60 protein-coding genes (1 of these 60 only partly in view) are annotated in these 55047 nt (G+C 70.6%); 29 read left to right on the top strand and 31 right to left on the bottom strand.

The features are described 5' to 3' along the window. The 12 genes from QNJ12_RS01650 to QNJ12_RS01595 all read right to left on the bottom strand — a co-directional run. Window positions 1–172, bottom strand: the start of a protein-coding gene (locus QNJ12_RS01650; RefSeq protein ID WP_300618059.1) for a FliI/YscN family ATPase. 1208 nt of this gene lie to the left of the window's left edge; the window shows 172 of its 1380 coding nt (coding positions 1–172); the start codon lies at window positions 170–172; the stop codon falls past the left edge of the window. Window positions 173–392: 220 nt separating this feature from the next. Beyond that, window positions 393–1457: a flagellar motor switch protein FliG gene (gene fliG, locus QNJ12_RS01645; protein WP_300618057.1), complete on the bottom strand. Its 1065-nt coding sequence runs from the start codon at window positions 1455–1457 to the stop codon at window positions 393–395. Further along, window positions 1454–3040 carry a flagellar basal-body MS-ring/collar protein FliF gene (gene fliF / locus QNJ12_RS01640; RefSeq protein WP_300618055.1) on the bottom strand — a complete coding sequence of 529 codons (1587 nt, stop codon included), beginning with the start codon at window positions 3038–3040 and terminating at the stop codon, window positions 1454–1456. The genes fliG and fliF overlap by 4 nt, the downstream gene beginning before the upstream one ends. Window positions 3041–3043: 3 nt before the next feature. Beyond that, window positions 3044–3343 carry a flagellar hook-basal body complex protein FliE gene (fliE, locus tag QNJ12_RS01635; RefSeq protein WP_300618053.1) on the bottom strand — a complete coding sequence of 100 codons (300 nt, stop codon included), beginning with the start codon at window positions 3341–3343 and terminating at the stop codon, window positions 3044–3046. 1 nt (window position 3344) lies between these two features. Next, complete coding sequence (locus tag QNJ12_RS01630) at window positions 3345–3752, bottom strand: flagellar basal body rod C-terminal domain-containing protein (protein ID WP_300618051.1); 408 nt, start codon at window positions 3750–3752, stop codon at window positions 3345–3347. Between the two features lie 19 nt (window positions 3753–3771). Further along, window positions 3772–4128: a flagellar basal body protein gene (locus tag QNJ12_RS01625; RefSeq protein WP_300618049.1), complete on the bottom strand. Its 357-nt coding sequence runs from the start codon at window positions 4126–4128 to the stop codon at window positions 3772–3774. An 86-nt stretch (window positions 4129–4214) separates the two neighbouring features. Continuing rightward, the gene (locus QNJ12_RS01620; protein WP_300618047.1) at window positions 4215–4826 is read right to left on the bottom strand and encodes a FliH/SctL family protein; all 612 of its coding nucleotides are present in this window, start codon (window positions 4824–4826) and stop codon (window positions 4215–4217) included. Beyond that, entirely contained in the window at window positions 4823–4951 is a 129-nt protein-coding gene (locus tag QNJ12_RS01615) for a hypothetical protein (protein WP_300618045.1), read from the bottom strand. Before QNJ12_RS01615 ends, QNJ12_RS01620 begins: the two co-directional genes overlap by 4 nt. 254 nt (window positions 4952–5205) lie before the next feature. Continuing rightward, window positions 5206–5559, bottom strand: coding sequence for a hypothetical protein (locus QNJ12_RS01610; protein WP_300618043.1), 354 nt, complete (start codon window positions 5557–5559; stop codon window positions 5206–5208). A gap of 2 nt (window positions 5560–5561) precedes the next feature. Continuing rightward, a complete protein-coding gene (gene fliS, locus QNJ12_RS01605) occupies window positions 5562–6014 on the bottom strand; it encodes a flagellar export chaperone FliS (protein WP_300618041.1) in 453 nt (150 codons plus the stop codon). A gap of 81 nt (window positions 6015–6095) precedes the next feature. Next, window positions 6096–8486, bottom strand: a complete 2391-nt coding sequence (gene fliD, locus QNJ12_RS01600; protein WP_300618039.1) for a flagellar filament capping protein FliD — start codon at window positions 8484–8486, stop codon at window positions 6096–6098. Between the two features lie 106 nt (window positions 8487–8592). After that, complete coding sequence (locus QNJ12_RS01595; RefSeq protein WP_300618037.1) at window positions 8593–9729, bottom strand: flagellin; 1137 nt, start codon at window positions 9727–9729, stop codon at window positions 8593–8595. A 619-nt stretch (window positions 9730–10348) separates the two neighbouring features. Between QNJ12_RS01595 and QNJ12_RS01590 the strand changes: the two genes are divergently transcribed. Further along, the gene (locus QNJ12_RS01590) at window positions 10349–11263 is read left to right on the top strand and encodes a sigma-70 family RNA polymerase sigma factor (RefSeq protein ID WP_300618035.1); all 915 of its coding nucleotides are present in this window, start codon (window positions 10349–10351) and stop codon (window positions 11261–11263) included. A 120-nt stretch (window positions 11264–11383) separates the two neighbouring features. Beyond that, complete coding sequence (locus QNJ12_RS01585) at window positions 11384–12160, top strand: M15 family metallopeptidase (RefSeq protein WP_300618033.1); 777 nt, start codon at window positions 11384–11386, stop codon at window positions 12158–12160. Between the two features lie 297 nt (window positions 12161–12457). Here QNJ12_RS01585 and QNJ12_RS01580 read toward each other — a convergent pair whose 3' ends face one another. Then, the gene (locus QNJ12_RS01580) at window positions 12458–13096 is read right to left on the bottom strand and encodes a hypothetical protein (RefSeq protein WP_300618031.1); all 639 of its coding nucleotides are present in this window, start codon (window positions 13094–13096) and stop codon (window positions 12458–12460) included. Window positions 13097–13186: 90 nt separating this feature from the next. Further along, window positions 13187–14209 carry a hypothetical protein gene (locus QNJ12_RS01575; protein WP_300618029.1) on the bottom strand — a complete coding sequence of 341 codons (1023 nt, stop codon included), beginning with the start codon at window positions 14207–14209 and terminating at the stop codon, window positions 13187–13189. A 187-nt stretch (window positions 14210–14396) separates the two neighbouring features. Here QNJ12_RS01575 and QNJ12_RS01570 point away from each other — a divergent pair, with 187 nt between their 5' ends. Continuing rightward, window positions 14397–15668, top strand: a complete 1272-nt coding sequence (locus QNJ12_RS01570) for an EAL and HDOD domain-containing protein (protein ID WP_300618027.1) — start codon at window positions 14397–14399, stop codon at window positions 15666–15668. Between the two features lie 92 nt (window positions 15669–15760). On the opposite strand, the gene QNJ12_RS01565 is transcribed toward QNJ12_RS01570, so the two are convergent. Further along, window positions 15761–16102 (bottom strand): WhiB family transcriptional regulator, encoded by a 342-nt coding sequence (locus QNJ12_RS01565; RefSeq protein WP_300618025.1) that lies wholly within the window; start codon window positions 16100–16102, stop codon window positions 15761–15763. Window positions 16103–16350: 248 nt separating this feature from the next. Here QNJ12_RS01565 and fliN point away from each other — a divergent pair, with 248 nt between their 5' ends. Genes fliN through flhB form a run of 6 tightly spaced genes read left to right on the top strand, consistent with a single transcriptional unit; the run spans window position 16351 to window position 20688 of the window. Then, complete coding sequence (gene fliN, locus QNJ12_RS01560) at window positions 16351–17094, top strand: flagellar motor switch protein FliN (RefSeq protein WP_300618023.1); 744 nt, start codon at window positions 16351–16353, stop codon at window positions 17092–17094. Further along, on the top strand, window positions 17091–17546 hold the full coding sequence (locus QNJ12_RS01555; protein ID WP_300618021.1) for a hypothetical protein: 456 nt from the start codon (window positions 17091–17093) through the stop codon (window positions 17544–17546). The genes fliN and QNJ12_RS01555 overlap by 4 nt, the downstream gene beginning before the upstream one ends. Then, a complete protein-coding gene (gene fliP, locus QNJ12_RS01550) occupies window positions 17539–18471 on the top strand; it encodes a flagellar type III secretion system pore protein FliP (RefSeq protein WP_300618019.1) in 933 nt (310 codons plus the stop codon). The genes QNJ12_RS01555 and fliP overlap by 8 nt, the downstream gene beginning before the upstream one ends. Window positions 18472–18488: 17 nt before the next feature. Next, window positions 18489–18761: a flagellar biosynthetic protein FliQ gene (locus QNJ12_RS01545; protein ID WP_300618017.1), complete on the top strand. Its 273-nt coding sequence runs from the start codon at window positions 18489–18491 to the stop codon at window positions 18759–18761. 9 nt (window positions 18762–18770) lie between these two features. Then, window positions 18771–19547: a flagellar biosynthetic protein FliR gene (locus tag QNJ12_RS01540; RefSeq protein WP_300618015.1), complete on the top strand. Its 777-nt coding sequence runs from the start codon at window positions 18771–18773 to the stop codon at window positions 19545–19547. 1 nt (window position 19548) lies between these two features. After that, window positions 19549–20688 carry a flagellar biosynthesis protein FlhB gene (gene flhB / locus QNJ12_RS01535; protein WP_300618013.1) on the top strand — a complete coding sequence of 380 codons (1140 nt, stop codon included), beginning with the start codon at window positions 19549–19551 and terminating at the stop codon, window positions 20686–20688. Between the two features lie 20 nt (window positions 20689–20708). Here flhB and csrA read toward each other — a convergent pair whose 3' ends face one another. After that, the gene (csrA, locus tag QNJ12_RS01530; protein WP_300618011.1) at window positions 20709–20966 is read right to left on the bottom strand and encodes a carbon storage regulator CsrA; all 258 of its coding nucleotides are present in this window, start codon (window positions 20964–20966) and stop codon (window positions 20709–20711) included. Then, window positions 20966–21448 carry a flagellar assembly protein FliW gene (gene fliW, locus QNJ12_RS01525; protein WP_300618009.1) on the bottom strand — a complete coding sequence of 161 codons (483 nt, stop codon included), beginning with the start codon at window positions 21446–21448 and terminating at the stop codon, window positions 20966–20968. The genes csrA and fliW overlap by 1 nt, the downstream gene beginning before the upstream one ends. Window positions 21449–21681: 233 nt before the next feature. Between fliW and QNJ12_RS01520 the strand changes: the two genes are divergently transcribed. From QNJ12_RS01520 to QNJ12_RS01510, 3 genes are read left to right on the top strand one after another with little or no spacing between them, the layout of a single operon-like run. After that, entirely contained in the window at window positions 21682–23763 is a 2082-nt protein-coding gene (locus tag QNJ12_RS01520) for a flagellar biosynthesis protein FlhA (protein ID WP_300618007.1), read from the top strand. Continuing rightward, window positions 23741–24970 carry a hypothetical protein gene (locus tag QNJ12_RS01515; protein ID WP_300618005.1) on the top strand — a complete coding sequence of 410 codons (1230 nt, stop codon included), beginning with the start codon at window positions 23741–23743 and terminating at the stop codon, window positions 24968–24970. The genes QNJ12_RS01520 and QNJ12_RS01515 overlap by 23 nt, the downstream gene beginning before the upstream one ends. Then, window positions 24967–25248 (top strand): hypothetical protein, encoded by a 282-nt coding sequence (locus tag QNJ12_RS01510; protein WP_300618003.1) that lies wholly within the window; start codon window positions 24967–24969, stop codon window positions 25246–25248. Before QNJ12_RS01515 ends, QNJ12_RS01510 begins: the two co-directional genes overlap by 4 nt. 237 nt (window positions 25249–25485) lie before the next feature. Here the strand turns inward: QNJ12_RS01510 and QNJ12_RS01505 are convergent, their stop codons facing one another. Genes QNJ12_RS01505 through flgN form a run of 3 tightly spaced genes read right to left on the bottom strand, consistent with a single transcriptional unit; the run spans window position 25486 to window position 28259 of the window. Then, window positions 25486–26373 (bottom strand): hypothetical protein, encoded by an 888-nt coding sequence (locus QNJ12_RS01505; protein ID WP_300618001.1) that lies wholly within the window; start codon window positions 26371–26373, stop codon window positions 25486–25488. 13 nt (window positions 26374–26386) lie between these two features. After that, a complete protein-coding gene (flgK, locus tag QNJ12_RS01500; protein ID WP_300617999.1) occupies window positions 26387–27769 on the bottom strand; it encodes a flagellar hook-associated protein FlgK in 1383 nt (460 codons plus the stop codon). A 1-nt stretch (window position 27770) separates the two neighbouring features. Then, complete coding sequence (gene flgN / locus QNJ12_RS01495; RefSeq protein WP_300617997.1) at window positions 27771–28259, bottom strand: flagellar export chaperone FlgN; 489 nt, start codon at window positions 28257–28259, stop codon at window positions 27771–27773. Window positions 28260–28441: 182 nt separating this feature from the next. Here flgN and QNJ12_RS01490 point away from each other — a divergent pair, with 182 nt between their 5' ends. The 6 genes from QNJ12_RS01490 (at window position 28442) to QNJ12_RS01465 (ending at window position 33612) form a co-directional block, all read left to right on the top strand. After that, window positions 28442–28861: a flagellar FlbD family protein gene (locus tag QNJ12_RS01490; protein ID WP_300617995.1), complete on the top strand. Its 420-nt coding sequence runs from the start codon at window positions 28442–28444 to the stop codon at window positions 28859–28861. Next, window positions 28858–29640 (top strand): motility protein A, encoded by a 783-nt coding sequence (locus tag QNJ12_RS01485; RefSeq protein ID WP_300617993.1) that lies wholly within the window; start codon window positions 28858–28860, stop codon window positions 29638–29640. Before QNJ12_RS01490 ends, QNJ12_RS01485 begins: the two co-directional genes overlap by 4 nt. Continuing rightward, window positions 29633–30631, top strand: coding sequence for a flagellar motor protein MotB (locus QNJ12_RS01480; protein ID WP_300617990.1), 999 nt, complete (start codon window positions 29633–29635; stop codon window positions 30629–30631). Before QNJ12_RS01485 ends, QNJ12_RS01480 begins: the two co-directional genes overlap by 8 nt. A 484-nt stretch (window positions 30632–31115) precedes the next feature. Then, window positions 31116–31604 carry a flagellar basal body-associated FliL family protein gene (fliL, locus tag QNJ12_RS01475; protein ID WP_300617987.1) on the top strand — a complete coding sequence of 163 codons (489 nt, stop codon included), beginning with the start codon at window positions 31116–31118 and terminating at the stop codon, window positions 31602–31604. Window positions 31605–31708: 104 nt separating this feature from the next. Then, the gene (locus QNJ12_RS01470; protein ID WP_300617984.1) at window positions 31709–32440 is read left to right on the top strand and encodes a hypothetical protein; all 732 of its coding nucleotides are present in this window, start codon (window positions 31709–31711) and stop codon (window positions 32438–32440) included. A gap of 5 nt (window positions 32441–32445) precedes the next feature. After that, on the top strand, window positions 32446–33612 hold the full coding sequence (locus QNJ12_RS01465; RefSeq protein ID WP_300617980.1) for a PAS domain-containing protein: 1167 nt from the start codon (window positions 32446–32448) through the stop codon (window positions 33610–33612). Window positions 33613–33621: 9 nt separating this feature from the next. On the opposite strand, the gene QNJ12_RS01460 is transcribed toward QNJ12_RS01465, so the two are convergent. Further along, window positions 33622–34329, bottom strand: a complete 708-nt coding sequence (locus tag QNJ12_RS01460; protein WP_300617978.1) for a dienelactone hydrolase family protein — start codon at window positions 34327–34329, stop codon at window positions 33622–33624. Between the two features lie 84 nt (window positions 34330–34413). Between QNJ12_RS01460 and QNJ12_RS01455 the strand changes: the two genes are divergently transcribed. The 6 genes from QNJ12_RS01455 to QNJ12_RS01430 all read left to right on the top strand — a co-directional run bounded on the left by QNJ12_RS01455 (window position 34414) and on the right by QNJ12_RS01430 (window position 38186). Further along, the gene (locus tag QNJ12_RS01455) at window positions 34414–34998 is read left to right on the top strand and encodes a sigma-70 family RNA polymerase sigma factor (RefSeq protein ID WP_300617975.1); all 585 of its coding nucleotides are present in this window, start codon (window positions 34414–34416) and stop codon (window positions 34996–34998) included. A 33-nt stretch (window positions 34999–35031) separates the two neighbouring features. Further along, window positions 35032–35307 (top strand): zf-HC2 domain-containing protein, encoded by a 276-nt coding sequence (locus QNJ12_RS01450; protein WP_300617972.1) that lies wholly within the window; start codon window positions 35032–35034, stop codon window positions 35305–35307. 99 nt (window positions 35308–35406) lie between these two features. Continuing rightward, window positions 35407–35559, top strand: coding sequence for a hypothetical protein (locus QNJ12_RS01445; protein ID WP_300618101.1), 153 nt, complete (start codon window positions 35407–35409; stop codon window positions 35557–35559). Further along, window positions 35556–36419: a tRNA lysidine(34) synthetase TilS gene (gene tilS, locus QNJ12_RS01440; RefSeq protein ID WP_300618099.1), complete on the top strand. Its 864-nt coding sequence runs from the start codon at window positions 35556–35558 to the stop codon at window positions 36417–36419. The genes QNJ12_RS01445 and tilS overlap by 4 nt, the downstream gene beginning before the upstream one ends. Window positions 36420–36489: 70 nt before the next feature. Next, window positions 36490–37005 carry a hypothetical protein gene (locus QNJ12_RS01435; RefSeq protein WP_300617969.1) on the top strand — a complete coding sequence of 172 codons (516 nt, stop codon included), beginning with the start codon at window positions 36490–36492 and terminating at the stop codon, window positions 37003–37005. A 53-nt stretch (window positions 37006–37058) separates the two neighbouring features. Further along, complete coding sequence (locus QNJ12_RS01430; RefSeq protein ID WP_300617965.1) at window positions 37059–38186, top strand: phospholipid scramblase-related protein; 1128 nt, start codon at window positions 37059–37061, stop codon at window positions 38184–38186. Here QNJ12_RS01430 and QNJ12_RS01425 read toward each other — a convergent pair. Then, on the bottom strand, window positions 38183–38731 hold the full coding sequence (locus QNJ12_RS01425) for a M23 family metallopeptidase (protein WP_300617962.1): 549 nt from the start codon (window positions 38729–38731) through the stop codon (window positions 38183–38185). The two genes, QNJ12_RS01430 and QNJ12_RS01425, sit on opposite strands and share 4 nt — an antisense overlap. Window positions 38732–38779: 48 nt before the next feature. Between QNJ12_RS01425 and QNJ12_RS01420 the strand changes: the two genes are divergently transcribed. From QNJ12_RS01420 to QNJ12_RS01405, 4 genes are read left to right on the top strand one after another with little or no spacing between them, the layout of a single operon-like run. Continuing rightward, a complete protein-coding gene (locus tag QNJ12_RS01420) occupies window positions 38780–39751 on the top strand; it encodes an NAD-dependent epimerase/dehydratase family protein (protein ID WP_300617959.1) in 972 nt (323 codons plus the stop codon). After that, window positions 39751–40497 carry a hypothetical protein gene (locus QNJ12_RS01415; RefSeq protein WP_300617956.1) on the top strand — a complete coding sequence of 249 codons (747 nt, stop codon included), beginning with the start codon at window positions 39751–39753 and terminating at the stop codon, window positions 40495–40497. The genes QNJ12_RS01420 and QNJ12_RS01415 overlap by 1 nt, the downstream gene beginning before the upstream one ends. Next, window positions 40497–41351, top strand: coding sequence for an alpha/beta fold hydrolase (locus tag QNJ12_RS01410; protein WP_300617953.1), 855 nt, complete (start codon window positions 40497–40499; stop codon window positions 41349–41351). Before QNJ12_RS01415 ends, QNJ12_RS01410 begins: the two co-directional genes overlap by 1 nt. 5 nt (window positions 41352–41356) lie before the next feature. Then, the gene (locus QNJ12_RS01405) at window positions 41357–42310 is read left to right on the top strand and encodes an FAD-dependent oxidoreductase (RefSeq protein WP_300617950.1); all 954 of its coding nucleotides are present in this window, start codon (window positions 41357–41359) and stop codon (window positions 42308–42310) included. Here QNJ12_RS01405 and QNJ12_RS01400 read toward each other — a convergent pair whose 3' ends face one another. The 3 genes from QNJ12_RS01400 to hemB form a co-directional block, all read right to left on the bottom strand. Beyond that, on the bottom strand, window positions 42311–43033 hold the full coding sequence (locus tag QNJ12_RS01400; RefSeq protein WP_300617947.1) for a hypothetical protein: 723 nt from the start codon (window positions 43031–43033) through the stop codon (window positions 42311–42313). It lies immediately after the preceding gene. Between the two features lie 89 nt (window positions 43034–43122). Then, window positions 43123–44502, bottom strand: a complete 1380-nt coding sequence (locus QNJ12_RS01395) for a glutamate-1-semialdehyde 2,1-aminomutase (protein WP_300617944.1) — start codon at window positions 44500–44502, stop codon at window positions 43123–43125. Further along, window positions 44466–45479: a porphobilinogen synthase gene (gene hemB / locus QNJ12_RS01390; RefSeq protein ID WP_300617941.1), complete on the bottom strand. Its 1014-nt coding sequence runs from the start codon at window positions 45477–45479 to the stop codon at window positions 44466–44468. The genes QNJ12_RS01395 and hemB overlap by 37 nt, the downstream gene beginning before the upstream one ends. 165 nt (window positions 45480–45644) lie before the next feature. Between hemB and QNJ12_RS01385 the strand changes: the two genes are divergently transcribed. Beyond that, complete coding sequence (locus QNJ12_RS01385) at window positions 45645–46895, top strand: hypothetical protein (RefSeq protein ID WP_300617938.1); 1251 nt, start codon at window positions 45645–45647, stop codon at window positions 46893–46895. 52 nt (window positions 46896–46947) lie between these two features. Here the strand turns inward: QNJ12_RS01385 and QNJ12_RS01380 are convergent, their stop codons facing one another. The 6 genes from QNJ12_RS01380 to QNJ12_RS01355 all read right to left on the bottom strand — a co-directional run bounded on the left by QNJ12_RS01380 (window position 46948) and on the right by QNJ12_RS01355 (window position 54727). Further along, on the bottom strand, window positions 46948–49320 hold the full coding sequence (locus tag QNJ12_RS01380; RefSeq protein ID WP_300617936.1) for a choice-of-anchor D domain-containing protein: 2373 nt from the start codon (window positions 49318–49320) through the stop codon (window positions 46948–46950). A gap of 23 nt (window positions 49321–49343) precedes the next feature. Continuing rightward, window positions 49344–50090: a uroporphyrinogen-III synthase gene (locus tag QNJ12_RS01375; RefSeq protein ID WP_300617934.1), complete on the bottom strand. Its 747-nt coding sequence runs from the start codon at window positions 50088–50090 to the stop codon at window positions 49344–49346. Then, a complete protein-coding gene (gene hemC / locus QNJ12_RS01370) occupies window positions 50090–50968 on the bottom strand; it encodes a hydroxymethylbilane synthase (RefSeq protein ID WP_300617931.1) in 879 nt (292 codons plus the stop codon). Before hemC ends, QNJ12_RS01375 begins: the two co-directional genes overlap by 1 nt. Window positions 50969–50981: 13 nt before the next feature. Then, window positions 50982–52238, bottom strand: a complete 1257-nt coding sequence (locus tag QNJ12_RS01365) for a glutamyl-tRNA reductase (RefSeq protein WP_300617928.1) — start codon at window positions 52236–52238, stop codon at window positions 50982–50984. 12 nt (window positions 52239–52250) lie between these two features. Next, window positions 52251–52955 (bottom strand): redox-sensing transcriptional repressor Rex, encoded by a 705-nt coding sequence (locus QNJ12_RS01360; protein ID WP_300617926.1) that lies wholly within the window; start codon window positions 52953–52955, stop codon window positions 52251–52253. 245 nt (window positions 52956–53200) lie between these two features. After that, window positions 53201–54727: an AMP-binding protein gene (locus QNJ12_RS01355; protein ID WP_300617923.1), complete on the bottom strand. Its 1527-nt coding sequence runs from the start codon at window positions 54725–54727 to the stop codon at window positions 53201–53203. Between the last annotated feature and the right edge of the window lie 320 nt (window positions 54728–55047).

Here is a 55047-nt window from a genome sequence, read left to right as displayed (position 1 = left end):
CGAAGCTGAGCCCGACGATGCGACGGACCGAGCCGGAGCGCTGCGGGCCGGCGACTGCACGGGCCCGATCGAGGTGGGCCCGCATCCGCTCGTGACGGAATTGGCCGAGCGGTGCTCGCCGTGGCGCGCCGTGGTCGGGCGTGGGCGTGTGCAGGGTGGTGAACGTGTTCATCGAAGCGTCGGTGCCTGAGGGTCGGTGAGCCCGTCCCTGGCTCGCTCGGCTCCGTCCGTGGGCCTGGGCGCAACCGTCCTGCGAATCGAAGGATGCGCCAGCAGGTCGTCGGGAGCTGCGGATGGGTCACGGTGGGCGCGCGACGAGGCGGAGCGGAGGTCGTGAGCACGGCAGCCGGCGTCGGATCCGACTCGGCGGGCCCTGCGGAGCCCGTTCGGCATCACTCGACGAACTCGTCGGTGCCGCGGGAGACGACGATCTGACCGGTCTCCTCGAGGGCCCGGATGGCCGCGACCACGGCCCCCTGTGCGGCTTCGACGTCGGACATCCGCACCGGTCCGAGCAGGCTGATCTCCTCGTCGATGTTCTGGGCCGCGCGCGACGACATGTTGCCCTTGATCTTGTCCTTGACGTCGTCGCGCACGCCCTTCAGCGCCATCGCGAGCTCCCGCGACTCGATCTCGCGGAGGATCAGCTGGATCGCACGATCCTCGAGCGTGGCGATGTCCTCGAACACGAACATGCGCGCCCGCACGTGGTCGGCCAACTCGGCCGCGTGCTCCTCGAGCCCTTCGAAGATCGACCGCTCCGTCGCGCGGTCCGACCGGTTGAGGATGTCGATCAGCATCTGGACGCCGTCGGTGCGATCGACGGTGGCGCGGTTCATGTTCGCCCCGAGGCGTCGCTGCAGCATCCGTTCCAGCTGCGCGATGACCTCGGGCGACGACTGCTCGAGCTGTGCGATCCGAATCGAGACCTCGCGCTGCATGTCCGGCGCCAAGCCACTCAGCACCTCCGACGCGTACTCGGGTGTCAGGTGGGCGAGGACGAGCGCGACGGTCTGGGGGTGCTCACCGCCGAGCACGTTGACGACCTGGCGCGTCTCCGACCGCAGCAGGAAGTCGAACGGAGAGTGCCCCATCGACGCCCGGAGGTTGTCGAGGATCTCCGTGGCCTGCTCGACGCCCAGCGACGTCTCCAGCAGCTCACGGGCGCGGGCGATGCCACCTGCGGCGAGGTGGTCGTTGGCCTTTGCCATCGTCGCGAACTCGATCACGGACGCGTCCGCTTCCTCGCGACTGACCGCCTCGGCCTGCATGATCTCGGCGGTGATGCGGGCGAGATCGCCCTCGCCGAGGAGCCGCAGGATCTTCGCCGACCGGTCCCGGCCGAGCTTGAGGAGGACGATCGCCGCCTTCTGAGCTCCGGAGAGGTTCGCCAGATCCTCGGGGCCGACGGCGCCCGCCGATGTCGCGTCGTCCATCACTGCCATCGTGCCGGTCATGACGGCGCCACCGTCTCGTCAGCGAGCCAGCTCTCCAGGATCTGCGCGACGTCCTCGGGGCGGCGGTCAGCGAGGGCACTCAGCTCGTCGAGCGCCTCGACCGACGGGTCGCTCCGCTCGTCGGCGTCGGTCTCGGTCGCCGATGCCGCCGCAGCAGCCTCCGAATCCCGGACGGGCGCCGTGCGCAGCGCGTCGATGTCGATCGGTGTCGAGATCTCGCGCCGGGCGCGTCGAGCGCTCCGGTAGCCCAGCGCGATCGCGACGAGCGCGATCGCGCCGATCGCGATCGTCCGGATCAGCGAGTTCCGTGCATCGGTCGCCTGGGCCGCGGCATCGACCGCAGCCGCCTCGACGGCCTGCTCCTCGAGGGACGTGTCGAACTCGAGACGCGTGACGGTCACCTCGTCGCCTCGGCTGGCATCGATCCCGGCGGCCGTGGCGACGAGCTCGGCGATCATCGTGCGCTGCTCCTCGGTGACCGCGTCGTCATCGACGAGCACGGCCACGCTGAGACGTTGGACGGTCCCCGGGGCGATCGTCGTCGACTCGACCGTCCGGTTGACGGCGTACGTTCGCTCGGCGTCCGACTTCGAGTAGCTGCTGGCCGACCCCGGAACGGACTCGCTCACCTGGGCGCCGTCGGGACCGAGGACGCCGGTCTCGGCGTCCGCCTCGGTGCCGGAATAGGCCTCCTCCGCGGTGCGCTCCGTCACCACGACGCCGGCGTCGGCATCCGAGCTGTCGAATCGTTCGGTCGTCGACGCCCGTTCGGTGAGGTCGAGGTCGGCCTGCACGGTGACGGCCACCTTGTCGACGCCGGTGACCCGGCCCAGCATCGCTCGCAGGCTCGCTGCGAGCTCGTGTTCGAAGTTGGTCGTCGCGTCGGACCCTTGCCCGCCGGCCGCCAGGCCCGGGCTCCCCTCGCCACCTGCAGCCAACACCCTCCCCGAAGCGTCGGCGACGGTGACGTCCTCCGGCGCCATCCCCTTCACCGAGGAGGCGACGAGCTGGACCATCGCGCCGACCTGGTCCGAGGTGATCGGTGCCGAACCCTCGCTCGTCACGAGCACGGACGCGGTCGGCTGTGTCGGCTCGTCGACGAACACCGACTCCTCCGGCAGGGCGAGGTGGACCGTGACGGCCTCGATCCCGTCGATCGCCCGCAGGGTGCGAGCGAGCTCGCCCTCGAGCGCCCGCTGGTAGTCGATGCGTTGACGGAACTCGGAGGTGGTGATGCCTTGCTCGTCGAGCAGGGCATAACCCTCGCTCGATCCGGGCAGACCATCGGCCGACAGCGCCACCCGGAGGTCGTAGACGTCGTCGCGGGGGACGAGCACCGTGCGACCGCCGTCGGCGAGCTCGTAGTCCACGCCGCGTGACATCAGCTCGTCGGTGACCGTCGCTGCGTCACGAGCCTCGAGATCGGTGTAGACCGGCGCCATCGGCGTCGACCCGTCGGCCTGGGTGAACACGAACGCGCCGGCAATGGCGGTCAGTCCGGCCGCGCCGAGCGCGACCTTCTGTACCGGCGTCAGCCGGTCCAGGGCCGACGAGTAGCGGTTGGGTGAATCGGGAGCTGCCATGGATCAGACCTGCATTCGCATGATGTCGTTGAACGCCTCGACGGCCCGGTTGCGCACCTCGACGGTGAGTTGGGTGAGCAGCTGGGCCTCGGTGGCGGCGATCGTGTAGTCGTGCACCGCCGTCAGGTCGCCGGTCGCCGCCTGGACGGCGAGGTCGTCGGCGGCGGAATGGGCGCTCGACACCGAGTCGAGCGCCTCGCCGATCATCTCGCCGAACGAACGATCGCTCGACGACGCGGCAGCGGGCGCGTTGACCTGCGGGAGGGGTGTGGGCGCAACGGGTGAGATCGGGGGAATGGTCACGTCACTGTCCGATCGAGATCGCGGCCTCGTAGGCCTCACGGGCCCGCTCGAAGGCGTTGATGTTGGCTTGGTAGCCGCGCTGGGCGAGCTGCATGTAGACCATCTGGTCGGCGAGATCGATGTCGGGTCGGCGCACCATGCCGTTGTCGTCGGCCAACGGGTGGTTCGGTTCGTACATGACACGACCGTTCGGGTCACCGAACGCAGAGCCCGCCACGCGCACACCGGCGCCATCGCCCGACGCATCCCGGGCCGGCGTGACCAGCACGAAGCGCTCCTTGAAGGCCTCCTGATCGGTCGAGGTCACGTTGTCGATGTTGGCGACGTTGTCGGCCACGGCGTCGAGCCACAGCTTGTAGGCGCCCATCCCGGATCTGGCGACACCGAGCGTCGCGAAGACTGCTGACACTGCTGTTCCTCCTCGTTCCTCAGCGTCCCGTGATCGCCGTGCGGAGTAGCTGGTACTTGGCGTTGAGTCCCTGGATCGCCAGCCGCTGTCGAAGGACGTTCTCGCTCGCTGCGAGGACCTCCATGTCGATGTTCACGTTGCTGCCGTTCAGCCGCGTCGGCGCCAGCGAGCGATCGACCGTCACACTGGATTGCGCCGGGTCGCCTGCCGCGATCGCAGCCCGCAGGCTGTCCTCGAAGCGGACCTCCTCGGCGAGGTAGCCAGGGGTCTCGAGGTTGGCGATGTTCGCGGCGATCGCCTGCTGCCGCCGGTCCAAGCCGTCCAGTGCGGCCCGCAGGGCCGAGCTGGCGAGATCTGAGATCGGACTGATCGTCACGGGCCGAACTGTTCGTGATCCGCAGGGGGCGCAAGGAGGTGTCCGGGACCGATTGGGAGGTGACGCGGCCGGCGCGGACGGCGCGCTCAGCGCAGCACGGCGGCGATTCGCTCGAGGGCGGCGCCGACACCGGCGTCGATCCGGCATTCGCCGATCTCGACGACGCAGTCACCCGGTTCGACGGCCGGGTCGCCGACGATCTCGACCTCGTCGGAGAACGGCGTCGTCTCGTCCTCGATGACCGACTGCGCCGCGGCGACGTCGTCGGCGTTCACCCGGACGCGCGCAACGCCGCGATCGGGCACGAGGCGGCTGGCACGCGCCATCGCGTCGACGACGGGCTCGTCCGTCACCGAGAGCTCGCGACCGACCACCTCGGTCGCGAGCGCGACTGCGAGTGCGACGACGTCGTCCTCGATCTCCGCCAGCGAGAGCGCGTCGCGCCTGGCCAAGTCACGCGCGGCGTCCTCCAGTGCGATCGCGGCGCGGACGAGGCGGTCCGTCGCTCGTCGATGCTGGTCCAGAACCGCCGACATCTCGGCCTCCGCGGCTCGCAGACCCTCGTCGTACCCGTCGTCGTAGCCGATGTCGCGGGGCCGAGCCGGCCGGGCCGGGCGCCGCTCGACCGATGTCGGCGCGAGCAACGGCGCCTCGAACGGTACGACCAGCTCGCGGCGATCGTTCTGGACCAGCGTCATCGCCTGATCCTCTCGGTGCGCTGCGCGTCGGCGTCGAGCCACGCCGAGATGACCTGGGCGAGGGTCGAGGGATCGGTGTCGAGGTAGTGCACGATCAGCTCTTCGGCGCGATGGACGTCGATCATCGGTTGCGGATCGTCCGACGGTCGCGTCGTCTGTCGACCAGCATCCGCGTGGGATCGCAGCGCCGCGGGGCGCCCGGTCACGATCCGCCGACGCGGAACCGCCGATCGGGAGACGCGGCGACGCCGAAGCCATCGCCAGCGGATCACCGGGAGGGACACGCTCATGAGGGCCATCGATGCGAGGAGCACGACGAGCCCGATCACGAGCAGGACGATCGGTGGATCCGTGAGCTGGCCGGGCAGGGTCGGCACGGTCACGCTCGCAGGTCGATCATCTTCGACCCCGTCGACGACCGCTGCGGTCGCGGGACGACGGGCCGGGCGATCGGCTTCGACGAGTCCGCCAGCTCGCGCGCCTGCGTGACGAGCGCGTCGTTGCGTTCGAGCAGACGGCGGATACGTGGCGCGACCGACGGCGGTGGCGCAGGCGCGTCGGTGGGGATCCTGAACGGTGCCGGCACACCGAGGGCGCCAGGGCCGGCACCGACGGCATCGAGGTATCGCGCCTGCAGGTCCAGCGTCACCTCCACGTCGTCGAGCAGGTCGGCCCACACACCGACGGCGTCGTCCCCGGCCGCCGCGTCGCGGATCTCGGTCTCGCCTCGCATGATCAGGCCTGGAACGAGAATCGGCCGGCCGGCTGGGGATCCGGGCCGGGAGGGGTGTCACGCGGTGCGTGCGCGGCCAGTGGCTGCTCGCTCGCCGCCACCCGGAACGCCTCCCCGAGCTCGCCGACGAGGTGTGCCGCTTCGCTCACCAGCGCCTCGCTCTTCGTGGCGTTCGCGACCGGGAGCAGCCTGAGGAGGTAGTCGTAGACGCTCAGCAGCGACGGGGCGTGCTCCCAGGACTCGAGGTCGAGCATGGTCGCGAGCTCGGTGATGATGTCCTGGGCGTGCCCGAGCGCAGCGTTGGCTTCGTAGTGGTCGGCGCGCTGGATCGCGTCGCCGGCGGCGACGAGGTCACGATCGAGACGGTCGAAGCACAGCACGACGATTCGGGCTCCCGAGGCGGTCTCGAGGTGATCGCTCGCGAAGCGCTTGCGAAGTGTGTCGGCTGTGTACATGTGGATGATCGTCCTCGCACTCGTGGGCCTGCCTGCGATCGTTCGGCGGTTGCCGGGTCCCGCCACCAGGTCGCGGCGTGGTCAGCTCGTCGCTCCGTAGCTGCTCGGCAACGTCGCCAGCTGTCCGGAGAGCCAGTCCCCCTGGGTCTGGAGTCCGCTCAGGAGCGTCTGCAGGTTCGACCACTGGCGACGCAGGTTGGTCTCCCTGACGAGCAGCCGGTCCTCGAGGCGCTCGATCTGCTCGTTGAACGACTCGACCCGGCGGTCCTCGGCATCCTTGGCCGTCTCGAGCGCACCCGTGTCCGAGTCGATCGTACGCGTCATGACCTCCTCGACTCGCGCCGCGATGCCCGCCCGGTACTCGACGTCGCCGATCGCTCCGACGACGCCGTCCACGACGTCGACCGCCAGGCCGGCGGCCGGCGACTCGGCGATCGTGCTGAGCGTCAGTCGCCGTCCGATACCCGTTGCGGCGACGCCGGCGATCGTGCCCTCGACATCGGTGCCGGCGAGCGGATCCCAGGTGCCGGTCCCGCCCACGTCGAGATTGAGCTCGAAGTCGCCCGAGGTCCCCCACGCCGACGCGCGCACCCGGAGCCCGGTGCCGTCGGTCTCGGCGACCAGCTCCAGTCCGGCGTCGGCGAGCGCGGCGTTGAGCTGATCGGCGACCGAGCCGGCGCTCTGGCCCGCCATCACGTCGACCGACACCGTCGTGTCGCCGACCCGGATGCCGACCGTCGTGTTGGTCACGACGCCGCCGTCGAACAGCAGCGCCGAGGTGGCGCGCGTCGCGGCGGTCGTCACGTCGACGGCGTAGGAGCCGCTCGTCGTCATCGCACCGGCGCCGGCGAACACCGCGTCGCCGGTGGTGGTGCCGCCGCGCCCGAACAAACGGGCGACCGCGTCGGGGTCGTCCTCGATCGCCGCCGTGAAGGCAGCGCGGTCGAAGCTGAACGACCCGTCACGCTCGAGCCGGATGCCCACGCTGGACGGCAGCGACGTCGCGAGCCCGTCGACCTGTGCGCCGAGCGCCGTGCGCAGCTCATCGGTCAGTCGTCGAACGGTCGAGTTGCCGACGAGCGCGCCGCTCGACCCCGTGGCGACGTCGTAGCGCGTCTGGACCTTGATCTCCCCGAGCGAAGCGTTGACGGCGGAGACCAGGTTCGAGATCCGATCGGCGATCGCATCGTCGTCACGGGTGACGCCGACCGTCACCGGATCCGGCGACGTCGCGGTCACCGTCAGCGTGACGCCGCTCATCACGTCGGTGAACGTGTTGCCCGCCGATTCGACCTGGTACGCACCGGGGCCTTCACCGATGGTGATCACGGCGTTGCGGGCCGCAGACGACTCGATCATCCCGCCGATGCCGTCGAACACGCCGGCCGGGAGCACGATCTCGCCGTCCTCGCCCGTCGAGCGAGCGGTCAGCTGGAGTCGCCACGCGTGGTCGTCGACGCGGACGGCGGCCGCGCTGACGTTCGCGTCCGAGTCGTTGATCGCGGCGACGACGTCGCGCATGCTGCCGTCCCCGGTGTCGACGATGCTGACGTCGCGGCTTCCCGTGCGGAGCCCGTCGGTGACCGTGAGGTCGAGGCTGCCGGCGGCAGCGGCGACCGTGACCGCCTGACCGGGGTCGATCGAGGTCAGGGTCGTGGTCGTCCCGTCGACGTCGACGATCGCGTCGACACCGGTGTTGGCGGCGACGTCGACCGCGAGCCCGAGTGTGGTTCGGGCGTCGCCGCCCGTGACCTGGACGTTCGCGTCCGAACCCTCCCGGGTCGTCGACAGGACGAGCTCGGCCGAACCGCCGAGCGAGGCGGTGATCCCACCGCCGGACGCGTCGAGGGCGTCCTGCACGGCCGAGACGAGGCCAGCCTCGTCGTACGTGCCGAGGGCGATGTCGATGGTGCGCGCCACCCCGTTGACCGTGACGTCGAGCGCGCGGTTGCTGCTCGTGATCGTGGTCGACGCGGCGAGCGAGGACGTGCCGGTGGAAGCGGCAGCTGCCGACCCCTGGGTGACGGAGATCGAGACCTCGCCGGCACCGACGCCGGCCACGCCGGCGATGCCGGAGATCCCGAGCGAGGCGAGATCGGAACCGAGCACGAGGACGTCCTCGGCGGTGATCGCGACGGAGTCCGACACGACGGTGCCGACGGATCGAAGCCCGTGGGCCTGTGCGAGCTGGCCGACGGTGAAGGTCAGCGAGGACGGGATGGCGGTGGCGCCGGCACTGGCCGACACCACGTCGGGCAGCGAGACGCTCGTCTGGTGGGTGGCGAAGCTGGCGACCTCGGCGAGCTTGCCGGCGGCGATGCGCACGGCATCGAACGACGTCCGGATCTTGGCGATCGCGTCGGCGGCAACCCTGGCATCGTCTCGACGCGCTTCGAGCGCGACGAGCGGGCGCTGCTCGATCTGCATCAACTGGCTGACGATGAAGTCGGCGTCGATGCCGGCGATCTCCATGACTGCTCCGTCCTCTCTCGGTGTCGTTCCTGCGCTGCTCTCCGGAACGTGTCCGGGGGCCCAGCCGCTCGGCCGGGCCCCCGATCACGTCATCTGGGGAGTGATCTCACCGCAGCAGTGACAGCACCGACTGCGGCACTGCGTTGGCCTGGGCCAGCATGGCGGTGCTCGCCTGGGACAGGATCTGGCCCTTGGTGAAGTTGGTCATCTCGACGGCCATGTCCGTGTCACGGATCCGGCTCTCCGAGGCGACCAGGTTCTCGGTCGTCACCTGCAGGTTGGCGATCATCGACTCGAAGCGGTTCTGCAACGCACCGAGCTCGCCACGCTGAGCGGAGACGAAGTCGATCGCGTTGTCGACGGCGGTGATCGCACCCGAGGCATCGGTGGTGACGTCGATGGCGTCCACGCCGAGCGTGGTGGTGTCCATCGCGCTGATCGCGACCTCGACCGTGTCGCCGGCGTTGGCGCCGACCTGGAACTGGCCGCCCGTACCCGTCGCCGCAGCGACCGAGCCGCTGGCGACGGCGTGACCGCCACCGCTGACGACTGCGAGCGCCGAGGAGCCCGAGTTCTCGAAGGTCACCGCGACGCCGGCGCCGACCGACTCGTAGGAGACGCTGAAGGAATCGGCTTCGGCCTGCTTGCCGGCCCCGACGAGCGCAGCCTTGACCGCCGACTCGACGGTTGCGGCGTACTCCGCACCGGTGTAGCTGCCATCGGCAACCGTGACGGTCTCGCCGTCCACCGTGAGCGAACCACTCGACAGGGTGATCGTGCCATCGGCATCGAAGCCCGTCAGCGACCCGGCGGTCTTGCCGTAGCCACCGTCGAAGAGCTTCGTCCCGGCGAACTCCGTCTTGCCGGCGATGCGGGTGAGCTCGTCCTGCAGGGCCGTGATCTCCGCCTGGGCTGCGTCGAGGGCCGTCGAACCGTTGGTGCCGGTGTTCGCGGCCTGGACCGACAGGTCCCGCATGCGGCCGAGGATGTTGTGCACCTCGTTGAGGGCACCCTCAGCGGTCTGGACGACCGAGATGCCGTCCTGTGCGTTGCGGGTCGCCTGACGCAGACCACCGATCTGAGCGCGCAGGTTCTGGCTGATGACGAGGCCGGACGCATCGTCGGCGGCGCGATTGATCCGGAAGCCTGACGAGAGCTTCTCGAGCGACTTGCCGAGCATCACGTTGTTGGTCGACAGGTTGCGGTAGGCGTTGATCGCCATCGTGTTCTGGTTGATACGCATGTCCTTACCTCCGTGTAAGGGTGATTCGTTGCTTGGACAGGCCCAATCCGTTGGACCTCACCCCGAGGGGCGGAAGAGACCGTTCGGGACCACCCGCCGCGTGCAAGGAGGGTGACAAGAATTTCCGGACGCAGGCGGCAACGCCTGCAGCGCATCGCGCCGCGGCGCGCGATCGAGCGCCGCTCACCGGCTGATCACGGCGCCGCTGCGAGCGGCCCCGGGAACGGGCGGCCCCGGCGTCTGCGGTTGCCCCTCGCATCCCGCCCGTCGAGCAGCAGTTGCCGGCCGCCACCGCTCGATCGCGCGGCATCGGGGTCTCGAGGTCCGACGCCGTCAGATCTGGCGTGTCACCGAGTTGTGTATCGTCGGTCGCAATTATTGAGAGATCACGAGATCGGCACCAAGAATTAATTAGAATCGATCGAAACACATCAATCCGTGAAGTGTCGTGAACGTCGAGCGAGACATGTCAACGTGATAACGCACGTTTCGTGATTCTTTGACGAAGTTGACCGAAGTTGAACTACAGGTGATGCGCCGGGCCCCCGATACGAACCTCGTCTGACGCGACCACAGCCGCCGAGGAATCCACGCCGCAGATCGAAGGAGGCATCAGGCCATGACGGTTCTCCCGCAACAACACGCAGACTCGTACCGGGACGGCAACACGGCGCTCTTCGAGCGACGCACCGAGCTGATGGCCGAGCTCCGACGATGCGACGAGGGGGACGGTGAGCCGAGCGCGGCCACGCGACGTCGGGTCCGTCGGCTCCGGCGCGCGCTGGACGACCTGAACGCCCACATCGTCACGTACAACATCGGCCTCGTCCGCTCGTACACGCGACGCTTCAAGGGGATGGCCTCCGCGGAGGACCGCGAGGAGTACGAGGCGGCCGGCGTGCTCGGCCTCATGCGGGCGGTCGACAGCTACGACCCCGACTCCGGCGCGTTCGGTCAATGGGCGTTCAAGCCGATCCAGCGCGAGGTGCTGCGAGCGGTGCGAGACGTCGACCACCCCAATCTCAACATCGGCGACTTCGAGAAGCGGCCGGCGATCCTCCGGGCCTACCGCCACCTGCAGGGCGTCGACGAGGCCTACACGCCGTCCGATGCCGAGGTGGCCGCCGCCGCCGGCGTCACCGTCGCACAGGTCCGCCGCGTCCTGGCGCCGCCGCGGGTCGACTCGATCAACCAGAGCATCGGCGACGACAACGACACGCCGCTCGCCGAGACGATCGAGTCCGGCGAGCCGGCCGCTGACTCCCAGGTCATCTCCAAGCAGACACTGACCGCACTGAAGACGGTCGGCCTGCGCGCCCTCGATGCTCGCGAGCTCTACGTGATCGTCCGGCGCTTCGGGCTCGATGGCGAGCCGATCGAGAAGCTCGCCGACATCGGTGAGAGCCTCGCACTGTCGCGGGAGGCCGTGCGCCAGATCGAGGCCAAGGCGCTGGCCAAGCTCCAGCACCCACTCGTGCTCAGGAAGCTCAACGGACCGTGCGACCGCGGCTCGACGAGCACCGTCTCCGCCTGAGGGTCATGCCGGCGGACGCCGCCCGAGCGAATCCCCGGTGATGACCGCCGATCTTCCACGCATCCTCGGACGCTGCGTCAGCCACCTGACAGGTCGGGCCGACGCCGGACGATCCTCGCGATGAGCTCGATCTCCTCGCTCTCCTCGATCCGAGCGCGCATCGACTCGATCGAGTCGCGCTTCACCCCCGAGCGGGTCGACCAGCAGGTCGCGCTGGACACGGCCGAGTTCGATCCGTTCGGCGAGCACTACGAGCGGGCGGTCGCCGCGACCCGACCTGCGGCGCCGAGGGTGCAGCAGCACGCCGAGGGCACCGCACCCGTCGCGTTCCGCGAGACGTCCATGCTCCCGCTGCGCGAGTCGGTCGCGACATCGTCGGCGACCGGTTCGCTGCAGGCCTCGGGCGGACTGTCGATCGACACGATCCTCGCAGCGGTGGCGGGTCGCGCCGGTGTTGCCGGCCCCCGCCAGATCGGCGGCTACGGACCGATGCCGGTACCCGAGGACCTCGCAGCATTCGGCAACGGCCGGATTCCCAAGGATGCGCTCTCGCCGCTCGCGGCGCAGCCCAACCATCGGCTTACGGCACCCGCCGCCGCAGCCTGGGACGCGGTCGTGCGAGCTGCCGCCGCCGATGGCTTCGAGCTCACGATCACGGACTCCTACCGGTCCTACCCCCAGCAGGTCGATCTGGCCGAGCGGAAGGGCCTCTACGCCGAGGGCGGGCTGGCGGCCCGACCGGGGACGTCGAACCACGGCTGGGGGCTCGCAGTCGATGCCGACGTCCGCGACCCGGCGCTGCTCGAGTGGCTGAAGACGAACGGCCCGCGCTTCGGATGGGTCGAGGCCGTGCCCCGTGAACCGTGGCACTGGGAGTTCCGTCCCGCACAGGTCTGAGTCGCACGGGTCGGGCGCGAGCGAGTGGCGTCGGCCGTCGGCGTCAGCCACCGGTGCGACCGATCGTCGACGTCACCGACGCCGGATGCGGTGCAAGCCCTGCGCCTCGTCTCGCACCGACGGCGGGCAGCGTCGTCCCTGGGCGAGACGGCATGGCGGGTGACGCGTCGGGCGACGCGTCGGTCGGCGAGCGGTCGGCCCCGCCATCATTGCGGTCGCAGCGACGACGGCCCCGGCCGTCGGCCGCTCACCGATCGGGTCGTGTCGTCGGCCCACGGCGCGACCCCGCCGGCGCCGTCATTCCCCGGCCGAGCGACGAGGGAGCTCCGCGAGCACCATGGAGGTGACAGCGCGCGTGGGGCTCCCATGGCGGCGACGGCGGACGGTGTCGCGCCGGTCGGTGGCCACCGGCCGCCGCTGACATCGGCTCACCGGGATCCGGCAGCGGACGGCGCCGGCCGTCCGGCACACGCCGCTGCGGGACACCGGTCGGGGGTGGATCGAATCGGCGAGTGCGGCATGGAGCTCATCGATCGGAACGCCGAGCAGGCGGGTCAGCTCGATGCTCCAACCGGCGATCAGCGCGACCACGGCGGTCTGCAGCTCGTCGGACGAGAAGCCGGCCCGGACCCGATCGACGGCAACGGCGATCGCCAGCTCGTCCCCGGTCACGAGCGCCTCGACGATCAAGCCGACGGCGCCGATGGCCGATGCCGGCGACACCTCGAACAAGCCGGCGCGGGCGACCGAGCCGAGCGCGATCGCCCGTCGCTCGTCCGCACTGAGTGCGTACACGCCCGCCAGGCTCGCCTGGCGCCGCACGATCTCACCGGCGAGCACGAGCGTCTCGTCCAGCCCGTCGTCGCCCGGGGTGAGCGGGTGCTCGGACCAGGGGCCTTCGACAAGCCTCGACGCGGCGTCGAGGAGGGCGGTCACGGCTCGGTGGTGTCTGCGTCGTTCCATCGTCACCCACACGACCGTCCGTGGGTTCCCGGCTCATGCAAGCCTTCTTGACGGGTTCTTGACTCAAGTCGTGTCGGCGGCGTGCCCGAGCGCCCGACGCGTGGTCACCAGGATGTCGAGACCGAGCGCGCTCGCATAGGCGCTGCACTCGGCGAGACCGTCGAACGTCCGCGCCCACACGACGACCTCGGGGATCCTCCGCACGCGCCAGCGTGCCGCACCGGGGATCAACCACCCGAGCACTCGGGCGGACTCGACGTCGAGGCGCAGCGTCTCGGTCCGCCCACGAAGCGTCGCTTCGTCTGCGGTCAATTCGTACTCCTCGACGCCCTCGACGGTGTGCTCCGTGCCGATCAGCCGGGTTGCGGACAGGCCCGTCGAGGGGACCATCGTCAGGCGCAGCGAGCGGTCGGCGGCCAGCAGCTCGGGACCCAGCGCACCCGACCACGTTCGAGCGAGACCGACCGCCTCCCGATCGGGCGTGGCGTCGACGAAGCCGTACCCGTGGTGACCACGCTCGCGCACCGCCTCGCGCACCGCCTCCATGCTGCGCGGCAGATCGCGCTGGTCGGACGGCCCGATCAGGCACCTGCCGGAGGGGATGTCGAGTTGCAGCAACGGGACGTCGAGGTCGACCGACGTGGCGTAGAGCCCCTCGAGGCTGGACAGCGGATCGAGCGTCCAGGTCCGTTCCCACTCCGCACGCCACCGGCTGAACGCGAGCGGGATGTGCGGCTCGGCGAAGCCCAGCGCATCCTCGGTCAGATACCAGTCGGGCTCGCCGATCGCGTCGACGACGGGTGCCACGAACGGGACGAGGTCGGCGGGTGGGTGGGCCGGTGGATCGGCGTGCCGGACGACCGCGAGCACCTCGGCCGACGGGACGACGATCTGCTGGTCTGCCTCCAGGCGGTCCGGCGGGGCTGCTCCGGGTCGATCGGCGGTGTGATCGTCGGGGCCGGCGTCGGACGGGCCGGGGTCGCGCTCACCGCGGTGGCTGCCCTCGGATTCGTCGAGATCGGCGTCAGCGCCCAGGGCGGTGTCGACGGCGCGCTTGCGCGGGACGATGTGTTCGTCGTCGTTCATCGAGATCACCTCCTCGTGCTGCGCCAGCGGCCCTCAGGCGGCCACCGCACCTCGTTGCATAACACCTGTTGTAGCCGGACGGTCGTCGGAGACGGGTCATTCCAGCGTGATCCGAGCCAAACACACGTGGGCGGGAGTGGACGAGCGCAAGCGTCGTTCCGCCGGTCCAGCAGGACAGGAGACGGGCATGACCGCTGACATCTTCATCGCCAGGCAGCCGATCCTCGACGTCGACCAGCGCACGTTCGGCTACGAGCTGCTGTACCGCTCGGGCCCCGACGAGGTGGCGTTCTTCGAGGACCCGGACGAGGCGACGCAAGCGGTGATCGAGCGCGCCTACCTGCACTGGGGCATGGAGCGCCTGATCGGCGACCGCTTCGGCATGATCAACGCCAGCGCTCGGCTGCTGCGGTCCGGCGTGTACCGAGCCCTGCCGCCGGAGGGCATCATCATCGAATTGCGAGAGGACGAGCCGTTCGACGACGAGACGCTCGACGCACTGCTTCGCGCCCGCCGTGACGGGTACCACATCGGGCTCGACAACGTCGGCGGCATCGCCGACCTCGAACGATCGACCGCCCTCGCCCACGCCAGCATGGTGAAGGTGGACCTCCGCTACGCCGACGAGGCCGAGCTCCCGCAGATGGTCGACTTCGCCCGGCGGCGGGTCAGCGGCGTCATGATGACGGCCGAGAAGGTCCAGACCGTCGATCAGTACCGGCTGTGCGTCGGAGCCGGCTTCGACCTCTTCCAGGGTCACTTCTTCGCCAAGCCCGACGTCCTCAAGCGGTCGGCGCGACCGGCGAACGCCGCCGCCGTGGTCGCGCTGCTCAGCGAGATCCAGCGCCACGACATCGACATCGACCGCATCGAGGCGCTCGTCGGGAGCGACGCGACGCTCGCCTACCGGTTGCTCTCGGTCGTCAACTCGAGTGCGTTCGGCCTCGATCGCCGCGTCGACTCGCTGCGCCACGCGATCGTGCTGCTCGGCGTGAACCAGGTCCGCCAGATGGCGATGCTGCTCGCGCTCTCCGCCACGAACAACAGCAGCGAGGAGCTGTTGGTGCTCGGAGCGACCAGGGCCAAGCTGCTCTCCAAGCTCGTCGCCGACTCGGAGCTGGCCAGCAGTGCGTTCACGGTCGGCGTGCTGTCGGTGACCGATGCGCTCTACAACACACCGATGACGCGCCTCATCGCCGATCTGCCGGTGACGGACCAGATCGAAGCGGCGCTGGTGGCCGGCGAGGGCGAGCTCGGTCGGCTCCTGTCGGTGGCCAAGGCGTGCGAGGAGGCGGACGGCGACCGCATCAGCAGCCTGCTGCCCGGCAAGCTCGAGGACACCCGCGTTGCGTACGGCGAGGCGGCCCACTGGGCCAACGCGCTCCGCAACCAGATCGCCGATCGACCGAGCCGACACCTGCTGCCGAGCCGACCGAGGGAGGCGCTCGCCCGGACCTGAGGGAAGCATCGACGGGATCGCCGGGGCGTTCGACGGATCCGCCCGGACCCGGAGGGTCGAGTGCCGCCGGCCCCGATCGGCCGGCGAGCCGCTCAAGCGGTCGAGCCGGGCTCGTCCTCGATCACGGCCATCGCGGCGTCGAGATCGAGCGTCCGCCGCTTGACCGGCGAGACACCCCCGAAGTAGCCGCCCGCGATCTCGTTGGCGTAGGCGTGTTGCAGGCAGTCGCGGCGCACCTCGCAGAAACGGCAGATCGCCATCGCCTCGCTGGACAGTGTGCGGCCGGCGTCGACGAAGAAGAGGTCGAGCCGCTCGAGCCCGATGTCTCCGCACGATGCGCTGGACACCCAGCTGCGGTCCGGCGAGTTCTCGATCAGTGCTGACAGGTCGTCGGTGTTCATGTCCTTTGCCACCTCCCGGTTGTGCTCGAGCATCGACCGTCCGTCGTCGGGCCGATCTGTCAAGTGGTATTTCGGCCCGAGCAGTCGTGAGGGTGACGCACGCGTCGGCGCTCGCACGCCGGAGTTGGCGCCCGTGACCGCAGGCCGGGTCGGGTACCTACCTGACAGCTCGCACGAGCGACGAACGGTCGACGGCGTCAACACGCCCCGAAGGGGTACCGACGCGACCGGGTCGTCAGCGACGACGTCGGGAACCGTCGGGCAGATTCCAGGAGTCCACCGTGAGTGCAGACGCAACGACCCTTCTCCCGATCGACAGCGTGATCGAGGGAGCCGCCGTACTCGCCGGCGCGCTCGGCCTCGGTGACCAGGCACTGCCGATCGACGACTGGCCCGTCGACGACGGCGACCAGGTCATCGCCGCGACCGTGGTCGCCGCCTCGCCGTTCCGAGTCTTCCTCGCAGCAGCCGACCCGAGCGGCCTGCTCGCCGACTCGGAGCGCTTGGCGCAGGTGCTCGCCACCGCGGCACAGACGATGCTGGGAGACACCGGCGAGATCGCCGTTCGCGACATCGCCACCACGGTCGCGCGACCCTCCGTCTTCGTCGGCCTGTTCGCCGACGACGTGTTCAACGCTGCGTTCGGCGTCGCATCGCTCGAGACCGGCGACCACCTCGCCGACGTCGACGACATCGACTCGCTCACCGCTCCGGGCCGTGCCGCGGTCTACGAGCCCGTCGCCCTGCAGGGACGCGACGACGCCCGAGCGTTCGCGCCCGGCCCGCTCGAACTGCTCAACGACGTCGACATGGAGGTCACCGCCGAGCTCGGCCGGACCACGATGCCGATCCGCGAGCTGCTCGCGCTGCAGCCGGGGACGGTCGTCGAGATCGATCGCGCAGCGGGCGCGCCGATCGACGTCCTCGTGAACGGCCGACGCATCGCAAGCGGTGAGGTCGTCGTCATCGACGAGGAGTTCGGCATCCGGATCACCGAGATCGTTGCGGGAGAGGGCGCGGGATGATGGCCGATGCCGGTGTCGCCCAGCTGCTCGTGCGCATGGTCGTCTCGCTGGGGATCGTGCTCACCATCGTCGCGATCGCGTACGGGTTCGCACGGCGCCGAGCCACGGGCGGGCCGGGCACGCGCGGTGCGCGTCGCCACCGACTGACGCGTGCGTCGCGCCGGTCGAGCGCCCCGGCCGTCGAGGTCGTCGGTCGTATCGGTCTGACCCGCGGATCAGCCGTCATCGCGCTGCGCTTCGGCAATCGGATCGTCCTCGTGAGCGCGAACGATCAGGCCCCGGCCACCGTCCTCGCTGAGATGCCGGCCGAGGAGTGGGACGAACAGGACACCGTTCGCGAGCCGCTCCCGGTGCCCGAGGACCCGCCGCCCACGCACTCGCTGTTCTCTCGCGCCGCCACGCGGCCCGGCTTCCTCGAGGCGCTGCGCGAAGCGACGGCGCGTCATGCCTGACACCTCCCCCGACGCCGGCTCGGCTCGCCCGACGGCGCAACGGAAGCGGTGGCGATGGTTGGGCGTCGGTGTGATCATCGCCATCGGCGTCATGGTCCCGACACAGGCGTCGGCGGCGCCCACGCCGCCGCCGGCCGAGCCGCTCCCGACGATCCCGGAGATCCCCGACATCGAGCCGATCGACGTGCCGGAGGTCGACCCGACGACGCCGCCCGCCCGACCCGCCGATCCGATCGTGACCGACGACTCCGGCGGCTCGTCGGCCACCATCGGGCTGGAGGTCCCCGACGTCGAGGGCAATCCCTCCAACGCCGTCGTGATCATCCTCCTGCTCTCGGTGCTCTCGATCGCGCCCAGCCTGCTGGTGCTGATGACGTCGTTCACGCGGATCGTGATCGTGATGTCGCTCACGCGGAACGCGCTCGGCATCCCGCAACTCCCGCCCCAGCAGGTGATCGTCGGGCTCAGCCTGTTCCTGACGATCTTCGTGATGGGCCCCACGCTCTCGGAGATGAACGACGTCGCGCTGCAGCCCCTGATGGCCGATGAGATCGGCGTCAGCGACGCCCTCGACCGCGCCTCGGGTCCGCTCCGCGAGTTCATGCTCGACTACACCCGCGAGCCCGAGCTCGAGCTGTTCCTCGACGCGTCGGGCACCGAGACGCCGATCACCCGGGACGAGGTGCCGCTGAGCGCGCTCGTCCCCGCGTTCGTGCTGTCAGAGCTGAAGTCGGCGTTCATCCTCGGCTTCATCATCTTCGTCCCGTTCCTCGTCATCGACCTCGTCGTCTCGGCCGTGCTGACCTCGCTCGGGATGATGATGCTCCCCCCGACGTTCGTGTCATTGCCCTTGAAGCTGCTCCTGTTCGTCCTGCTGGACGGCTGGATGCTCGTGACCGGCACCCTGCTCGAGTCGTACCGCTAGCCAGATCGGAGCCCACCATGACCTCGCAAGACGCCATCGACATCGGCACGGACGCACTCGTGCTGGCGGCCAAGATCGCCGGGCCGTTCCTGCTCGTCGTGCTCGGGATCGGCCTGATCGTCGGGTTGCTGCAGTCGGTCACGCAGGTGCAGGAGCAGACCCTGGCGTTCGTGCCCAAGCTGATCGGGGCCTCGCTCGTGATCGCCATCTCCGGCGCCTGGATGCTGGAGGAGCTCGTCTCGTTCGGGCACACGCTGATGGAGCGTGCGCCGCAACTCATCAACGGATGACGGCCGGCCGTGGAGCTCGAGATCGCGACGTCGACCCTGATCGGGTTCTGCTTCGCGCTCGTTCGCACCACGGCATGGATCGTGATCTGCCCACCGTTCAACTCGCCGGCCGTGCCGGTCCGCGTCCGCGTCGGCCTCGCGACGGCCATCTCGTTCGTGCTCGCCGGCCGCGTCGGCTCGGTCGCGATGGCAGGCGAGGCCGACCCGCTCGCCATCGGGCCGTTCGTCGTCGCGCTCGTGATGCAGGCCCTGGCAGGCATCGCGCTCGGCTTCGCCGTCTACATCCTGTTCACCGCGCTCCAGGCCGCCGGTGACCTGATCGACCTCCAGGTGGGCTTCTCGCTCGGCGCGGTGCTCGATCCGATCTCCGGTGCGAGCTCGGCGCCGATCGGCCGGTTCCATCAGCTGCTCGGATTGATCGTCGTGTTCGCGATCGACGGCCACGTGCTCGTCGTCCGCGGCTACCTGCGTTCCGTCGAGGCGGTCCCGACCGGACGGATCGACATCGGCCGACTGGCGGAGGAGCTGGCCGGCCTGGGCACCGTCTTCTTCACGTCGGCCGTCGAGATCGCACTGCCGGTCCTGGCCGCCCTCTTCTGTACGGAGATCGCGCTCGGCCTGCTCGGCAAGGCGGCACCGCAGCTGAACATCCTGATGCTCGGGTTCGCGGCCAAGACGTTCGTGGCGATCATCCTGCTCGGCCTCACCCTCGCGCTGCTGCCCGCCTCGACCGAGTCGCTGCTGGTGCGGTCGGTCACGAGCATCGGGCGCGCGTTCGGGGGGTGACATGAGCCGCTCCGACAAGACCGAGCAGCCCACAGCCAAGAAGCGCCGGGATGCACGCCGCAAGGGGCAGATCGCCAAGTCACAGGAGCTGATCGGGTGGATCGGACTCCTCGTCGGCTCCTACTTGCTGCCCTGGATGATCGGGCGGCTCGCCACGGCGTCGGGCGAGTCGTTCCGCGAGCTCCGCGACGTCGCGGCCGAGCCGAACCCGGACCTCGCCGTCACCGTGCTCGGCGAGGCCCTCCGACGGGGCTTCCTGGCCGCGCTGCCGTTGATCGCCGTCGTCGCCGCCACCAGCATCCTCGTCTCGCTCGCCCAGACCGGCCTCGTGCTCACCTGGAAGCCGATCGTCCCCGATCCGAAGCGCATCAACCCGCTCCAGGGCTTCAAGCGCCTGTTCTCCAAGCGGTCCTTGTGGGAGACGGTCAAGCAGGTCGCCAAGATCTCGGTCGTCCTGCTCATCACGTGGCCGCAGCTGATGGGCATCGTCGAGCTGCTCGTGGGCCGGGGCCGACTCCCCTTGCAGACCGGTGTGCCCGCGGTCGGCGACGAGGTCGTCGGACTCGTCCGGACCATCACGTGGACGATGGTGATCCTCGCCCTCGCCGACTACGGCTACCAGCGCTACCAACACGCGCAGGACCTGAAGATGACGAAGCAGGAGGTCAAGGACGAGCACAAGAACACCGAGGGCGATGCGATGGTCAAGGGCCGCATCCGTGCGCTGCAACGCAGCATGGCCCGGAACCGCATGATCTCCGACATGGGCAACGCCGACGTCGTCATCACCAACCCGACGCACATCGCCGTGGCCCTCCGGTACGACGCCGAACGAGGCGGCGCACCGCGCGTCCTCGCCGTCGGGGCCGGCGCCGTCGCCGGGAAGATCCGCCAGCGGGCGCGCGAGTCGAAGATCCCGATCGTGGAGGCCAAGCCGCTCGCACGTGCGCTCTGGCGGGCGTGCGACGTCGGTGACGAGATCCCCGCTGCGCTCTACGAAGCCGTCGCCAAGGTGCTCGCCTTCGTGCATCGCCTCGATCGGCGCTTCGCCTGGGTGCGGACGTACGAGCTCCCGGGGGAGCTCCAGGTGTCCGATGCGACGCTGCAGGCGGTTCCCCGCAAGCGCCGACAACGCCGGTGAGCGGCCGGCCGGACGCGACGTCAGCGCTGGCGTGCGCCCCGGGGCAGCGCAGCAGCCGAGACCGGGGCGGCCGGCGAGGGCGACAGCGACGCGTCGGTGGCGAGCGCCGCCTCGTTCTCGCGGGCGATCTCGGCGTAGACCTCGTATCGGTGGACCGACACCTGCCGCGGCGCATCGATGCCGATCCGCACGGAGTCGCGGCCGGATTCGACGATCGTCACGACGATGTCGTCGCCGATCACGATCTTCTCACCGGCCCGACGGGTCAGGATCAGCATCAGTCGCCCTCGATCTCGCTTGCCGCGGGCAGCGATCGTGCCAGCGGCGCCCGGACCGGCCACGTCTGGTCCTGCAGGATCACCTGCCGACCACGGCGCAATGCGGTGTCGATGACGATCGGCGCGAGCAGGTTCGACGTCAACTGGATGCCGCCCTCCTCGCGGCGCACGGTCACGACCACGAGCACGCACAGATCGTCGGCGTCGGAGACGTCGTCGCCCTCGTCGGCCTCGAGCTCGACGTCGTAGTCCGGGTACGCGGCCCACGGCACGATCGTCATGAACGCCAGATCCGGATCGGTGACGTCCTGCAACCAGAACAGCGTGTGATGCCCCTCACCGGGTTCGCCGCCCGGCATCTCACCACCTCCGAGCACGGCCATCCGGCGCCGACCGGGGAAACCGGGCACGCCGTCATCGAACGTGACCAATTCGTCCTCGGGGACCTCCACGGTTCCGAAACGACTCGTCTCGATCTGCATCACCAGCTCTTCCTCTCGACGACGGTGGGCGGGCTCGGCGCGCCGCGCCGGCGCGGAGCCGGTCCGAACCGTCCGTCGACACTCGGTCGGCGCTACCAGGCACCGCCTCCTGCCGCCGGACGGGGCGGCCGTGGGACGACGGCCACCTCAACCTACACGACAGATCGCAGGGTCGACGGACGATCCCCGCAGGCTCGGCGACCCGACGGAACGCCGTGACCGGACGACTCACCATGCAGAACTCCCGACTCGCCCAAGCAGGCTTCCCGGCGATCATCGTCCTCGTCGTCACGGTGATGATCCTGCCGCTGCCGTCGAGCCTGCTCGACCTGCTGATCGTCGCCAACATCTCCACCGCCGTCCTGATCCTCCTCGTGTCGACGAACGTCAAGCGAGCGCTGGACTTCTCGTCGTTCCCCTCGCTGCTCCTGGTCGTCACGCTCATCAGGATCGGCCTCAACGTGTCGACGTCGCGGGCGGTGCTGTCGCGCGGCGATGCCGGCAACGTCATCGAGACGTTCGGATCGTTCGTGGTCGGCGGCAACATCGTCGTCGGCATCGTGATCTTCCTCATCATCACGCTCGTCCAGTTCGTCGTGATCTCGAACGGTGCGGGCCGGGTGGCGGAGGTCTCGGCACGGTTCACGCTCGACGCCATGCCCGGCAAGCAGATGGCGATCGACGCCGACCTCAACGCCGGCATCCTGTCGGAGGAGGAGGCCAAGCTGCGACGCTCCGAGGTCGCCGACGAGGCCGACTTCTACGGCGCGATGGACGGTGCGTCCAAGTTCGTCAAGGGCGACGCGATCGCCGGGCTCGTGATCACGCTCGTCAACCTCGTCGGGGGTTTGATCGTCGGGGTCCTGCAGCTCGGCATGAGCTTCGGCGACGCGGTCGCGACCTACAGCATGCTGACGGTCGGCGACGGACTCGTCGCCCAGATCCCGGCGCTGCTGGTCTCGATCTCCTCCGGGCTGATCGTGACGAGGTCCGCCGGCGACAACGACCTCGGCTCGGACGTCTTCGGTCAGTTCGCGCGGCAGGGGACGTCGGTCCGGTCGGGCGGCGTCGTCGTCCTGCTGATGAGCCTCGTGCCGGGGCTCCCCAAGCTGCCGTTCATCGTGTTCGGGGTCGGGCTGATCCTCCTGGGGCGGTACCTGATCTCCCGCGAGGGCATGATCGTCGAGGTCGACGAGCCCGACGTGGACGTCGAGACCGCACCACCGTCGCCACAGCAGATGGCGATCGACGCGCGGGTCGAGCCGCTCGAGCTCGACCTCGCCGCCGACCTGATCGACCTCGTCGACGGGGCGAGCGGGGGCGACCTGCTCGACCGCGTGGGCGCGCTGCGACGCAAGATCGCCGGCGAGCTCGGCTTCGTCATGCCCGCGATCCGGACCCGCGACGAGCCCGATCTCCCCGCCCACACCTACGCGCTCAGCGTCCACGGCGTCGAGGTCGGCCGCGGCACCGTGCCACCTGGGCGGGTGCTCGTCATCGGCGACGGGCTCGGCCACCTCCCCGGGGACGACATCGTCGAGCCGGTCTTCGGCCTGCCGGCGCGCTGGGTGCCGACCGAGTTCCGGATCGAGGCCGAGCACGCGGGGCACACGGTGGTGGACCGCGCCGCGCTGATCGTCACGCATCTCGCCGAGCTCGTCCGCCGGCGAGCAGGCCGACTGCTGTCGCGCAGCGACGTGAAGGCTCTGCTCGACGGTGTGAACGCAACCGACCCCGCCGTCGTCGAGGACCTCACCGCGGCCGGCGTCGGTCTCGCCGACGTGCAACGGGTGCTCGCGACGATGCTCGACGAGGGCATCGGCATCCGGGATCTCGTCCGCATCCTCGAAGCCGTCGGCGAGCGCGCCCACACGTCGCGAGCCGTCGACGCACTCGTCGAGGCCGGTCGCGCCGCGGTCGGCCCGGCGATCACCGGCTCACTCGCGACCGACGGCGTGTTGTCGGTCGCGACGATCCATCCGCGATTCGAGGCCGAGCTGGCGGCGAGCGTCGAGCTCGACGAGCTCGGCGCGCAGCTCCGCCTCCCCATCCACGCCCACGAGCACCTGATGGCCGCCGTCAACTGCGCCGTCGACGCCGCCGCGGCGCGCGGCCTCCCTGCCGTGATCGTGTGCTCGCCGGTCGTCCGACCCGCGCTCGCCCGCCTACTCCGCCAGACGACGTCCGGGATCTCGATCGTCTCGTACGCGGAGATCGGCGATCACCTCGACGTCGACGTCGTCCATTCGATCGATCCGTTGCTGACCGACCACACCGACAAGGAGCATCACGATGCCCAGCTTGCACCTCTCTGATCCAGCATCCGCGGACGCCACCCACGAGTTCCGCGCCGACTCGCTCGAGGAGGCCGTGGAGGAGGCGACGAAGACGCTCGGACCCGACATCCGGATCGTCGAGGCCAACCGCGTCCGTCGAGGCGGCGTCGGAGGGTTCTTCGCCACCGATCTCGGCGTCGAGGTCGTCGTCGAGCGCGTCGACGCGACTGGTGACGAGCCTTCGGCAGAGCTCGATGGCACCGGCCGACCAGGAGTCGAGCGGCCCGCCGACCCAGCACCGATGTCGCTCACCGCACTCGATGCGCTGATCGACGACGTCCAACGCGACGAGCGCCTCCGCAACGGGTCGCTCGCCGAGGCTGGCGCCGATCACGTCGACGAGGACCCGACTCGGTCGTTCGTCCGCCACTTCGAGCGCGAGCTCGCCGACACCCCTCGGCCGAGCATCACCGCTGCGATGCTCGAGCAACCGATGCCGCGGTCACCCCGCCGCAACGCGAACGGGGCAGCCATCGGGTCGAATGCGCGTTCGTCGTCGGTGTCCCGGTTCGGCGACAAGCTCGACACCGTCGCTCGCGCGGCCGCCGAGCCGCCGACCGACACTCGCACCGACACTCGCACCGGCACCCGTACCGGCTCTCGCGACGCCACCGCACCCGCGGACCGTCGCATCGCCGCGCTCCGCCGTGCCATCCAGCACGAGCGCGACGCCCTCGACGCCGGGCGAGACGGCGGCACGACGGAACGGGACCACTGGATCGACACGCCGGCCGAGGCGGATTCGGCTCGACAGCTCGCCCATCTCACTGGTGGCGACGCGACGACGGGGGCGGGTGCCTCGACGCCCGGCCCCGCGTCGCGCGCAACGATGGGGGACGACCTCATGCAGCTCCCGACGAGGGCGAGGACGGGGGGCACCGGCGGCGAGCCGATCACCGGCGCGACCCCCACGAGCCGGCCGATGCAGCCGGCGCGAGTCGCCGTCTCGCCGGGGCAGAACGCGCCGATCGGCGCTGAAACCGCGATGGGAGCGCCGGCGCCCGACGCGCCGACGAACAGCGACGCCGCGACCGCAGCCGCCGCCGCGGCACGGACCATCCTCGCCGAGCTCGCCGATCTCGACCCCGACCAGATCGTGGCGTTCGAGCGCCTCGAAGTGTCGGTCACGCTCTCCGGCGGGGGCACCGTGACGGTCAGCGCCGACTTCCGGGCGGCGACGCGATGAAGAGCGCCACCGACCCACAGTTCCACCTGGTCGTGCGGCGTTCGAGTCGGCTCGGTCCGCTCGCCCCCTACCGCTTCTCGCTGTCCGTGCTCTTCGCGCTGCTGGTGGCCGGACGCTCGCTCTGGCTGGAGCTGGAGAGCGGCACGGTCGCCGACGACGTCCTGCTGCGCGCCGGTGGGGCAGCGCTGTTCATGTGGATCGTGTCCGGGATCGTCAACAGGATCCTGACCACCACGCCCGCCCAACCGATCCAGCGCGCCGAGCCGCCCGACGGCTGACGCTCCTCGACACCTCGCCGCCGGACTCGGCGTCCGATCGACGAGCCACTCGCCGGCGGGCTGCACGCCCGGTCGAACCGTGCCGCACACGCTGCCTCGCCGAATCGGCCGTGCGCGCACCGCACGACCGCAGACACCGCCGCGCACGTCGCACCACGCAGCGCGCCGGGGCGGAGCATCCCGTTCAGGAACGAAGGATCGCACCAGGTCGGGCGGGCCGCCGACGGGCGTGGGGGCTCAGCGGAGGTAGTCGACCAGCGACGGCGGCAGCACTCGTGCGGCTGCCTGGAGCGCGGCCGTGTACGCGGACTCACGTGTCCGCACGTCGAGCAGCGCAGCCGCGAGGTCGACGTCCTCGATCTGCGACAGCGAGTCCTGGACGCCGAACCGGTGTCGCTCGTTGGCGGCCTCGATCGCGTCGACTCGCGAGGCGCGCGCCCCGACGGTGCCCGTCGCAGCCGTCATGCGTTCCCGGGCCACGTCGAACGTCGCGTGCTCGGCGGCGATCGCGTTCGGATCGCCGCTCGAGATCGCCGTCGCGAGCCGATCGAGCACGGCGAACAGATCGCCGTCCGGACCGCTCGGGTCACCGAACACCGCCTCCGCGGTGACGTTGACGTCGATCGTCACCGAGGGTGCGACCTCACGCCGGACCGCGCCGGCGTTCCCGAGGAAGGCACCGCTCGCGTCGAACGCCGGACCGACCTGGGTCCCGGCGAAGATCGACCGGTCGATGTACTCGGCGTTCGCCAGCCCGACCATCTCGTCGCGCACGCTGCGCACCTCGGCGGCGAGCGCGGCCGACGAGGACGCGGCACCTGCGCCGGTGTTGGACGCCTGGACGACGATCGACTTGACCCGGGTCAGCAGATCGAGACCCGCGGTCAGCGCACCGTCGGCAGTCGCGAGCCAGCCGCGCGCGTCGTCGAGCGAGCGGGCGCGTTGGTCGGATCTGCGGAGCTCGTTGCGGAGGTCCATCGCGAGCGCAGCACCGCTCGGGTCGTCCGAGGGCCGCTGGATCGCCCGCCCGGTCGTGAGCTCGGTCTGGCTGCGTTGGAGCCGAGCCAGCGAGGTACCGAGGTCCCGCACGGTCGACTGCAGCATCATCGAGTTGGTCACACGCATCGCGGCATCCTCCTCACCGGCCCACCCGACCGGTCCGTTCGATCAACACGCCCAGCAGCTCGTCGACGGTGGTGAGGACCCGGGCCGACGCCTCGTAGGCGCGCTGGGCCGCCACCAGGTTGGCCATCTCCTCGTCGAGGCTCACACCGCCGACCGAGGCTGCCTCCGCCTCGGTCGACGCGGTCATCCGGCTCTGGACGTCGTCGCGACGGATCGCGGCCCGGACGTCGACGCCGAGACGTGCGACCAGTGATCGGTAGGCGGTGTCGGGACCCGATGTCGAGTCGGCGAGCGCCGCGATCGCCCGGGCCTGCTCACCGTCGAGTGGGCCCGGCGCCGTCGGCCCGGGGAAGACCGGTGCGCCGGCGGCGATCCGTTCTGGCTGTCCGTCGACGTCGGCACTCAGCGAGATCGTGGCCGCCGTGATGCCCGCCGGATCGAAGAAGTCCCGGCCCGACGTGCCGGACGGGTCGTATCCCGAGGCGTGCAGCGTGTTCACGTCGGCGACCAGTCGGGCGGCGACGTCGTCGAGCATCGCCAGGTAGCTGGGCACGACCTCGCCGACGGTCTGGGTCAGCGCGGCGGCCTTGCTCGGCGGCGCCGTCACGTCGGTGCCGTCGGCGACCCACCGGAGCACGCCGCTCGAACCGTCCATCTCGTGGACGTACGAACCGTTGACGAGCGCCCGGCCACCGACGTAGAGGTCGAGGTGGCCGGCCTCGGTCTCGCGAGCGACGACGCCCGTCGACTCGGCGAGATCGCGGATGAACAGGTCGCGCTGGTCGCGGAGATCGTTGGCGGCGACCGCGTTCGGGCTGGCGGCGATCCGTCCGTTGAGCTCGGCGACGCGAGCGGCGATCGCGTTGACGTCGGCGGCGAGACGCCCGATCTCCTCGCGCGCGGTCGCGGCCGCGGACTCGATGCCGGCGGCCGAGCGCTGGAGGCCGTCGGCGAGTGCGCCGGCTCGCTCGAGCAGCTGTGCCCGCACGCCCGTGTCGGCCGGCCGGCTCGTCAGGTCGTTCCACCCGCCCCAGAAGTCGTCGAGCAGTGCGGCGAGGCCGTCCTCCGACGGTTCTGGGAAGACCTGCTCGATGCGACCGAGGTGCGTCCGCAACGTCGTCGTGCCGCCCTGCGATCCCGTCTCGCGGAGCAGTCGGTTCTCCGCGAGCTGGTCCATCACGCGGATGACGCCGTCGATCTCGACACCGGCGACCTGGGTGCCCTGGCCGGCGTGCAGCGCCGAGACCGAGTCGAAGCCGACCGGACTCAGCTCGACCCGCTGCCGGTGGTAGCCGGGCGTCGCCTGGTTCGCGACGTTGTGGGCGGTCACGTCGAGCACGCGACGCTGGGCGTTCATGCCCGACAGCGCGGTGTACAGACCGGAGATGTTCGGCATGTCAGGCCGTCCTGTCGAATCGCCGCGAGGTGGGTGCGAGCCGTTGCGTGCCGCCGTGCGGGTCGTACGTGTCGTGGGCGTCGCCGTCGAGGTAGCCCAGGATCTCGCGCGCCGCAGCCACGCCCCGGCGGCTGAGCTCGCGGTTGGAGCTGGTGATCTCCTCGACCTCCGCCTGGAGGCCGAGCAGGTGCAAGCGTTGCTGCCGCCAGATCCCCTCGTACGGCTCACCGACGGCGGCGGCGAGCTCGGTCAGCGTCGCGTCGCCGTGCAGGCCGAGGCGCCGGGCCACCTGTTGGGAGGCAGCCACCCGGTCGGTGTCGGAGGCCCGGATGTCGTCCACCAGCTGCTCGACGTTGTCGGTCACCATCGGCAGCCAGCGAGTCCGGCTGTTCGCGAGGACGAGCTGTTGGATGTCGAGCGCACACACGAGCTGCTCCATCTGTTCACGCAGCAGCCAGAGGCGCCGGGAGAGCTCGTCACGGTCGTCCACCCGAAGGATCGTCCTGCCACGACCGCAACGTGCACGAAGGTCGCCAGCCCGCCCTCGGCCCGTCGCGAGCTCGTGTCGGGTCGGCCCGAGCGGTCGACCTGGTGGCGCGCTCGACGACCCGGCGGACGATCCCTCCCGGCACACGAGTGCCGACCGTCGGACCCACAGAACCAGAGACGACAGTGATCCAACTCACGCGACTTCGCCACGGCGACACGTTCTTCGTGAACCCAGACCTCATCGAGCGCATCGACACCCACGTCGACACGGTCGTGCGACTCACCAACGGCACCGAGTACGTCGTCGTCGAGACCGGCGACGAGATCGTTCGCCGCACCGGCGAGTTCCGCGCCCAGATCCTCGCGCTCGCGAGCTTCCTGCAGGAGCGGGCCTTCGAGAACGCGACATCGCCCACGCCGGCCGAGACACGCGCCGCAGCCGTCCTCGAACGGTGGGCCTACGCCCACGACCACGGCGACGGCGACGGCGACGGCGACGGCGACGAGGTCGTCGAGCTCCCCGGGCAGCCCGCCGGCGACGAACAGGACCCGACGGCCCACGGGGCCGAGCCGTTCGAGCGGGTCGGGGAGGGGCATCCGTGAAAGCCACACCACTCGGCCTCTTCGTCGCCCTGATCGGCGTCGTCGTCGGCGGCATCTTCAAGGGCGTCAGTCCGATCGTGCTGATCACGAACGTGCCGGCCCTGTTCATCGTGATACTCGGCGCCTTCGGCGCCACGGTCGCCAGCTTCGAGATGCGTGCCACGAGCGGTGTCATGAAGGCGATCGCGCGGGCTCTGTTCCCGAAGAACATGCAGCCGCCGGCCGACCGCCTGAAGACGCTCGTCGACTTCGCCGGCCGCGCTCGCCACGAGGGCATCCTGTCGCTCGAGAGCGAGGTGGCCGATCTCGACGACCCGTTCATGAAGAAGGCACTCCAGCTCGCGATCGACGGCAACGATCCCGAGTCGGTCGCCGACGTGATGCGCACGGACATCCGCACGCTCAAGGCGCGCCACAAGGTGGCCGCCGACTGGTGCATGGCGTACGGGATCTTCGCGCCCACCTTCGGCATCATCGGCGCGGTCATGGGCCTCATCGCGACGCTCAGCCACCTCGACGAGCCCGAGAAGCTGGGCTACGGCATCTCCGCTGCGTTCGTCGCGACCTTCTGGGGCGTGTTCCTCGCGAACGGCATCATGCTCCCGCTCGCCAACAAGCTGAAGAACCTGTCGAGCGAAGAGGTACAGGGTCGCGAGATGGTCATGGAAGGCGTCCTGGCCATCCAGGGCGGCCAGAACCCGCGGGTGATCGAAGAGACGCTGATGACCTACCTGCCGCCGGCCGAGGCACTGGCAATCGGAGCGGCGAAGGATGGCTAAGGGCGGCAAGCACCACGAGGAAGAGCACGAGGAGCACGTCAACCACGAGGCGTGGGTGATCCCCTACGCCGATGTCCTGACGCTCCTGATGGCGCTCTTCCTGGTGCTCTTCGCGCTCGGCCAACCCGACGAGGAGAAGATGGATCTGGCCGCGCAGTCATTCCGCAAGGAGCTCAACCGGGGCGGCTTCCTGGGTTTCGGCGAGGGCGGCGGTGGTGCCGGTCCGCTCGCGTCGGGCGGTGACAGCGTGCTCGACGGAGCGGGGCCGAAGCCCGCCGAGAGCGAGGGCGAGAACGGTGGCGGGGGCGGTGCACCCGACGACGACGACGCCATCATGCCGCCACCGGTGAAGCTGGCACCCGACGCAGCCGACGTCCCCGAGTCGACGCTCCCCGACAACCCGTCCGATGACGATCCGACCGATGACGACCCGTCCGGCGACGACCCGGGCGATGCCCCGACCGACGGCGACGACCCCGGCGACGACATGACGTTCGCGGACATCGACGTCGAGGTCGCCGACGAGGTGTTCGGCGACCCGCTCAGCTACGTCGAGCAGATCGTCCACGACCGCGCGGTCAGCACCGGACTGACCCGTGCGATCGGATTCCGCCGCGAGTCCCGGGGCCTGGTGGTGACGATCGTGACCGACCAGGTGCTGTTCGCGCCCGGCGAGGCGGCGATCCAACCCGACGGCTTCCTGGTCCTCGATGTCGTCGCCGACGCGCTGCTCGAGGTCCCCAACGACGTCATGATCGAGGGACACACCGACTCGCGCCCGATCTCCACTGCGCAGTTCCCGTCGAACTGGGAGCTCTCGACGGCTCGCGCGACATCGGTGCTGCGCTACCTCCTCGATGCCCGCGAGTTCCCCGACGATCGCGTGTCGGCGGCCGGCTACGCGGACACGCGTCCGGTCGACGCCGGAACGTCGGCAGACGCCCTCGCCCGCAACCGTCGCGTCGAGGTCGTCGTCCTCGCCACGACCTGACCGCACCGCGCCCCGACTCGGACGGCGCCGCGCCGCGAGACCAGTCACGCCGGCGCCCGACGGAGGCCCGAGAGCCGTGCCCTCTTCGACCGTCGCACCCTGGTCGCGCTCCCCGGAAGGCTGCGCTCGGCCCGCCGACACCCGGGAGCGACCGCACGACACCGCCGGCGTCGCTCCGCCCGCATGTGGGCTCGCGCCGGTCACCACGAACCGCCGTGGAGCTCGACGGAGACCGCGGGCATCGGACGGGAGCTCGGCACCGCTGACGCCGCTGGCGCACGGCGCCACACACAGGCCTCTGGCACACGGCCTCCACGTGCCCCCATGGGCGCGGGCGGGTGCGGGACGTCTCGACCGGGTCCGACGACGGACACCGCAGAAGCGATCCCAGATCCTTGCCGCCAGCTCGACGACACGGACGGTTGATGACACCGGCGCAGGATGCGCACCAACCACGACACGGCGAGAACAAGGAAGTTCGACGATGGCCGACGAGACCACCCCAACCGAGAGCGAACCAGTGCCCGCCAAGTCCGGCGGTGGCGCGATGCGGATCGTGAGCGCAGCGATGCTCTCGGTCGCTCTGGTCACGACCGGGTACTTCATCGGCGGTCGCGGCGGCACAGCGGCCGCACCGCCGCCCGAGACCGCCCACGTCGAGGAGCCGGAGGAGCCGACGATCGGAACGATCGTCGACCTCGAGGCCGTCAACGTCAACCTGGCAGGTGGTCACTACCTGCGCGTCGCGGTGTCGCTCGGCTTGTCCGAGCACGTCCACCTCGAAGACCCCAAGGAGTTCAAGTCAGCGCCCGCCAGCGACCTCGTCGTGTCGACGTTCTCGGGACGAACGATGGAGGAGCTGTCCAGCCACGACGGGCGCTCCTCGCGACGTGACGAGCTCGAGGAGGGGCTTGCCACGTACTACGGCGACGAGATCGTGTCCGTCTTCTTCACCGAGTTCGTCATGCAGTAGCCGCCCGCCATCGAACCGGCTCAGCGGGAGGAACCCGCACACGCCATCGCCAACCGACCGGCCACCTGGACGTGGCCGCACCGACTCACGGAGGAGTCATCATCATGCACAACTCGGTCGCACTGCTCGCCGACGGCGCCGCCACGGGGCCGCCGGCCGCCGGAGCCACCGGCACCGTACCGCTCGACGCGACACTGCCCGTCACGATGTGGGTGCCGTGGGAAGCTCGGGAGTGGCCCGCCACCACCGCCGAGGAGACGGCGTTCGTCGACGAGCTGTCGGCGTTGGCCGGTGGACGCTCTGCCGAGCCCCGCCGCTCGGACATCACCGCCGTCCTGAATGCGCTGCGCAGCGGCACGACCGTGTCGCAGCTGCTCGACGTCGCACCCGGCCTCCGGGCCGATCGCCTCTGCGGCGCTCACGCCACGGTCGAGGCGCGGCGCAGGAGGTCGGAGAACGCGTTCCGGTCGATCCTCTGCGGTCGGACGATCGAGGATCTGGAGCGGCACGGCGACGCCGCTGCGCTGCTGGTCCCGGTCCTGGTCGAGCGCCTGCTCCGGACCGCCGACAACGATCCGCGCAACTACCGGCGGGTGCTGGGCACGATCACGCGCCAGGTCGTGGACGCACATCACGACGTTGCACACGTCGAGACCCAGCTGTCCCGACTCCAGCCGCCCTCAGAGTGGGGTATCGCCCTCGGCCGCCAGCTGACGCAGCGTCTGATGTCGCGAGCGGAGTTCCTGCCGAGACGGGTCGGTGTGCTCACGCCGATCAGGGTCGCTGCGCTCCTCGGCGAACGGCTCGAGCTCAGCGGAGCGCGCGGAACGGGGTGATCCAGGTGTCGCAGGTCAGCTCACCCGCCGAGTTCGGGATCGCCAGCGCGTGGCTCGCGCAACAGACGTTGGAGACGCTCGACGCGGCCGTCCTCGTCTTCGACGACGAGGCGCGCATCGCACGATGGAACGTCCGCACCGCTGAGGTGCTCGGCGTCGACGAGGTCGTCCTGTCCGGGCGACTCCTCGTCGAGTTGGGCTGGCGCGTGCAGGGTGGTGCGGCTGGGACGCAGTGCCCGATCACGACCGTGCTCTCGACGACCCAGCCGACGGTCGCCTCGCTGATCGGACGCAGCGACGAGCGGACCGACGGGGACAAGCTCACGGTGTCGGCGGTGCCCGTGTTCGGACCCGACCGACGTGTCCACGGCGTGATGGCGTCGCTGGTCAGGGCGGCGCAGCCCGAGGACGGACGTGGCGGCGCCGAGCGCCTGGCGTCGGTGTCCGACCACAGCCTGCTCGCCAACCTGATCGTTGCGGAATCGGGGCGGGTCGTCGACTGGAACCACCGGCTGCTCGGGATCACAGGACGATCGGAGTCGGCGATCGTCGCCGAGGAGTTCGAGTCGCTGTGCGACCTCGATCTCGAGTGGGTCCTCGCCGCCCTGCGCTCGAGCGGTGGCACGCCGGTCGTCGGACGGACGTGGATCACGCACGTGTCCGGCGAGGACATCCCGGTCGTCGGCAACTTCCGACTCGCCTGGCACACGGGGGGTGAGCGCTGCGTGTTCGCCGAGTTCCTCGACGTCGCCGAGTTCCGCGTCGGCACCTCGCTCCCGGCGGGCGTGGTCGACGGGGAGAGCTTCGACAGCACCACGGTGGCGACCTTGGTCCTCTCGGACGGCGGGGAGATCGTCGACGCCAACGATGCCGCGACCGAGCTGCTCGGGGGCAGCCAGTGCTCGTTGCGCCAGGACCCGCTCGCCTCCCACGTGACGTTCGACGACGAGCCGGTCGGCTCCGACGCGCTCAGGGCTGCGTGGTCGGCCAAGGGCCACGTCGTCAAGCACGGGCGACTTCGGCCGCCAGCTCGGACCGGCGACACCGCTCGTCGGCGCAGCGCAGGGCATCCGGTCACCGTCGTGCTGCAGGCGGTGCGCACCGACAACGCGCGGCCGGCGTTCCTCGCGCAGATCCTGCCGTGCGAGCGGAGCGGCGCCGAGGCTGCCTGACCGGGAGGTTCACGTCGCGAGCACGCCCGGCAACCACCGGTCGAGCTCAGCGACGACGACCTCGTCGCTCCGGGCGAGCAAGTGGCCGTCGCCCGGCAGCACCACCAGGTCGCCGTACCCGGCCAGCATCCTCACCAGCTCGCTCGACTGCATCGGCAGCAACTCGTCGCGATCGCCGTGGAAGAGCAGCAACGGCCGCCCGGCGAGTGCGCCGGCCACCTCGCACCCCGCTGACTGCGTCGCGAACGTGACCACGCCGGCGACCTCGGCCGTCATCACGGCCGCAACCCGGATCGCAACTGCGCCGCCGAAGCTGTGGCCCATGACGACGACTCGTCCGGCGCCCGCCTCGATCGCCATCTCGACGACGCAGGCCACGTCGTGGGCACAGCGGTCGAGGTCGTTCGGTACCCGGTACCCCACCCGATGGACGGCGACGTCACGCTGCGGCCACTCGGTGCCGAGGCGCTGGAAGAGGGCATGGCCCGGGCCGAGCACACCACCCATCGCGCCGCCGCACGTGACGATCGCAGCAGACGGTCGGGAGCCGTCCGGAGGCTCGTGACGGAACACGGTCAGCAGACCCTGCGGGGTGTAGATCTCCTCGTGCACGAGGCCCTGACCGAGCGCAGCCGACGAGCGTGCGAGCACCTGCAGCGACGCGAGCGCGCTCGGTCCAGGGCTTCGCTCGCCGGTCTGTCCGGTCGAATCGGTCACGTCGCCCACGCGGCAGTCGGCACCGCCCGGACAGTACCGATCCGCAATCGGCCAGCTCGTGACGAAGCGATAGTGTCGCCGGTCGTGGCCGACCAGCAGGATTTCGCCGATCAGGCGATGGAGTTCGCACCGCAGCTCTACTCGGCCGCCCTGCGCATGACGCGCAACCAGGCGGACGCGGAGGATCTCGTGCAAGAGGCCTACCTGCGCGGTTACCGGAGCTTCCACACCTTCCAGGAAGGCACCAACCTGCGCGCCTGGCTGTTCCGGATCCTGACCAACGCGTACATCAACAAGTACCGGGCGAAGCAGCGACGGCCCCAGGAGTCCGACCTCGGCGAGATCGAGGACCTGTACCTGTACCGGCGGCTCGGCTCGATGGAGACGGCTGCGGCCAGCATGTCGGCCGAAGAGCAGTTCCTCGACGTCTTCACCGACGACGAGGTGAAGACCGCCCTGGAAGAGCTGCCCGAGAACTTCCGGCTGCCCGTGCTGCTCGCCGACGTCGAGGGATTCGCGTACAAGGAGATCGCCGAGATGCTCGACATCCCGATCGGCACGGTGATGTCGCGGCTGCACCGGGGAAGAAAAGCGATGCAACGCGCGTTGTACGAATACGCACGGGAGCGAGGCCTCACGAGCGACGACGAAACCGCCGCCAGCACATGACCGCGAACCACAGGAACGGCAGCACTCGATCAGATGGCTGATTGCAACGAAACGATCCGCGAGCTCGACGCCTTCCTCGACGGTGAGCTCTCCGCCGACGTCCGCGTCCACATCCACGAGCACCTCGACGGGTGCGTCGACTGCCTCCAGGCCTTCGACTTCCACGCCGAGCTGAAGCAGGCGATCCGCCGCAAGTGCAGCAGCGACGAGATGCCGCCGGGCCTGCTCGGGCGGATCGAGCGATGCTTCGATGCCGATCTCGACGGCGACGGCGTCATCGGCACGGCCGACGACACGATCACCGGCTGAGTTCGCCCGGGTCGCGAGCTGCGACTCACCACGACGATCGGCACCGCAATCCGCGGAGAACTTGGGCCACGTGGCCGAACGCTCGCTACGCTGGCGCCCATGCTCGCCGCCTACATCTGGCACTGGTGGATCGGACTCATCATGCTGCTCGCGGGCGGCGCCGCAACCGTCGGTCTCATCGGCGGCTACCTCAAGCAGGTCTCGGCGCAGCGCTACCCGGGCGGGAAGCGCCAGCGCGAGCAAGAGCTCTGAGCCTCCTCGACGAGCTGCTCACCCGCTGCAACTTCCCTGCGCCGGGTGCACCCGTCGCCTGCGCCTGTTCGGGCGGGCCCGACTCGACGGCGCTCGTGGCGCTGGCGGTCGCCGCAGGATGTGACGTCGCCGCGCACCACGTCGACCACGGGCTGCGTGCGACCTCGACAACCGAGGCCGCAACAGCCGAGACCATCGCCCGGCAGCTCGGCGCCGACTTCGTGCTGCACCGTGTGGCCCTCGAGCCGGGCCCGAACCTCGAGGCACGCGCCCGCGACGCTCGCCGTGCCGTCCTGCCGCCCGATGCACTGACGGGACACACCGCCGACGACCAGGCCGAGACGGTGCTGCTGCGCCTGCTGCGCGGCAGCGGCGGCACCGGGCTCGGCGCGATGCGACCGGGGCCGGCGCACCCGCTGCTGTCGCTCAGGCGATCCGACACCGAAGCGCTCTGCCGCGAGCTCGGCGTCGAGCCGGTGCGGGACCCCTCGAACCATGCTCGCGACGTGTGGCGGAACCGCATCCGCCACGAGCTGATGCCGTTGGCGACCGACATCGCAGGTCGCGACCTCACGCCGATCCTCGGACGAACCGCCACGATCCTCCGGGAGGAGGGCGACTACCTCGACCAGCTGGCCGGCGAGATCGACCCGACCGATGCACCCGCCGTCGCAGCCGCTCATCCGGTGCTCGCCCGGCGAGCGCTGCGGAGCTGGCTCACCGAGGCGGGCTACCCGCCGGACGGAGCCGCCATCGACCGGGTGCTCGCCGTGGCCCACGGCGACGCCACTGCGTGCGAGCTCCCGGGGGGACGGCGGGTCGAGCGCTCGGGCCAGCGCTTCCGGATCGTCGATCGCTAGCGATAGGATCGTCCTCCGCAATGTCGCAGCACACCACCGATATCCAGGCCACCACGAGGCCGGGCCGCTGATGCCTCCGAAGCTCCGAGGAAAATGGGCGCTCGGCATCACGCCTCGTCACTTCACCTGGATCCTCAAGGACAAGCTCGCGATCTGTGAGCGCCCGGGTGGCTACGGCGACAATCATCGCCGCGTCCGCCGCCAGGAGGAGATCATCTGGATCCGCGAGAACGGCTTCAACTACGCGATCTCGATCATCCAGGCGCCCCACAACCTGCACAACTACGAAGAGCTCAACCTGCCGTACCGGCATCGCCCGTTCAAGGGCGACGAGCGCGACGCGTGGTTGACTGCTTTCTACCGCGAGCTCGATGATCTGCTGGCCAGTGGCGCCAAGCTGATCGTCCACGGTGAAGAGCTCGGCGACCGGCTGGTCGGCATCATGGGCGGTTACATCCGATGGGCCGGCCTCGTCGACGAGGACACCAAGGCGATCGAGGTGACCGAGCGGCTCACCGGTCGCCAGCTCGACCCCTGGGCACGCGACGTCGTCATGGCCGCCGCCCACCTGCGTTCCGACGGCTGAGCGAGGGGCCGAGCCGGCCGCTTGTCGCGGGACGGGACCCGTAGGCTCGGCTCATGAATGCGACGCCGGCGAACTGGTATCCCGACCCGACGGGGCGGCACGAGCTTCGGTACTGGGACGGCACCGCGTGGACCGACCACGTGAGCAACCAGGGCGTGGCCGGGTCTGATCCCGTGCAGCAGCGGTCCGGCATGGACCGGCTCGACGCCGGCCTGACGGTGGGCGACGAGGGCAGGGCCGAGACGATCAACAAGCAGCTCACCGGCACCGGTCATCAGGGGATCGGGCTCGACGGTCCGGTCGCCGGTGGCGGCGGCACGCTGCTCGACGAGCCGATCCTGGTCGTCAACCAGAAGGCGAAGCTGATCGAGCTCAACAACCAGTACAGCGTGTTCGACCAGCACGGCACCCAGATCGCCGCCGTCAACCAGGTCGGGCAGTCGACCGCCAAGAAGGTGATGCGGCTCGTCTCGAGCATCGACCAGTTCATGACCCACCATCTCGAGATCACCGACGCCGCCGGGCAGGTCGTGCTCAAGATCACCCGGCCGAGGAAGGTCATCAAGTCGACCGTGGTCGTCAGCGACGGGCAGGACCGCGAGATCGGCCGGGTCGTGCAGCAGAACATGGTCGGCAAGATCAACTTCGGCCTCGAGGCGAATGGTCATCCGCTCGGCGCCATCAAGGCCGAGAACTGGCGCGCCTGGAACTTCCGCATCGAGGACAACGCCGGCAACGAGATCGCCCGCATCACCAAGACGTGGGAGGGTCTCGCCAAGACGATGTTCACCACGGCCGACAACTACGTGCTGCAGGTCCACCATCGCCCGCTCGAACCGCTCAACTCCCTCGTCGTCGCCAGCGCACTGTCGATCGACACCGCCTTGAACAAGACAACCGCGGCCTCGGCTGAGACGCGTCTGGTGTTCGACGGACCCGGCACGCGGCCGGTGAACGCCGATCTCACCGCGAGACCGCGTCGCATCGACCAGGCGGGCGAGGGTCGAAGCGGCGGCGCCAACGGCGCCGGAGCGGAGACGGCGAGCTCGGTCAGCGCAGCCGGTCATCTCACCGAGCGAGACCGCGCCCACCGAAGCAAGCTGGCGAGGAGCACAGCGCCAGCGAGCACCGCAGCACCCGGCAGGCGAGGGCTACTAGCCCGAGCTGCGGCGAAGACCTAGTAGATACGGCAGATCCGCGGGATGTCGAGCAGCGGGACGGGATCGACCGGCGTGGCGTGCGGCGCGGGACCCGGTCGGACCTCGAAGTGCAGGTGCCAGCCTCCCGGCGTGGCGTTGCCGGTGTCACCGACGAAGCCGATCAGCTGGCCTTCCTCGACCCGGTCACCCACCGTGAGCCCGTCGGCGAACGCATCGAGGTGGTAGTAGCGGTACTTGGTGTCGGTGTCGGACCAGAGGCCCCAGCCGAGGCCGGGTGCGCCGCCGTCGAACCGCCGGTACAGCGTGCCGGACTCGACCGCGTAGATCTCCTGACCCAGCTGGGCGCCGATGTCGAGGCCCTGGTGCCCGCCCGAACCGAACGCCTTGCTGAACCCGCCGAAGTTGTCGAGGACCTCGCACATCGGCGACGGGTCGATCGGGAACAGCAGGCCCTCCCCGCTGGTGACGATGCGTTCGGCCGGTGCCGAGACGTCGGCGGCGCGGTCGACGGCGGGCGCGTCGGCGTGCACGACCGCCGCGCCGAGGACCAGGGCACCCAGCAGCACGCCGAGCGACCGGGTCGACGTGGATCTCGTGCGGCTAGCGTGGTTCATATGGCAGGCATGCGGGTGCTGGTGAGCGGGATGGGCGGCGAGCTCGGCTCACGGGTCGCCAGTCTGCTCGAAGACGAACCGTGGGTGGGTTCGCTCGAGGGCATCGACGCCGACCCCCCTCGCCGACGTCTGCGCCGGACGGTGTTCCATCGTATCGTCCCAGGTCAGCACGACCGCACGGTCGAGACGGTGCTGGCGTTCAACCCTCACGTCGTCGTGCACATCGCCGTCTGGGAGCCGCACGCCCGCGCCGCCACAGCCACCGCCCGGATGCTGACCGACGACGCGGTGACCTCGATCCTCGGTGCCGCCGCCGAGTGCCGGGCACTCGAGTCGATCGTGGTCCGCAGCGGCATCGAGATCTACGGGCGCCGCCGGGGTACGGTCACCCGGCCGAGCGAGCGCGTGCCGCCCGACCCGACGAGCGACTACGGGCTCATGGTCGCCGACATCGAGGAGACCGCGAACGCGATCGGTGCCCGCATCGGCGTGACCGTCGGCGCGCTGCGCTTGGCGACGGTGCTCGGTCCGCACGTGCCGAGCGCGCTCGGCCGCGTGTTGCGGATGCCGGTCGTGCCGTTCAGCGCCCTGGCCGACCCGCCCTTCGCGGTCATCCACCAGCACGACGCCGCCGAGGCGTTCGTCGCGGCGGCGAAGGCACGCATCGACGAGCCGCTCAACATCGTGGCGCCGGGTGCGATCACTGCGCTGCAGGCCGCCCGCCGCGGCAAGCGCATCGCCCTCCCCCTCCTCGGCCCGGAGTGGGCACTGGCACGGGGCCTGTCGTACCTCGCCGGTTCGCCGTTGCCCGATCACGTGCAAGAGATGCTCCACCGGGGTCGCCTGGCCGACAATGCCAGGGCCCGCGAGGTGCTCGGCTTCGCACCGTCGACGTTCACGGGCGACGTCATCGACCAGCTCTACGGCTGGCCGAGCGTCGTCCACGTGCCGGCCGAGAAGGCGGTGGCGTGATGCCGACGCCTGCGCAGCGCCTGGCCGACGTCGTCACGATGCCCGCCCGCACGGCGGGTTCCACCGCGCTGTCGGTGGCCGAGGGCACCGCCCGCCACGCTTTCGACTGGACCGCCAACAACGTCGACGACTGGGGTCGCGACAACCGGTTCGTCGACCGCGTGTGGACCATCAGTCGGCTGCGCTGGAACGTCGCGATCGGCGGCATCGAGCACGTGCCCAAGCGGGCCGGCGCGCTCATCGTCGTGAATGCGAGGCGGTTCGCCCTGGCGCCGCTGTTCGCTGCGCTGTCGATCGGTGCGGCCGTCGATCGCCCGGTGCGGTTCGTGGGCCGGCCCGACGTCGCGCCCCTCGGGCCGATGATGCAGCGCCTCGGCGGCCTGCTGCCCATCGAGGACGAGCTGGAAGGAGCGCTCCGAGCCGGCCAGGTGATCGTGCTCGGGGCCGACCACGAGTGGACCAACCGGCGAGCCGGCCTCATCGACCACCATCTCGTCGGCGCCGCCGTCGCCGCTCGCGCCCGGTTGCTGCCGGCCGCGACCACGTCGGTGCCGATGCGGCGCAACGCCCGGGTCGAGATCGGCCCGCCGATCCGCCCGACCCAGAAGCGGCGCGGCCCGTTGGCCGAGCTCGAGCTCGCCGACCTCCTGCTCGAACGCATCGACGACGTGCTCGACGAGCTCGGCGGCACCTTGACGGGGACGCCGCTCGACTGGCTGCCGCTCGGCGGCATCGGGGGGCTCTGATGCCGTACGTACGATCGAGCGACGGTGTCCGCCTGCACTACACCGAGACCGGCCGCCGGCACGGTCCACCGGTGCTGATGATCCAGGGCCTCGGGGCCGACAAGCACCTCTGGAACGTGCAACGGCTCGCGATGGCCTCCTCGTTCCGGACGATCGCCATGGACAACCGCGGCGCCGGTCGCTCCGACAAGCCGTACGGCGCCTACTCGATGGAGCAGATGGCTGACGACGCCGCCGCGGTGCTCGACCACGCCGGCGTCGATACCGCCCACGTCGTCGGGGCGTCGATGGGCGGGGTCATCACGCAGCTCCTGGCGCTCCGTCACGAGGAGCGCATCCGATCGCTCACGCTGGCGTGTACCGCGTGCCGTCATCACCAGTGGCGGCGCGAGCTGCTCGCCGAATGGGCCGAGATCGCCGAGACCCGAGGCATGGGCGCGATGACCAAGGAAGCCGCGCGCTGGATGATCGGACCGCGCTCGTTCCGGCGGATCAGCCCGGCCGTGGGCTGGATGGGACCGCTCGCGCTCTCCCGCCCACCACACGCGTTCGCCGGGCAGGTCGCCGGCATCCTGGCGATCGACGATCACGTGCGCGACCGGCTCCACCAGGTCGACAAGCCGACGATGGTGATGGTCGGCAACCAGGACATCCTGACGCCGAGGGGCGACGCGGAGGAGATCGCCGAGCTCGTGCCGACCGCCGAGCTCGTGGTCATCAGCGGAGCGGCCCACGGGTTCATGATCGAGCACGGCACCACGTTCAACCGCGTGTTGCTCGACTTCCTCCACCGGGCCGAAGCAGCGCACCGGCTGAGCGTGGACGAGGCGGCCGACCACGAGCTGACGGGCTGACCGGCGTGCGCGTGGTCGTGGTCGGGGCTGGCCTGTCCGGTCTCGTCGCCGCCCGTGAGCTCGCGACCGAGCACGAGGTCGTCGTGGTCGACAAGGGCCGCTCGGTCGGAGGGCGCCTCGCGACGCGGCGGATCGCCGGCGCGACCCTCGATCACGGCGCGCAGTTCTTCACGGTCCGCGGCGACGACTTCCGGCGGCAGGTCGACGACTGGCTGGCGCGCGACGTGGCTGCGGTGTGGTGCCACGGGTTCACCGGTCGCGAGGACGGCCACCCGCGCTACGTCGGCACGCGGGGCATGAACTCGCTCGCCAAGGACCTCGCCGGCGGCCTCGACTGTCGGACCGGGCACATGGTGTTCACGCTGCGACCGACCGAAGACGGCTGGAGCGTCGTGCTCGACGACGGCGCTGCCATGAGCGCCGACGCGCTCGTGGTGACGAGCCCCGTGCAGCAGTCGTGGGCGCTGCTCGCCCAAGCCGAGCTCGACCTACCGGAGGAGCTGTTCCGGCGCGCCTACCACCGCACGATCGGCGCGCTCGTCGTCCTCGATCGGCCCGGCGCCGTCCCGGCCCCCGGTGGCGTCCAGTTCGATCCGGCCGATCCCGACGCGCCGTTCGGCTTCATCGGCGACAACCACGCCAAGGGCATCAGCGACGTGCCGGCCCTGACCTTCCACGCGACCCAACCCTGGAGCGAGCAGCACTGGGACGACGACCCGGCCGACGCGCTGACCGTGCTGCTCGAGCGGGCCCGCCCGTGGCTCGGCGACGCAGAGGTGGTCGAGTCGCAACTGAAGAAGTGGCGCTTCGCGGGGCCGATCGACCCGTGGCCCGCCGCGTGCTGGGTCGATGCCGAGCACCAGGTCGCGCTGGCAGGCGACCTGTTCGCCGGGCCGAAGGTCGAGGGCGCGTTCAATTCCGGCCTCGCAGCTGCGGCGGCGATCCGCAGCCTCGCCTGATCAGGGCGTGAGCGCCTCGCCCGCTTCCGCGTCGAGCTCGACGACGGTGGACGTGGTGGTCGACGTGCTCGTCGAGGTGGTGCTCGTCGTCGGCGAGGTGGGTGCCGGCTCGGGCGCATAGTCGACGCGGGTTCGGCACGCGACGGCGATCAGTCGGCGCTCCTCGATCCCGAAGATGCTGGTGAAGTCGTCACCGAGCACGTCACGGAACTGCCGGTACGAGTCGAACTCGTCCGGGCAGCGACGGTCGAGCACCGGCGCGAACGGCACCTGCCAGCCGTTGACCAACGTCGCCAGCCCGTCGTCGAGCGTGTCGATGGCCGGCATCTCGACGGTGCGGTCCGGACCCATGGGCACGAGTGCGAACCAGACGACGCCCTCGCCGAGCAGATCGGCGACGACGGCGCAGGCGCCGATCTCACCGAACCGGGGGCACAGGTCGACGCCGGGGGTGTCGGCGACCACACGGAGCGACCGACGACCGTCGATGATCAGGTCGGTGTCGTTGGCCGCGACGCCGTCCGCGTCGATGCGGAAGCCGCTGTTGCGCGACGAGAACACCTGCTCGACGAGGTCGATCCGGTGCCGCTCGACCGCCGGCCCGTCGTCCCCACCCCCTCGCTCGATCACCGTGCGCGTCGCGAAGATCGTCGAGAGCAGGAAGAACAACCCGATGACGGCACCGACAGCGGCGAAGAACCTGATGCTGAAGATCTCCCGCATCAGCCCGGCCGCGCGTCGGAGCGCGTGAACCACTGCATGACGCCGCCGACGCTACCGGCTCGCCCGCCGCCGGCGGGGTACGTCGAGCCTCAGGTCGGCGCGGTGCCCGCCGCGACGGCTGCGGCGCGGTGAGCGCGTTCGGCGATCTCGTCGATCACGGCGTCGGTGTGCGCAGCGCCCACGAAGATCGCCTCGTACGCGCCCGGCGCCATGGCGACACCCTCGTCGAGCATGGCGTGGAAGAAGCGGGCGTACGCGGCCTCGTCGGTCTGCTTGGCGCCGTCGAAGTCGATCGGTGTCGCGACGTCGCCGCACACCATGCCGAGCAGCGTGCCGACGACGGGGAAGCGGGCCGGGAACCCGGCCGACGCGCAGGCGTCTCGGAGGAGCGAGGACAGGTGGCGCGCCCTCGCCATCAACTCGATGTAGACGTCGCCGTCGAGCAGATCGAGCGCCGCGAGTCCGGCCGCGGTGGCGATGGGGTTGCCCGACAGGGTGCCGGCGTGGAACACCGGTCCGAGCGGCGACAGGGTCTCCATGATCTCGCGACGGCCACCGACCGCACCGATCGGCAGGCCACCGCCGATCACCTTGCCGAACGTCGTCAGGTCCGGCGTGACGTCGTACTTGGCCTGCGCGCCGCCCTCGCCGAGCCGGAATCCGGTGATCACCTCGTCGAACACGAGCACGGCACCGACGCGGTCGCACTCCCGGCGCAGCCCGTCGAGGAAGCCGGGCTGCGGTGCAACGACACCCATGTTGGCGGCGACCGGTTCGACCATGACGCAGGCGATCGTCTCGTCGAGCGCCGGCACGACGTTGTAGGGCACGACCATCGTCTCGGCGACGGCGCCGTTCGGCACGCCTGCGGTGCCGGGCAGGCCGAGCGTCGCGACGCCGCTACCGCCGGCCGCCAACAGCGCGTCGGTGGCGCCGTGGAAGTTGCCGTGGAAGATCACGACGCGGTCACGGCCCGTGTAGCCGCGCGCGAGTCGCACCGCTGTGCTGGTGGCCTCGGTGCCCGAGTTCATGAACCGGACCTGCTCGCAGGAACGCACCCGGTCGGCGATCGTCTCGGCGAGCTTCATCTCGCGGGGGGTGGGCGCGCCGTACGAGGTGCCGCCGGCCGCGGCCTCGGTCACCGCCGCGGTGATGGCGGGATGTGCGTGGCCGAGGATGACCGCCCCGTAGCTCTGGACGAGGTCGATGTACTCGCTGCCCTCGACGTCCCAGATCCGGGCGCCCTCGGCGCGAGCGACGAGGTACGGGCGGCCACCGACCGACTTGAACGCCCGGATCGACGAATTCACGCCCCCGGGGATCACCACCGCGGACCGTTCGAAGAGCTCGTCGTTGGACGGCACGCCTGCGCCCACGCAGACCGTGGCGGTGCACCCGGCGCCGGCGCAGCGCTCGGGGTCGCAGAGCGGGATCACGACGACGCCCCCGCGGCTCGCTCGGCGAACCATCTCGTCAGGTAGGTCAGCACGAGGTCGGCGCCGGCACGCCTGATCGCGGTCAGGTGCTCGAGCGCGACCGCGTCGTGGTCGATCCAGCCGTTGGCCGCCGCCGCCTTGATCATCGAGTACTCGCCGCTCACGTGGTACGCGGCGACCGGCACGTCGACCTCGGCCCGCACCGCGCTGATCACGTCGAGATACGCGAGCGCCGGCTTCACCATCACCATGTCGGCACCTTGCGCGAGATCGGCGTGGACCTCGACGAGGGCCTCGCGCCGGTTGCGCGGGTCCTGCTGGTACCCCTTGCGGTCGCCGCCGTCGGTGATCGTGACGTCGACTGCGTCGCGGAACGGCCCGTAGAGCCCGCTGGCGTACTTGGCCGAGTACCCGAGGATCGACACGTCGGCGAAGCCCGCACCGTCGAGCGCATCGCGGATGGCGGCCACCTGGCCGTCCATCATCCCGCTGGGGGCGACGACGTGCGCCCCGGCAGTCGCCTGGGCGACGGCGGCACGTGCGTAGATCTCGATCGTTGCGTCGTTGTCGACCGAGCCGTCGGGGCGCACGATGCCGCAGTGGCCGTGGCTCGTGTACTCGTCGACGCAGAGGTCGGCGATCAACACCACCGAGTCGCCGACCTCGCTCACGAGATCGGCGAGCGCCAGCTGCACGATGCCGGCCGGGTCGAAGGCGCCCGAACCGACGTCGTCCTTCGTCGCCGGCACACCGAACAGCACGACCGCGCGGACCCCGAGCTCGGCGAGCTCGGACACCTCCCGGCGGAGACTGTCACGGGTGTGCTGGTGCACGCCGGGGAGCGACGCGATCTCGACCGGTTCGGCGATGCCCTCGCGGACGAAGAGCGGGGCGATCAGGTCGCTGACCGAGACCGAGGTCTCGGCGACCAGCTCTCGCATCGCCGCGGTGGTGCGGAGCCGGCGCGGCCGCTGCCGGGGGAAATCGGCCGTTCGGCCGCTGGCTGCCATGCAGCGCATGGTACGTGGCCGGCGGCGGTGTCGACATGGCCGGGCGGCGGTGACGTGCGGCGCGCGTGTCGCCGGTCACGCGACGAAGCCCACCGGCCGGGGCCCCGACGAGCGCAGGTGCGGCATGGCGAGGGAGTCGGGGTGCCGCGCAGTAGCGTCGCATCCGTGTCCGTGCAGGTCTGGTTCGCACAGGAAGAGATCGTCGCCGTTCCCGGCGAGTCGACGTCGCTGGCGCTGTCGATCGAGAACGTCAGCGACCGCACCGAGTCGTACACCATCATCCCCGCCGGCCTGACGGCGGCCTGGACCACCGTCACCCGCCCCAACGTCACGCTGTTCGGCGGGTCGCGCGACGTCGTCGAGGTGGTCATCAGGCCACCGGCGATCCACTCCACGACAGCGGGGCCGACTGCACTGGCGATCCGGGTCATCCCCCAGGGCGCACCCGACGACGCGGTCGTGGCCGAGACCATCGCCGACGTCACGGCGTTCGACGATCGGCGCATCACGGTGCTCCAGCCGTTGCAGCGGGGCCGTGGTCGCGCCACCTACGAATTCATCGTCGAGAACCACGGCAACAACCTCGCGAGCTGCCGGCTCCACCTGGTCGATCCGAGCGAGCGGGTCGACGGCGCCTTCGACCCACCGGCGGTCGGGGTTGCTCCGGGATCGTCGAGCCTCGTCCGGCTGCGGATGCGAGCGCAGCGGAGCTTCTTCAGGCGGGCCGAGCGGCAGCTCGACTTCGAGATCGAGGCGACCGAACAGGGCCACGAGCCGGCCTCGGGCCGAGCGTCGCTCATCCAGCCGCCGACGATCCCCGCCCGTACCGTGGGCCGCTTCCTGGCGGCTGTCGCCGCGGTCGCCGCCGTCGTCCTCGCATGGTACGGCGTGGTTCGTCCCGAGCTTCGAGACGCTGCCGAACGCGCCGTCGACGATCGTCTGGACGAGATCGGCGCCGAGGCCGACGCCGCAGCCGACGCGGAGGCGCCGGTCGTCACGACCCCGCAGACGACGGTGCCCGAGGACACCGGTGTCGACGCGGCGTTGCTCGCGGCGGCGCAGGGCGATCCGGTCTCGTACCGCATCGCCGTCGACGTGGGCATCACCCAAGAGCGCAGCGAGTCGCTCTCGTTGCCGCCTGATTCCGACTTCCGGCTGACCGACGTCGTGCTCCAGAACCCGAACGGCGACCTCGGCACGGCCCAGCTGCTGCGCAACGGCGACCTGCTCTACGAGTGGGACCTCGGCGCGATGAACGCCGCCAACGAGTTCCAACCGCGGGTCAGCCCGATCCCGTTCGACCCGTCCGACAACATCGTGCTGGCGGTGACGTGCGAGGCGGCGGGCCAGACGACGGGCACCGGTTGCGAGATCGCTGTCCTGATCGGCGGGCTGATGCTGCCCGCCGAACGCTGACGACACACCGACCCGCAGCGCCGACCCGCGCTCGCCGGCAGAGCGTCCGGCGTCACCCCATGCCGAAGCCCGGCAACCACGTTCGCGGCACGTCCGATCGGCGCTCGAGCTCGATCGGCACCGAGGCCACCGCACCGCCCTCGGCCGAGGCGACCAGGCGGCGCTCGCCGACCCGCAGGCGGGCCGGCAGGACGACCCGCGCGAGGAACGACCCGAGCGCGTCGGTGGTGACGGTCGCGAACGGCGGGCTGCCGTCGTCGAAGCCGATCGCCACCGGTGACTCCGCGGGGAAGCCGTTCCCGCCGATGCCGATGTCGGTGCCGGGCTGCACCACCGGGTGTTCGGTGCCGAACGTCGGCTCGTACCGACCGAAGCCCCCGATCACGGCCGACGTGTACTGGCCGATCGGCGTCGTCACGATCAGCAGTGCGCTGCGGTACCCGGCGTCGGTCGGCCGGAACTCGACCTCGATCGTGCAGCTGGCATCGGGATTGAGCGCACGGTTCGTGCAGCTCTGCGTGACGACCTCGAAGTCGCCCGGGTGTGCGCCACCGAGGTTGATGCGAGCCACCGAAGTCGGGAGGAAGCCGACGTTGTCGATGTCGACGGCCACGCGGCCACCGACGTCGCCGACGACACCGGCATCGACGTCGACGCCGCCCGGATCGGCGAGCAACGTCGGCTCGCCGGCGGCGCCGCGGATCGTCGTCGAGACGGTGGGACTGCCCGGCCCACGCCCGGTCACCGTCAACGTGGCGGAGTACCCGCGTGGCTCGGTCGGGTTGAACGTCATGTTGACCGAGCACGACTCACCGGCAGCGACGATGACGCCGCGGACACAGGTGCCGCCCGTGATCGCGAAGTTCGGCTCGGATGATTCGACGGTGCTCGGCTCGAACGCGGCCGGCCCGGCGTTGAGCACCGTGGCGTAGAGCTCGGCGCTCGTGAACCCGAGCAACACGGTGCCGAAGTCGAGCTCGGCGAGCGAGAGCTGTGGCGTCACCTCGACGGTGGCGATGCTGCGCGACGTCGACGACCGGCCCGACTCGTCGAGCCGCATGCCCGCCATCGTCTCGAACGCGATGACCTCGCCGGTCTTCGAGAGAGCCGGCTGGCCATGGGCACCGGGGACGGAGGTGAGCTCGGGATCGTCGAGCACCCGACGAAGCTGACCGAGCTCGAACTCGGCGACGATCAGATCCCCGTCGCCGTCGGTGCCGCCGCCCGCCCGGCGGCTCGGCAAGAGGTTCGTCGCATCGGTGACGAACGCGATCTGGCTGCCGTCAGCGTTGACGGCCGGCGACCACGAGGAAGCATCGCCGGCGACGGGCACACCGAAGCGCACCATGCCGGCGTCGACCGCGGAGACGAGCGCAAGCGGCGTCGCACGAGGCGCCTCGTCGAAGATGCCGTTGCCGTCGGTGTCGCGATCGAATCGGTAGACCTGCGTCGGGCACGTGAGGAAGCACTTCGGCAACGAGGCCGGCACCAGGGTTCGGTCGCGGCTGGTGAACACGATGATGCGACCGTCCTCGGACATCGCCGGCGCGTCGCCGCCCGAGGCGCTGAGTTGGCCGTTACGGCCCGACACGAGGTGAACGGCGGTTCGCTGGTCCTCGGCCCCACGGTCCCAGACGTAGACCTGGCTGGTCGCCGGACCGCCGGGCAGCGGACCGTCGCCCCATCCGGGCAGGCGCGCGGAGGCCGTGGCGTCGGACACGAACGCGAGGTGGCGGCCGTTCTGCGACAGCGCGGGCTGTCCGGCGCCGCGGTAGGTGTGCGCGCCGCCCGGCGATTCGACCGGCATGCCGGCGACTCGGTCGACGCGGCCGGGCTCACCGACCGGCTTGGTGATGTCGACGACGCTGATCGTGCCGACGCCGTCGGGCATTCCCGGGGCCTGATGCACGTAGGCGACGACCGCGCCCGAGCCCGAGAGCGCCGGCGCCGACTCGGTGAAGACGCCGTCGAGGGCGATGCCACTCCGTTCGGACGACGAGACGAGCTCCCAGCCGTTCGGCTGGCCGCCGCACTCGGGCACCACGAGCCGGTAGACGTCCCAGCGCTCGTCGCGGTCGTCGTCGCGGAACAGGTCGAACGCGATCTCGGTGATCGCGACGACGACGCACCCGTCGGCCGACAACCTGGGGAAGATCGTGTCACCGGCGCGCACGCCGGCGGGCAGCGGCGAGAGCTCGGTGGTGACGTCGCTCTCCCGGTCGATTCGATACACCGACCGCCGGCCGTCGGCATCGCCGCTGACGACGATCCATCGGCCGTCGGCCGAGATCGACGGGCCACCCGAATCGGCAACACCGGTCGACACGACGGCGACATCGGCGGAGACGGCGCGCGTCGGCAGCGCGGAGAGCAGGAGCGCCCCCGCCGTCACGGCAGCCAGCTGGCGCAGCTGTGGTCGTCGCATCGTTTCGCGCAAGCTCGGCAATTCTACGGCGGCGAACCGAGCGCCGTCGCGATCACCTCGACCAGTCCGTCCACATCGTGACGTGTCGCGACGTGGGTGACGGCGAGGCCGGCGGCCTCCGCTGCGGCGGCCGTGGTCGAGCCGATCGCCGCCACCACCGGAGGCGCCGACGCGCCGAAGGCATCACTCCACGCCCCGGCGGCCGACCCGCTGGCGAATGCGACGGCGTCCGCGACGACCGCCGCGCGGCGTTCGGCCGCGCTCGGCGTCCGCGTCGACGTGACGTAGGCCACGACCGGATCGACCTCGTAGCCGAGCCCCCGAAGTCCCGCCACCAGGGTCTCCTCGGCCCGATCGGCTTGGGCGACGAGGGCGCGCCGGGCATCGCCGGCCGCAGGCATGGCCTCGACGAGGCCGGCTGCCGACTGCGTGCCGGGGACGATCTCGACCGGCCGGCCGGCAAGCCGCTCGAGGACGGCTGCGGTCGCCGCGCCGACCGCGGCGAGCGACACGCCGGGGTGCCGTCGGGCAGCATCGCCCACGGCCCGCGCGCCGTGGCGGGAGCTGACCACCAGCCAGTCGTATCCGCCGAGCCGATCGAGCGCGTCGCTCAACGCCCGCCCCGGCGCCGGTTCGATGGCGATCAGCGGGATGTGGACGACGTCGGCGCCGAGTGCGGCGAGCGCCGAGTCGAGCGCGCCGCGTGTGTCCCGGGTCGTGACCACTCGCCGACCGGCGAGTGGCCGTCCGGCGATCGCCTGAGCGGGCATCAGCCCTCCGAGACGAACGCGAGCGCTGCAGCAGCGGCCTGGCGGGCGCGCTCGCGATCGACGATGACATCGCCGACCAGCTCGATCGTGTCGGACACCGTGACCCCCGATGCCTCGTCGGCGAGGAAGGTGAACAGCTTGCCGGCGTCGACGTGGGCACCGACCGGGAGCGAGCAGCCCGACCCGAGCTCGGCGAGGAAGGCCCGTTCGACCTCGACCTCGGCCCGCGTCGGCGCGTGATCGACCGCCTCGAGCGCGTCGCGCATCCGATCGTCGTCGACCCTGCACTCGACGGCGACGCAACCCTGGCCGACCGCCGGGACGAACTCGGCGGTGTCGAGGCGATCGGCGATCCGATCGGTCAATCCCAGCACCTCGAGGGCGGCCACCGCCATCACGACCGCACCCCCGTCCGGAACCCGGTCGAGCCGGGTGTGGATGTTGCCGCGCAGTTCGACGAAGTCGAGGTCCGGCCGAGCCCGGCGCAGCTGCGCTCGTCGCCGGACCGAGCCCGTCGCAACCGTCGCGCCGGCCGGCAGATCGACGAGCGAGCGGCCGATCAGCGCATCGGCCGCCGATCGGCGTTCGGTGAAGGCGCCGATCATGAGGCCGTCGTGCGGGGTCGAGGGCAGGTCCTTCGCCGAGTGGACCGCCAGATCGGCGCGGCCGTCGAGCACCGCCACCTGGACTTCCTTGACGAACACACCCTGCCCGCCGATCGTGTGCAGCGGGACGCCATCGGCCTGCGTGCGGTCGCCGTGGGTGGAGATCACGACCAGCTCGGCGTCGAAACCGGCCCGGCGCAGCTGCTGCGCGACGTGCTCGGACTGCGTGGACGCCTGCGCACTTCCCCGGGTCGCGAGTCGGATCGTCGGCACGGCGCGGTGCGCGTCAGCCGAGGTCGAAGAGGTCGGCGACGGCGGCCGCGTTTCGTTCGCCCTGCGGTGACCCGGCCTGGCCCCGGAGCCGCACCGAGGGCTCGTGCAGCAGCTTCGCCACGACGCCGCGGGTGATCGCATCGATGAGGTCGCGCTGCTCGTCGGGCAGGCGACCGATCTGCTTGGCGTGACGGTCGAGCTCGGCCGCCCGCAAGCTCTCGGCATGCTCGCGGAGGGCGGTGACGAGTGGAGCGGCCTGCAGCGCGGCGGCCTCGATGCCGAACCGCTCGACCTCCTCGACGACGATCTCGCGGACCCGAGCGACCTCGCCGAGGCGCTGCTCGCGGCCGCGTTCGGCCCACTTCCCGAGATCGTCCAGATCGAGCACCGTGACGTCGTCGATCTCGGCGACTTCGGGCGCCACGTCCCGCGGCACACCGATGTCGACGAACAGCAACGAGCGCCCGTGTCGCGCGACGCTCTTCATCAGCTCGGGCGTGACGAGCGGCGTCTCGGAACCGGTCGACGTCAGCACGAGGTCGGCGGTGGCCAGGGCATGGCCGATGCGATCCATGCCCAACGCCGTTCCGTTGATGCGGTCGGCCAGCGCCTCGCCGCGTTCGACGCTGCGGTTGACGACCATGACGTCGCCGACGCCCGCACCGTGGAGGGCGACTGCGATGCCCTCGCCCATGGCGCCCGCCCCGAGGATCGCCACGTTGCGGCCCGCGATGCTCCCGTGGTGCTCGATCGCCATCTCGACGGCGGCGTGGCTGACCGAGGCGGTGCCACGTGCGATGGCCGTCTCGGTCCGTGCCCGCTTGCCGACGCCGATCGCATGGCGGAACAGCAGGTTCATGGTCGAGCGGGTGCCGCCGACCTCTTGCGCGACCTCCCAGGCCCGCCGCAGCTGACCAAGCACTTCGGCTTCACCGACGACGGCCGAGTCGAGCCCGGCTGCCACCTCGAACAGGTGGGCCACCGCTGCGTCGTCGTGACCCGAGTACAGATGGGGGTGCAGCTCGTCGGCGGCGATACCGCTGGAGTCCGACAGGAACTCGCAGATGTCCGCGTAGGCACCGTGGAAACGCTCGGCGACCGCGTAGACCTCGGTTCGGTTGCACGTGCTGACGACGACGACCTCGCGGACGTTGTCGCGCGACTGCAGACCCTCGACGGCCTTGGGGACCCTGTCGGGTGCCACGTTGACCCGCTCGCGGATGCTGAGCGGCCCGCTTCGGTGGTTGACTCCGATGACGAGGATCGACATGACGGGTCCAGCCTAGGCCGTGACGCCCCGGCCGCGTTCGGCGGGAAGGGCCCGCAGCGAGCCGTTCTGTGCGCTGCTCGTGCGGCGCTGCTCGTGATAGCTGAGGATCTGCAGTTCGACAGCGAGATCGACCTTGCGCACGCTGATGGTCGACGGCACCGAGAGCACGACCGGCGCGAAGTTCAGGATGCTCGTGATCCCCGCCGCGACCAGGCGGTCGGCGGCGTTCTGGGCACCCTCGGCGGGTGTCGCGACCACGCCGATCGAGATGTTCTTCGACGCGACGATCTGCGGGAGCTCGTCGATGGGGCGGACCCGCGCGCCACCGACCACCGCGTCGAACTTGCCGGGATCGATGTCGACGATGCCGGCGACGGGGAAGCCGCGGTCGTTGAAGCCGCCGTGCCCGGCGAGCGCCTGACCGAGGTTGCCGGCGCCCACGATGACGACGGGCCAGTCGTGATCGAGCCCGAGCTCGCGGCGGATCTGGTAGACGAGGTACTCGACTTCGTATCCCACGCCTCGCGTGCCGTAGCTCCCGAGGTAGGAGAGGTCCTTGCGGACCTTGGCGGCGTTGACGGCGGCCAGCTCGGCCAGGCCCTCGGACGAGATGTTCTCGACACCTGCCTCGGCCTGCTCGACGAGGATCTGCAGGTAGATCGGGAGACGGGCGACGGTGGCCTCGGGAATGCGTCGACGCGTGCGATGGGGAGGCATCGGCCGAGAGCCTAGAACGCATGTGCACGTTTTCACAAAGCCGTGCGACGAGGTTCCCGAAGACCGCGTCCGCGAAGACGACGAGCTCTACCGGCTCGTTGCCGATCCGACTTGGTCGGTCCGGCAGAGCCCGTTTCGAGACCGCGTCGCGCAGCTGAGGCGGGCGAGCGCCACAGCGAAGCGGCGGCAGCGACCACGGGTGCACAGCCGATCCGACTTGGTCGGTCGGCGGAGCCCGAGAGAGTTCAGTCGCCGATGATGGTGCCTTCGAGCTCGCGCCGGATCAGCTTGCCGGTCGCGCTGCGCGGCAGCTCGTCGACGAAGACGACCTTGGACGGGCACTTGTACCGCGCCAGGTAGTCGAGTGCGTGGCCGATCAGGCTGTCCTCGTCGACGTCGGCCCCGTCGGTGAGCACGACGTACGCCTTGACCGCCTCGCCATGGTGCGGGTGCGGGACACCGAGCACGCCGACTTCGGCGACCGCCGGATGCGACCGCAGCACCGCCTCGACCTCCGCTGGGAAGACGTTGAAGCCGGACACGATGATCAGGTCCTTCGCGCGGTCGACGAGATACATGTACCCGTCGTGGTCGACCGTGGCGATGTCGCCTGTGTGGAGCCACCCGTCGACGAGCACCCGGTCGGTGGCCTCGCGCTCGTTCCAGTACCCGAGGAACACGTTCTCGCCGCGAACCCAGACCTCGCCGGCATCGCCGACGGGCACGTCCTGACCGTGCTCGTCGACCACCCGGACGTCCATCCCGACGAGCACTCGACCGACCGAACCCGGTCGGGTCGGCATCCCCGCCGAGCTCGTGACGACCGGCGACGCCTCGGTCAGGCCGTAGCCCTCGTAGATCGGGATGCCGAACCGCTCCTCGAAGCGCTCGGCGACCGCCGGCGACAAGCGCGACGCTCCCGACAGCGCGAGGCGGACCGACTTGAACGAGTCGGACGGCAACTCGTCGAAGTGGCAGAACGCGATCCACATCGGCGGTGCGCCGGGCACGATGGTGACCTGCCGACGGACGATCGATTGGGCGGCCGTCGCCGGGTCGAAACGTTGCACGAGCACGATCGTGGCGCCGACGGTCAGCGCGACGCCCAGCACGACGTTGAGCCCGAAGATGTGGAACAGCGGCAGCACCGAGTACACGACGTCGCCTTCGACGGTGTGATCGCGTGCGGTGAGGTCCTGCTCGATGTTGGCCATCAGGTTGCGATGGCTCAGCATGGCGGCGCGCGGCGGACCGGCGGTGCCGCTGGTGAACATGAGCACGGCGACGTGCCCGGGCTCGACGTCGACGATCGGCACGGGTTCGTGCTCGAACAGGTCGGCGAGGTGGAGGGTGCCCTCGGGTGCGTCGCCCTCGGCGACGATCACCGACCGGACCGACGGCAGTGCCTCGAGGTCGACGTGCGACCACGACGGCAGCGCGTGTGGGCCGACCACCACGGCTGCCGGCTCGACCGTGCCCAGCTCGTGCTGCAGCTCGGGACCAGGGCTGTCGGGATTGAGCGGTACGGCCACCGCGCCGAGGCCGATCGTTGCGAGGTACGTCACCACGAAGTAGCGGTTGTTGCCGCAGAGGATCGCAACCCGATCGCCGTGACCGACACCGGCGGCGGCGAGGCCGCCGCGGAGACCGGCCACCTGCTCGCGCAGCACGCCATATGTGGTCTCGCGGTTCCTCGAGATCAGTGCGACCCGATCGGCATCGTGCCCTTCGATCAGGTGCGCCAGGTTGACTCGTTCGCTCGCATCACCCACGTCGGTCATCGTACCCAGTCGCCCACTCGCCCCGCCTCAGAGCCGGACGAGCGACACGATGCCGGCGACGAGGATCGCCGCGAGCAGCAGACCGAGCGTGAGCGTGGTGGCCGGGCGCATGCGGCCAGGCTACCGGCCGCTCGTGGCACCGATCCGTGGCGAACGTGGTCGCCGGGCCGACGCGCGCTCGCCTCGACCAGCCGCGCTCAACCCCGAGGCGACAACTCCACCGCCCACACGACCCCCACCGGCTCGACGACGCCTCGACGAGCCGCGCTCAACCCCGACGCGACAACTCCACCGCCGACACGACCCCCGCC

This window comes from Ilumatobacter sp., assembly GCF_030065885.1.
Taxonomy (GTDB): domain Bacteria; phylum Actinomycetota; class Acidimicrobiia; order Acidimicrobiales; family Ilumatobacteraceae; genus Ilumatobacter.
Note: the sequence above shows the minus strand (reverse complement) of the source record. Positions and strands in the feature narration are given on the sequence as shown.

What these genes read in the sequence shown, in the direction of transcription:
- QNJ12_RS01375 (WP_300617934.1), bottom strand. Translation starts at nt 50,090, where the DNA reads ATGCCCGCTCAGGCGATCGCCGGACGGCCACTCGCCGGTCGGCGAGTG.
- QNJ12_RS01380 (WP_300617936.1), bottom strand. Translation starts at nt 49,320, where the DNA reads ATGCGACGACCACAGCTGCGCCAGCTGGCTGCCGTGACGGCGGGGGCG.
- QNJ12_RS01435 (WP_300617969.1), top strand. Translation starts at nt 36,490, where the DNA reads ATGCCTCCGAAGCTCCGAGGAAAATGGGCGCTCGGCATCACGCCTCGT.
- QNJ12_RS01410 (WP_300617953.1), top strand. Translation starts at nt 40,497, where the DNA reads ATGCCGTACGTACGATCGAGCGACGGTGTCCGCCTGCACTACACCGAG.
- QNJ12_RS01400 (WP_300617947.1), bottom strand. Translation starts at nt 43,033, where the DNA reads ATGCGGGAGATCTTCAGCATCAGGTTCTTCGCCGCTGTCGGTGCCGTC.
- QNJ12_RS01450 (WP_300617972.1), top strand. Translation starts at nt 35,032, where the DNA reads ATGGCTGATTGCAACGAAACGATCCGCGAGCTCGACGCCTTCCTCGAC.
- fliD (WP_300618039.1), bottom strand. Translation starts at nt 8,486, where the DNA reads ATGGAGATCGCCGGCATCGACGCCGACTTCATCGTCAGCCAGTTGATG.
- QNJ12_RS01565 (WP_300618025.1), bottom strand. Translation starts at nt 16,102, where the DNA reads ATGCTCGAGCACAACCGGGAGGTGGCAAAGGACATGAACACCGACGAC.
- QNJ12_RS01585 (WP_300618033.1), top strand. Translation starts at nt 11,384, where the DNA reads ATGAGCTCGATCTCCTCGCTCTCCTCGATCCGAGCGCGCATCGACTCG.
- QNJ12_RS01610 (WP_300618043.1), bottom strand. Translation starts at nt 5,559, where the DNA reads ATGCGAGGCGAGACCGAGATCCGCGACGCGGCGGCCGGGGACGACGCC.
- QNJ12_RS01395 (WP_300617944.1), bottom strand. Translation starts at nt 44,502, where the DNA reads ATGGTTCGCCGAGCGAGCCGCGGGGGCGTCGTCGTGATCCCGCTCTGC.
- QNJ12_RS01445 (WP_300618101.1), top strand. Translation starts at nt 35,407, where the DNA reads ATGCTCGCCGCCTACATCTGGCACTGGTGGATCGGACTCATCATGCTG.
- fliW (WP_300618009.1), bottom strand. Translation starts at nt 21,448, where the DNA reads ATGCAGATCGAGACGAGTCGTTTCGGAACCGTGGAGGTCCCCGAGGAC.
- hemB (WP_300617941.1), bottom strand. Translation starts at nt 45,479, where the DNA reads ATGGCAGCCAGCGGCCGAACGGCCGATTTCCCCCGGCAGCGGCCGCGC.
- QNJ12_RS01595 (WP_300618037.1), bottom strand. Translation starts at nt 9,729, where the DNA reads ATGCGTATCAACCAGAACACGATGGCGATCAACGCCTACCGCAACCTG.
- QNJ12_RS01615 (WP_300618045.1), bottom strand. Translation starts at nt 4,951, where the DNA reads ATGATCGACGTCCATCGCGCCGAAGAGCTGATCGTGCACTACCTCGAC.
- QNJ12_RS01510 (WP_300618003.1), top strand. Translation starts at nt 24,967, where the DNA reads ATGAAGAGCGCCACCGACCCACAGTTCCACCTGGTCGTGCGGCGTTCG.
- QNJ12_RS01570 (WP_300618027.1), top strand. Translation starts at nt 14,397, where the DNA reads ATGACCGCTGACATCTTCATCGCCAGGCAGCCGATCCTCGACGTCGAC.
- QNJ12_RS01505 (WP_300618001.1), bottom strand. Translation starts at nt 26,373, where the DNA reads ATGCGTGTGACCAACTCGATGATGCTGCAGTCGACCGTGCGGGACCTC.
- QNJ12_RS01415 (WP_300617956.1), top strand. Translation starts at nt 39,751, where the DNA reads ATGCCGACGCCTGCGCAGCGCCTGGCCGACGTCGTCACGATGCCCGCC.
- QNJ12_RS01545 (WP_300618017.1), top strand. Translation starts at nt 18,489, where the DNA reads ATGACCTCGCAAGACGCCATCGACATCGGCACGGACGCACTCGTGCTG.
- flgK (WP_300617999.1), bottom strand. Translation starts at nt 27,769, where the DNA reads ATGCCGAACATCTCCGGTCTGTACACCGCGCTGTCGGGCATGAACGCC.
- QNJ12_RS01520 (WP_300618007.1), top strand. Translation starts at nt 21,682, where the DNA reads ATGCAGAACTCCCGACTCGCCCAAGCAGGCTTCCCGGCGATCATCGTC.
- QNJ12_RS01470 (WP_300617984.1), top strand. Translation starts at nt 31,709, where the DNA reads ATGCACAACTCGGTCGCACTGCTCGCCGACGGCGCCGCCACGGGGCCG.
- QNJ12_RS01590 (WP_300618035.1), top strand. Translation starts at nt 10,349, where the DNA reads ATGACGGTTCTCCCGCAACAACACGCAGACTCGTACCGGGACGGCAAC.
- fliL (WP_300617987.1), top strand. Translation starts at nt 31,116, where the DNA reads ATGGCCGACGAGACCACCCCAACCGAGAGCGAACCAGTGCCCGCCAAG.
- QNJ12_RS01555 (WP_300618021.1), top strand. Translation starts at nt 17,091, where the DNA reads ATGATGGCCGATGCCGGTGTCGCCCAGCTGCTCGTGCGCATGGTCGTC.
- fliS (WP_300618041.1), bottom strand. Translation starts at nt 6,014, where the DNA reads ATGTACACAGCCGACACACTTCGCAAGCGCTTCGCGAGCGATCACCTC.
- fliG (WP_300618057.1), bottom strand. Translation starts at nt 1,457, where the DNA reads ATGACCGGCACGATGGCAGTGATGGACGACGCGACATCGGCGGGCGCC.
- QNJ12_RS01365 (WP_300617928.1), bottom strand. Translation starts at nt 52,238, where the DNA reads ATGTCGATCCTCGTCATCGGAGTCAACCACCGAAGCGGGCCGCTCAGC.
- QNJ12_RS01430 (WP_300617965.1), top strand. Translation starts at nt 37,059, where the DNA reads ATGAATGCGACGCCGGCGAACTGGTATCCCGACCCGACGGGGCGGCAC.
- fliF (WP_300618055.1), bottom strand. Translation starts at nt 3,040, where the DNA reads ATGGCAGCTCCCGATTCACCCAACCGCTACTCGTCGGCCCTGGACCGG.
- QNJ12_RS01515 (WP_300618005.1), top strand. Translation starts at nt 23,741, where the DNA reads ATGCCCAGCTTGCACCTCTCTGATCCAGCATCCGCGGACGCCACCCAC.
- QNJ12_RS01620 (WP_300618047.1), bottom strand. Translation starts at nt 4,826, where the DNA reads ATGACGCTGGTCCAGAACGATCGCCGCGAGCTGGTCGTACCGTTCGAG.
- csrA (WP_300618011.1), bottom strand. Translation starts at nt 20,966, where the DNA reads ATGCTGATCCTGACCCGTCGGGCCGGTGAGAAGATCGTGATCGGCGAC.
- QNJ12_RS01575 (WP_300618029.1), bottom strand. Translation starts at nt 14,209, where the DNA reads ATGAACGACGACGAACACATCGTCCCGCGCAAGCGCGCCGTCGACACC.
- flhB (WP_300618013.1), top strand. Translation starts at nt 19,549, where the DNA reads ATGAGCCGCTCCGACAAGACCGAGCAGCCCACAGCCAAGAAGCGCCGG.
- fliP (WP_300618019.1), top strand. Translation starts at nt 17,539, where the DNA reads ATGCCTGACACCTCCCCCGACGCCGGCTCGGCTCGCCCGACGGCGCAA.
- QNJ12_RS01420 (WP_300617959.1), top strand. Translation starts at nt 38,780, where the DNA reads ATGGCAGGCATGCGGGTGCTGGTGAGCGGGATGGGCGGCGAGCTCGGC.
- QNJ12_RS01360 (WP_300617926.1), bottom strand. Translation starts at nt 52,955, where the DNA reads ATGCCTCCCCATCGCACGCGTCGACGCATTCCCGAGGCCACCGTCGCC.
- QNJ12_RS01480 (WP_300617990.1), top strand. Translation starts at nt 29,633, where the DNA reads ATGGCTAAGGGCGGCAAGCACCACGAGGAAGAGCACGAGGAGCACGTC.